The sequence below is a fragment of the Kibdelosporangium persicum genome (assembly GCF_013280595.1).
GTDB classification, from domain to species: Bacteria; Actinomycetota; Actinomycetes; order Mycobacteriales; family Pseudonocardiaceae; genus Kibdelosporangium; species Kibdelosporangium persicum.
On the sequence record NZ_JAAATY010000005.1, the window covers coordinates 170,812 to 228,482 of the forward strand.

At 68.0% G+C, this 57,671-nt stretch carries 51 protein-coding genes (2 of these 51 only partly in view); 30 read left to right on the forward strand and 21 right to left on the reverse strand.

Annotated features, from left to right (window positions below):
• A protein-coding gene (locus GC106_RS11725; protein WP_173128256.1) for an alkaline phosphatase D family protein crosses the window boundary here: on the forward strand, window positions 1–639 show its end. It extends 1,122 nt beyond the left edge of the window; the window shows 639 of its 1,761 coding nt (coding positions 1,123–1,761); its start codon lies beyond the left edge, outside the window; it ends in the stop codon at window positions 637–639.
• Here the strand turns inward: GC106_RS11725 and GC106_RS11730 are convergent.
• The gene (locus GC106_RS11730; protein WP_173128258.1) at window positions 590–1,021 is read right to left on the reverse strand and encodes a hypothetical protein; all 432 of its coding nucleotides are present in this window, start codon (window positions 1,019–1,021) and stop codon (window positions 590–592) included. The two genes, GC106_RS11725 and GC106_RS11730, sit on opposite strands and share 50 nt — an antisense overlap.
• On the reverse strand, window positions 1,018–2,145 hold the full coding sequence (locus GC106_RS11735; RefSeq protein WP_173128261.1) for a VanZ family protein: 1,128 nt from the start codon (window positions 2,143–2,145) through the stop codon (window positions 1,018–1,020). The genes GC106_RS11730 and GC106_RS11735 overlap by 4 nt, the downstream gene beginning before the upstream one ends.
• A 207-nt stretch (window positions 2,146–2,352) precedes the next feature.
• Between GC106_RS11735 and GC106_RS11740 the strand changes: the two genes are divergently transcribed.
• Complete coding sequence (locus tag GC106_RS11740; protein WP_173128264.1) at window positions 2,353–5,355, forward strand: discoidin domain-containing protein; 3,003 nt, start codon at window positions 2,353–2,355, stop codon at window positions 5,353–5,355.
• 1 nt (window position 5,356) lies between these two features.
• Here the strand turns inward: GC106_RS11740 and GC106_RS11745 are convergent, their stop codons facing one another.
• The gene (locus GC106_RS11745; protein ID WP_173128267.1) at window positions 5,357–5,881 is read right to left on the reverse strand and encodes an AMIN-like domain-containing (lipo)protein; all 525 of its coding nucleotides are present in this window, start codon (window positions 5,879–5,881) and stop codon (window positions 5,357–5,359) included.
• A 115-nt stretch (window positions 5,882–5,996) separates the two neighbouring features.
• Between GC106_RS11745 and GC106_RS11750 the strand changes: the two genes are divergently transcribed.
• Complete coding sequence (locus tag GC106_RS11750) at window positions 5,997–6,449, forward strand: GNAT family N-acetyltransferase (RefSeq protein WP_173128270.1); 453 nt, start codon at window positions 5,997–5,999, stop codon at window positions 6,447–6,449.
• Between the two features lie 395 nt (window positions 6,450–6,844).
• Window positions 6,845–7,246 carry a winged helix-turn-helix transcriptional regulator gene (locus tag GC106_RS11755; RefSeq protein WP_173128271.1) on the forward strand — a complete coding sequence of 134 codons (402 nt, stop codon included), beginning with the start codon at window positions 6,845–6,847 and terminating at the stop codon, window positions 7,244–7,246.
• Here the strand turns inward: GC106_RS11755 and GC106_RS11760 are convergent.
• Entirely contained in the window at window positions 7,185–8,483 is a 1,299-nt protein-coding gene (locus GC106_RS11760; protein ID WP_173128273.1) for a diguanylate cyclase, read from the reverse strand. The two genes, GC106_RS11755 and GC106_RS11760, sit on opposite strands and share 62 nt — an antisense overlap.
• Window positions 8,484–8,684: 201 nt before the next feature.
• Entirely contained in the window at window positions 8,685–9,872 is a 1,188-nt protein-coding gene (locus tag GC106_RS11765) for an MFS transporter (RefSeq protein WP_173128275.1), read from the reverse strand.
• Between the two features lie 232 nt (window positions 9,873–10,104).
• Between GC106_RS11765 and GC106_RS11770 the strand changes: the two genes are divergently transcribed.
• The gene (locus GC106_RS11770; RefSeq protein ID WP_173128277.1) at window positions 10,105–10,488 is read left to right on the forward strand and encodes a hypothetical protein; all 384 of its coding nucleotides are present in this window, start codon (window positions 10,105–10,107) and stop codon (window positions 10,486–10,488) included.
• Between the two features lie 83 nt (window positions 10,489–10,571).
• Entirely contained in the window at window positions 10,572–11,579 is a 1,008-nt protein-coding gene (locus tag GC106_RS11775; RefSeq protein ID WP_173128279.1) for a hydroxyacid dehydrogenase, read from the forward strand.
• Between the two features lie 113 nt (window positions 11,580–11,692).
• Here the strand turns inward: GC106_RS11775 and GC106_RS11780 are convergent, their stop codons facing one another.
• On the reverse strand, window positions 11,693–11,845 hold the full coding sequence (locus tag GC106_RS11780) for a hypothetical protein (protein ID WP_173128281.1): 153 nt from the start codon (window positions 11,843–11,845) through the stop codon (window positions 11,693–11,695).
• A gap of 96 nt (window positions 11,846–11,941) precedes the next feature.
• Between GC106_RS11780 and GC106_RS11785 the strand changes: the two genes are divergently transcribed.
• Window positions 11,942–13,102 (forward strand): GAF domain-containing sensor histidine kinase, encoded by a 1,161-nt coding sequence (locus GC106_RS11785; protein WP_173128283.1) that lies wholly within the window; start codon window positions 11,942–11,944, stop codon window positions 13,100–13,102.
• On the opposite strand, the gene GC106_RS11790 is transcribed toward GC106_RS11785, so the two are convergent.
• Window positions 13,103–13,744 carry a response regulator gene (locus GC106_RS11790; protein ID WP_173128286.1) on the reverse strand — a complete coding sequence of 214 codons (642 nt, stop codon included), beginning with the start codon at window positions 13,742–13,744 and terminating at the stop codon, window positions 13,103–13,105.
• 212 nt (window positions 13,745–13,956) lie between these two features.
• Here GC106_RS11790 and GC106_RS11795 point away from each other — a divergent pair, with 212 nt between their 5' ends.
• A complete protein-coding gene (locus GC106_RS11795; RefSeq protein ID WP_217280389.1) occupies window positions 13,957–14,361 on the forward strand; it encodes a pyridoxamine 5'-phosphate oxidase family protein in 405 nt (134 codons plus the stop codon).
• A 17-nt stretch (window positions 14,362–14,378) separates the two neighbouring features.
• Here GC106_RS11795 and GC106_RS11800 read toward each other — a convergent pair whose 3' ends face one another.
• Complete coding sequence (locus tag GC106_RS11800) at window positions 14,379–14,963, reverse strand: TetR/AcrR family transcriptional regulator (RefSeq protein WP_173128292.1); 585 nt, start codon at window positions 14,961–14,963, stop codon at window positions 14,379–14,381.
• A gap of 115 nt (window positions 14,964–15,078) precedes the next feature.
• Between GC106_RS11800 and GC106_RS11805 the strand changes: the two genes are divergently transcribed.
• From GC106_RS11805 to GC106_RS11820, 4 genes are all read left to right on the forward strand, one after another.
• Window positions 15,079–16,647, forward strand: coding sequence for an FAD-dependent monooxygenase (locus tag GC106_RS11805; protein ID WP_173128295.1), 1,569 nt, complete (start codon window positions 15,079–15,081; stop codon window positions 16,645–16,647).
• Window positions 16,648–16,766: 119 nt separating this feature from the next.
• The gene (locus GC106_RS11810; RefSeq protein ID WP_217280390.1) at window positions 16,767–18,296 is read left to right on the forward strand and encodes an alkaline phosphatase D family protein; all 1,530 of its coding nucleotides are present in this window, start codon (window positions 16,767–16,769) and stop codon (window positions 18,294–18,296) included.
• Window positions 18,293–20,098 (forward strand): LamG-like jellyroll fold domain-containing protein, encoded by a 1,806-nt coding sequence (locus tag GC106_RS11815; RefSeq protein WP_173128301.1) that lies wholly within the window; start codon window positions 18,293–18,295, stop codon window positions 20,096–20,098. The genes GC106_RS11810 and GC106_RS11815 overlap by 4 nt, the downstream gene beginning before the upstream one ends.
• 109 nt (window positions 20,099–20,207) lie before the next feature.
• Window positions 20,208–20,987: an SGNH/GDSL hydrolase family protein gene (locus GC106_RS11820; protein ID WP_173128304.1), complete on the forward strand. Its 780-nt coding sequence runs from the start codon at window positions 20,208–20,210 to the stop codon at window positions 20,985–20,987.
• A 5-nt stretch (window positions 20,988–20,992) separates the two neighbouring features.
• On the opposite strand, the gene GC106_RS11825 is transcribed toward GC106_RS11820, so the two are convergent.
• Window positions 20,993–24,058, reverse strand: coding sequence for a LamG-like jellyroll fold domain-containing protein (locus GC106_RS11825; protein ID WP_173128307.1), 3,066 nt, complete (start codon window positions 24,056–24,058; stop codon window positions 20,993–20,995).
• A gap of 204 nt (window positions 24,059–24,262) precedes the next feature.
• Here GC106_RS11825 and GC106_RS11830 point away from each other — a divergent pair, with 204 nt between their 5' ends.
• The 7 genes from GC106_RS11830 to GC106_RS11865 all read left to right on the forward strand — a co-directional run bounded on the left by GC106_RS11830 (window position 24,263) and on the right by GC106_RS11865 (window position 31,759).
• A complete protein-coding gene (locus GC106_RS11830) occupies window positions 24,263–24,790 on the forward strand; it encodes a GNAT family N-acetyltransferase (protein ID WP_312872601.1) in 528 nt (175 codons plus the stop codon).
• Between the two features lie 328 nt (window positions 24,791–25,118).
• Entirely contained in the window at window positions 25,119–26,729 is a 1,611-nt protein-coding gene (locus GC106_RS47675) for a hypothetical protein (RefSeq protein ID WP_246365498.1), read from the forward strand.
• Window positions 26,726–27,559 (forward strand): nucleotidyltransferase domain-containing protein, encoded by an 834-nt coding sequence (locus GC106_RS11845; protein WP_173128311.1) that lies wholly within the window; start codon window positions 26,726–26,728, stop codon window positions 27,557–27,559. Before GC106_RS47675 ends, GC106_RS11845 begins: the two co-directional genes overlap by 4 nt.
• Window positions 27,560–28,001: 442 nt before the next feature.
• Entirely contained in the window at window positions 28,002–30,368 is a 2,367-nt protein-coding gene (locus GC106_RS11850) for a sensor histidine kinase (protein WP_173128314.1), read from the forward strand.
• A gap of 31 nt (window positions 30,369–30,399) precedes the next feature.
• Complete coding sequence (locus GC106_RS11855) at window positions 30,400–30,810, forward strand: roadblock/LC7 domain-containing protein (RefSeq protein WP_217280391.1); 411 nt, start codon at window positions 30,400–30,402, stop codon at window positions 30,808–30,810.
• A 3-nt stretch (window positions 30,811–30,813) separates the two neighbouring features.
• Entirely contained in the window at window positions 30,814–31,182 is a 369-nt protein-coding gene (locus tag GC106_RS11860; RefSeq protein ID WP_173128318.1) for a DUF742 domain-containing protein, read from the forward strand.
• Window positions 31,163–31,759 (forward strand): GTP-binding protein, encoded by a 597-nt coding sequence (locus GC106_RS11865; protein WP_173128320.1) that lies wholly within the window; start codon window positions 31,163–31,165, stop codon window positions 31,757–31,759. Before GC106_RS11860 ends, GC106_RS11865 begins: the two co-directional genes overlap by 20 nt.
• A gap of 50 nt (window positions 31,760–31,809) precedes the next feature.
• Here GC106_RS11865 and GC106_RS11870 read toward each other — a convergent pair whose 3' ends face one another.
• Together GC106_RS11870 and GC106_RS11875 are read right to left on the reverse strand one after the other, a co-directional pair.
• Window positions 31,810–32,211 (reverse strand): hypothetical protein, encoded by a 402-nt coding sequence (locus GC106_RS11870; protein WP_173128323.1) that lies wholly within the window; start codon window positions 32,209–32,211, stop codon window positions 31,810–31,812.
• Window positions 32,212–32,331: 120 nt separating this feature from the next.
• Window positions 32,332–33,621 (reverse strand): MFS transporter, encoded by a 1,290-nt coding sequence (locus GC106_RS11875; protein WP_173128325.1) that lies wholly within the window; start codon window positions 33,619–33,621, stop codon window positions 32,332–32,334.
• 331 nt (window positions 33,622–33,952) lie between these two features.
• On the opposite strand from GC106_RS11875, the gene GC106_RS11880 reads away from it, so the two are divergent.
• Window positions 33,953–34,843 (forward strand): ketopantoate reductase family protein, encoded by an 891-nt coding sequence (locus GC106_RS11880; RefSeq protein ID WP_173128328.1) that lies wholly within the window; start codon window positions 33,953–33,955, stop codon window positions 34,841–34,843.
• Window positions 34,844–34,982: 139 nt separating this feature from the next.
• Here the strand turns inward: GC106_RS11880 and GC106_RS11885 are convergent, their stop codons facing one another.
• Window positions 34,983–35,531 carry a TetR/AcrR family transcriptional regulator gene (locus GC106_RS11885; RefSeq protein WP_173128331.1) on the reverse strand — a complete coding sequence of 183 codons (549 nt, stop codon included), beginning with the start codon at window positions 35,529–35,531 and terminating at the stop codon, window positions 34,983–34,985.
• Between the two features lie 91 nt (window positions 35,532–35,622).
• Here GC106_RS11885 and GC106_RS11890 point away from each other — a divergent pair, with 91 nt between their 5' ends.
• Window positions 35,623–37,002: an MFS transporter gene (locus tag GC106_RS11890; protein ID WP_173128334.1), complete on the forward strand. Its 1,380-nt coding sequence runs from the start codon at window positions 35,623–35,625 to the stop codon at window positions 37,000–37,002.
• Window positions 37,003–37,068: 66 nt separating this feature from the next.
• On the opposite strand, the gene GC106_RS11895 is transcribed toward GC106_RS11890, so the two are convergent.
• The gene (locus GC106_RS11895) at window positions 37,069–38,202 is read right to left on the reverse strand and encodes a S1 family peptidase (protein ID WP_173128336.1); all 1,134 of its coding nucleotides are present in this window, start codon (window positions 38,200–38,202) and stop codon (window positions 37,069–37,071) included.
• Between the two features lie 263 nt (window positions 38,203–38,465).
• On the opposite strand from GC106_RS11895, the gene GC106_RS11900 reads away from it, so the two are divergent.
• Window positions 38,466–39,836, forward strand: coding sequence for an MFS transporter (locus tag GC106_RS11900; protein WP_217280392.1), 1,371 nt, complete (start codon window positions 38,466–38,468; stop codon window positions 39,834–39,836).
• Here GC106_RS11900 and GC106_RS11905 read toward each other — a convergent pair.
• Window positions 39,799–40,935: a dihydrolipoamide acetyltransferase family protein gene (locus GC106_RS11905; RefSeq protein ID WP_173128339.1), complete on the reverse strand. Its 1,137-nt coding sequence runs from the start codon at window positions 40,933–40,935 to the stop codon at window positions 39,799–39,801. The genes GC106_RS11900 and GC106_RS11905 overlap by 38 nt on opposite strands.
• Window positions 40,936–40,954: 19 nt before the next feature.
• The gene (locus tag GC106_RS11910; RefSeq protein ID WP_173128342.1) at window positions 40,955–43,126 is read right to left on the reverse strand and encodes an alpha-ketoacid dehydrogenase subunit alpha/beta; all 2,172 of its coding nucleotides are present in this window, start codon (window positions 43,124–43,126) and stop codon (window positions 40,955–40,957) included.
• Between the two features lie 75 nt (window positions 43,127–43,201).
• Between GC106_RS11910 and GC106_RS11915 the strand changes: the two genes are divergently transcribed.
• Together GC106_RS11915 and GC106_RS49270 are read left to right on the forward strand one after the other, a co-directional pair.
• Entirely contained in the window at window positions 43,202–43,723 is a 522-nt protein-coding gene (locus GC106_RS11915) for a VOC family protein (RefSeq protein ID WP_173128345.1), read from the forward strand.
• A 9-nt stretch (window positions 43,724–43,732) separates the two neighbouring features.
• On the forward strand, window positions 43,733–44,383 hold the full coding sequence (locus tag GC106_RS49270) for a GntR family transcriptional regulator (protein ID WP_173128348.1): 651 nt from the start codon (window positions 43,733–43,735) through the stop codon (window positions 44,381–44,383).
• On the opposite strand, the gene GC106_RS11925 is transcribed toward GC106_RS49270, so the two are convergent.
• On the reverse strand, window positions 44,362–44,523 hold the full coding sequence (locus GC106_RS11925) for a hypothetical protein (protein ID WP_173128351.1): 162 nt from the start codon (window positions 44,521–44,523) through the stop codon (window positions 44,362–44,364). The genes GC106_RS49270 and GC106_RS11925 overlap by 22 nt on opposite strands.
• 114 nt (window positions 44,524–44,637) lie before the next feature.
• The gene (locus tag GC106_RS11930) at window positions 44,638–45,189 is read right to left on the reverse strand and encodes an NADPH-dependent FMN reductase (protein WP_173128353.1); all 552 of its coding nucleotides are present in this window, start codon (window positions 45,187–45,189) and stop codon (window positions 44,638–44,640) included.
• Window positions 45,190–45,399: 210 nt separating this feature from the next.
• Between GC106_RS11930 and GC106_RS11935 the strand changes: the two genes are divergently transcribed.
• Window positions 45,400–46,014 (forward strand): hypothetical protein, encoded by a 615-nt coding sequence (locus tag GC106_RS11935; RefSeq protein WP_173128357.1) that lies wholly within the window; start codon window positions 45,400–45,402, stop codon window positions 46,012–46,014.
• Window positions 46,015–46,020: 6 nt separating this feature from the next.
• The gene (locus tag GC106_RS11940) at window positions 46,021–46,317 is read left to right on the forward strand and encodes an antibiotic biosynthesis monooxygenase family protein (RefSeq protein WP_173128360.1); all 297 of its coding nucleotides are present in this window, start codon (window positions 46,021–46,023) and stop codon (window positions 46,315–46,317) included.
• Window positions 46,318–46,536: 219 nt separating this feature from the next.
• On the opposite strand, the gene GC106_RS11945 is transcribed toward GC106_RS11940, so the two are convergent.
• Both GC106_RS11945 and GC106_RS11950 read right to left on the reverse strand, forming a co-directional pair.
• Window positions 46,537–47,553 (reverse strand): glutathione S-transferase family protein, encoded by a 1,017-nt coding sequence (locus tag GC106_RS11945; protein WP_173128363.1) that lies wholly within the window; start codon window positions 47,551–47,553, stop codon window positions 46,537–46,539.
• Window positions 47,554–47,556: 3 nt separating this feature from the next.
• Window positions 47,557–48,144, reverse strand: a complete 588-nt coding sequence (locus GC106_RS11950; RefSeq protein ID WP_173128366.1) for a DinB family protein — start codon at window positions 48,142–48,144, stop codon at window positions 47,557–47,559.
• 380 nt (window positions 48,145–48,524) lie between these two features.
• Between GC106_RS11950 and GC106_RS11955 the strand changes: the two genes are divergently transcribed.
• The 4 genes from GC106_RS11955 to GC106_RS11970 all read left to right on the forward strand — a co-directional run bounded on the left by GC106_RS11955 (window position 48,525) and on the right by GC106_RS11970 (window position 52,396).
• On the forward strand, window positions 48,525–49,334 hold the full coding sequence (locus GC106_RS11955; protein ID WP_173128369.1) for a mechanosensitive ion channel family protein: 810 nt from the start codon (window positions 48,525–48,527) through the stop codon (window positions 49,332–49,334).
• Window positions 49,335–49,458: 124 nt separating this feature from the next.
• On the forward strand, window positions 49,459–49,728 hold the full coding sequence (locus GC106_RS11960; protein ID WP_173128371.1) for a helix-turn-helix domain-containing protein: 270 nt from the start codon (window positions 49,459–49,461) through the stop codon (window positions 49,726–49,728).
• 146 nt (window positions 49,729–49,874) lie between these two features.
• On the forward strand, window positions 49,875–51,257 hold the full coding sequence (locus GC106_RS11965; protein ID WP_173128374.1) for a hypothetical protein: 1,383 nt from the start codon (window positions 49,875–49,877) through the stop codon (window positions 51,255–51,257).
• The gene (locus GC106_RS11970; RefSeq protein WP_173128377.1) at window positions 51,257–52,396 is read left to right on the forward strand and encodes an ARPP-2 domain-containing protein; all 1,140 of its coding nucleotides are present in this window, start codon (window positions 51,257–51,259) and stop codon (window positions 52,394–52,396) included. Before GC106_RS11965 ends, GC106_RS11970 begins: the two co-directional genes overlap by 1 nt.
• 112 nt (window positions 52,397–52,508) lie before the next feature.
• Here GC106_RS11970 and GC106_RS11975 read toward each other — a convergent pair whose 3' ends face one another.
• The gene (locus GC106_RS11975) at window positions 52,509–55,568 is read right to left on the reverse strand and encodes an AfsR/SARP family transcriptional regulator (RefSeq protein WP_173128380.1); all 3,060 of its coding nucleotides are present in this window, start codon (window positions 55,566–55,568) and stop codon (window positions 52,509–52,511) included.
• A gap of 72 nt (window positions 55,569–55,640) precedes the next feature.
• Window positions 55,641–57,671, reverse strand: the 3' portion of a protein-coding gene (locus GC106_RS11980) for a hypothetical protein (protein WP_173128383.1). 210 nt of this gene lie beyond the right edge of the window; only the last 2,031 of its 2,241 coding nucleotides appear in the window; its start codon lies off the right edge, out of view; the stop codon is at window positions 55,641–55,643.

A 57,671-nucleotide genomic window follows, 5' to 3' on the forward strand; every position in this document is an offset into this window, starting at 1 on the left:
AACTCGTCGCGCGGCAAGCCGTGGCACCTGATCGGCAACCAGGTGGTGCTCAGCCCGTTGATGATCCCCGGGCCGCTGCTGGACCTGCCACCGGAGCTGACGTTGATCAACTCCGACCAGTGGGACGGTTACCGTGCGCAGCAAGCGGACTTAGTCAGCCACATCGCGGCCCAGCAGAACAACGTGGTCGTGCTGACCGGCGACATCCACTCGTCGTGGGCGACCGACATCCCGTCGAAGGCCGCGCCTGACTACACGTCAGTCGGCGTCGAGTTCGTGTGCCCGTCCGTCACCAGCGACGGGTTCTACGAACTGGCCCGCGCCCGTGCCGGCGCAGGCACTCCAGCCGAAGTCGTGGTCGCCGCGACCCGCGCCATCACCGGCACGCTGACCACCCGTAACCCGTGGATCAAGTACTTGGACGGCATCGGCCACGGTTACGCGTTGATCGACGTGACGCCGGACCGCGTGCAGGCGGACTTCCACCACACGCCGATCCCGACCAGCGCGCAGCCCGACCCGCGCATCGTCCCGAGCGTGACCACGTCGTACTCGGCGAGCTGGCAAACCCTTGCCGGATCACGGAAAGTCAGTCCGGCAGCCGGTCCTGTCGGTCCACGGTCCGACGAACCAGCGTAAGCCGGAACAGCAGCAGCGCTGACATCAGTGCCAGCGCTGCTGCTGCCAGGTCCAGCCACCACACCCAGTTCAACCACACCAGCAGTTCACCCGCGTCGAACGGGACCAGACCGGCGTAGTCGGTGACAGGTTCGTAATCCGTGGACAACTCGGACACCACGATCAACGCCACCGGCGCCAGCAACGCGATCGCGGCCGGGATGTGGGCCGTCTTCCGCCTGACCGCGAGCAGCCCGAGCACAGCGCCCGCGATCAGCAAGAGCGGTAACGCTCCCATCGCGAACGGCACCATCGCGCCGTACGGAACCGACATGGCCGCGATGACGCCAACACCGACAGAAGCGAGCACCAAGGCGATCTGCGTCCAGAGCAACCACTTCATCGGGTGACCTTATCGGCGGTCCTCTTCCGGACGACGGCGACGTTGACGGTGTGGGTGAGCCGCTCGTAAGGCGCGGGATCGTGGCCGAAGAAAACCGCGAGCGGCGTCCAGATCACGACGACGAAGAAGGACGCCACGGCGCCGATCGGGATGAGCAGTTGCTCCGGGTTGGCGAAGACGTCCCAGTCGTCCACTGACAGGGCGAGCCAGAGCAACCACAAGGGAGACAGCAGGATTCCGTATCGGACAGCCAGCGAGACAGGTCCGGCGCGATGCCCGTTCGTCCGTTCGATCCGCAGGAGCATCGCACGCTTGCCCGGCGTCGAGCCGGTGAGCAACGGGACGAGCAGGAACCACACCGCGGCGAGGACGACGACGATCGGGCCTGCCGGTGTCCCACCGAAAAGCGTGATCAGGCCCAGGACAAAGGCGGTCATGGTGGCGAATCCGACGGCGTCGGCCACGAAGGCGAAGAGGCGGCGGCTTGGCGTGACGCGGGCAGCGTAGCGTTTGCGGTCACGTTCCGCCGCGAGATCGGGCAGCAGACGGCCGAGCGGGCCCGCGATCACCCAGCCGATCACCGCTCCGGCCGTGTTGAGGATCAGGTCGTCCACACTGAACAGCCGGTATGCGCAAGGGTAGACGAACCAGAGCCCGGTCAACTGCGTGAGCTCGAACAGCAACGACGTGCCGAAACTGATCGCCGTCGCCGCCAGGAACCGCATGTTCGCCATGTACCGCAGGAAAAAGCCGAGCGGCAGCAAGAGGACGACGTTCAGCGCCGTGCTCCACAGGGCGGGGTTGCGCATCATCGCACCGGGCGTCCAGCGACCTCGGGCCCGTTGGTCGACGACCTCGAGGAAGTAGAACGGCCGCAACTGCGGGGAACTGGCGTAGTTCTGGGTCGCGCAGTACCACGCGGGGTCGCGTGGCAACGGCATCACCGTCTGCATGGCCGCGGCCAGCAGGTAGAAGAGAAAACAGTAGAAGACGACCGTCGCCCAGCCGCCCGCACGGCCCCGGCGCCGGTAACTCACCACCGCCACCGGCAGCATCACGAGCAGGACGACGAGGGGGAACACAAGCAACGCCGTCTTGACCGGCAGCAGGAAGGTGGCGACCACGACGGATTGTTACCCAGCGGACACGCCATCCAAGCGCGGGACTTCGTGGTGGTGCCCCATGGCCGCGCGGCTCGGATGGGCCGCGAGGCTTGACTTCAGGACCGCTGGTCGGACAGGCTAGCTCTTGGAGAGCGCTCTCCCAGACTGCACCCCACGGCACCGGCCGGTGCCGGTCCCAGTCGCGCTCTCACCCTGCATGGAGCCTGTATGCGCCGAGTTCTCGGTTTGGCGCTCGCCGCTGTGTTGATGCTGTCGTTGGTCGTGACGGCACAAGCGGCGAGTGTTCTGCTGTCCCAAGGCAAAACGACAACGGCGTCGTCGGTCGAGAACGACGCCACCCCCGCCGCCGGCGCCACCGACGGCGATCCGGCGACCCGCTGGGCCAGCCAGTTCAGCGATCCGCAGTGGATCCAGGTCGACCTCGGCGGCAGTGCCAGGATCGACCGGATCACGCTCTCCTGGGAGGCCGCGTACGCCAGCGCCTTCCGGGTCCAGACGTCCGGCACCGGCTCGGCCTGGTCGGACATCTACAGCACGGCGAACGGCACCGGTGGCACGCAAACCCTTGCCGTGCAGGGAAACGGCCGGTACGTCCGGATTCTCGGCACGACCAGGGCCACCGCGTGGGGGTACTCCCTGTGGGAGTTCCAGGTCTTCGGCGAGCTGATCGCCGCTCCCCCGGCGGGACCGCCGATCTCCGAGTTCAAGCAGGTGACGGCCTCGTCCTGGGAGGGCGGCAACGCGCCCGCGGCCGCGTTGGACGGCCGGACCACGACCCGGTGGTCCAGCCAGTTCAGCGACGAGCAGTGGCTGCGCGTCGACCTCGGCGGACCGGCCACCGTCACCCAGGTCAAACTGGTCTGGGAAAGCGCGTACGCCAAGGGGTACCGGATCGAGACGTCCCCCGACGCCACGAACTGGACCCCCATCCACACCACCACGAACGGCACCGGCGGAACCGAGACGCTGACCGTCACCGGAACCGGCCGGTACATCCGGATGCTGGGCACCGCGCGGGCCACCGGCTACGGCTACTCGCTGTGGGAGTTCCAGGTCTTCGGCACCGTCGACACCACGACGACCAAGCCGCCGCTGCTGTCCCCGCCGACGAAGGCGCCCGGCAACACCGGCCGGTTCGCCCTGACGGCACCGGGCGACGGCGCCATGATCACGACCACTCGGCGGCCAACTCTGTCGTGGTCAGCGGTTCCCGGCGCGACCCGCTACCAGGTGTGGATCAACGTCAGTCGGGAGGACTACGACTTCGCGGCGCCCGGCAACCTGATCGACCTCTACACCAAGGTCGCCGAGCCCACCGGCACGAGCTACACGCCGACCTGGGACATCAGCGACCGCTGGACGTACAAGTGGTTCGTGGTGGCCAGCGACGGCAGCGCCTCGACCATCCGCCAGTTCAGCGTCTACGTGCCGACTCTGGAGACGGTGGCCGACGGCGTGCCGATCGTCGGCGGTGCCCGGGACCTCAACCGCAACGGCACGATCGAGCCCTACGAGGACTGGCGTCAGCCGGTCGAGAACAGGGTCACCGATCTGCTCGGCCGGATGACGGCCGAGGAGAAGGCCTACCAAATGTTCTACAACGCACAGGCCTTCCCACAGGCGGGCTGGCACTTCGGCCCTGCCGAGGCGCAGGACCTGCACACCATCCTGCTGGCGTCGTCCGGGACCCGGTTGGGCATCCCGTTCGTCTCGGCGGGCGACACGATCCACGGGTACAAGACGACGTATCCGACCCAGAGCGCGTTGGCAGCGGCCAGGAACTACCCACTCGACTACAAACTCGGCGACATGCAACGCCGTGAGCAACTCGAAGTCGGTACGCGCGGCGTGCTCGGACCGCTCGCCGAAGTCGGCACGAAGGTGCTCTACCCGCGCATCCAGGAAGGCAACGGCGAGAACGCCGAAGTCGCGGCGGCACAGGTCCGTGCGCTGGTGGCGGGTCTGCAGGGTGGGCCGGAGCTCAACCCGTCGTCGGTGCTGGCCACGGTCAAGCACTGGCCCGGCGAGGGCGCGGGCGGTGAGGCGTTGATCGTCTACGACGCGGTCACCATCAAGTACCACATGGTGCCGTTCCGCGCGGCGATGGAAGCCGGGGCGGTCAACATCATGCCCGGCTACGCGGGCAGTTCGTTCCTGGACCCGGGCGGTCCCGGCGCGGGCGACAGCGCGAAGATCCTGGCGTACCTGCGGCAGAACCTCGGTTTCACCGGGCTGATCACCACGGACTGGCTGCCGTCCGGTTCCTGGATCGGCGCGGCCAACGCGGGCTCCGACGTGATGGGCGGCGCCGACCCGGGCGCGGCCGGTTTCAGCATCGGCTCGTTCGTCGCCAACGTCCCCGCGGCCCGGATCAACGACGCCGTCCGTCGCGTGCTGCGCCTGAAGTTCCAGATGGGACTGTTCGAGAACCCCTATGGTGACCCGGTGAACGGCCCGTACCGGCTGCACACACCGGCGTACACCGCTCTGGCCAACCAGGCCTCACGGGAAGCCATGACGGTGTTGAAGGGAACCATGCCCCTGCGGCTGAGCCCTGGTGACAACATCGTGGTGGCCGGTCCCCGTGCGACGGACTCGAACGCCTGCTGCGTCTGGACAAGCTACTTCCACCAGGAGTACGGCTCGCTGAACATCCTGGACGCGATCAGGGCACGAGCGTCCCAAGCGGGCGTGAACGTCTATCAGGACACCGGTCCTTCGCCGAAGCTGGCGGTGGTCGCCGTCGGCGAGGCCTCGTACACCCATGGCACCAACTGGGTGAAGGAACAGCCGTATCTGCCGCCCGATCAGCTCGCGGTGATCCAGAACTTCCACCGGCAGGGCATTCCGGTGGTGGTCGCGCTGGTGATGCCACGGCCGTACGTGATCACCGAATGGCACGACCTGGCGAGCGCCATCGTGGTCACCTACCGCGGCGGCGAGGAGATGGGCCCGGCGTTGGCCAGCCTGTTGTTCGGCGACTACACGGCTCGCGGCAAACTGCCGTGGCAGCTGCCGCGAGCGCTGAGTGACGTGTTACGGCCAGGCGGCAGCGACATCCCCGCGGACGCGACCGAACACTGGGACCTGCCCTACGACCTCGGCGCGACCGCCGCGCAGCGCACCGAGATCAGAGCCCGGATCGACGCGGGCCGGCAACCGCCGAGCACGTACGGAAACCCGCTCTACCCGTACGGCGCGGGGCTCTGAATCACCAGGAGTGCGCGACGTCGACGACGACCCGGTCGGGCAAGGTGAGGACCCGGAACGGCAACCGGGCACGGACACCGAGCCCGACCGTGGTCGATCCCTCGAACGACCCGGCCCAGGCCAGCTGGCGGAACGTGGGGAACCCGGTGAGGTCGTTGAGCTCGTCGCGGTTCGGGTACGTGTACGTCGGCTGGCCGTTCTCGTCGTACGCGGGCCCGTGCGCCGTGACCGACAGGAACGCCCCGCCGCGCAGCGGAATCGGGTCGCCGGTCGGGTCCTCGGTCATCTGGTCCACATAGGTGACGTGGAAGCCGTCCACGGGCGCACGGAAGTCCAGCACGAGGCGGTCATAGCACTCGTGACTGCCGGATCGGACGTTCACCAGTTCCCCGGTCGTGGACGGCGGCGCGGACTTGGTGGCCGAACCCCACGTGATGCCGCAGGCCGCCTGCGTGGCGTTCGCCGCCGCGGGCATGAGCAAGGCGGCCACCGTGGTGATCAGTACAAGAAGCGTTCGTCGTGTCATCGTTCCTCCCCTCGGAGTGCCGGAATCCCGGCATGGGGATGACGGCCGGCGCACCGCCGGGTTGTCCTCCGTAGCGAGATCGATGCTTCACCGGATGACGAACTACAGTCACTTCATGATCCGTACAGCTGTCGAAGCGGACCGTGCGGCGGTCGAGGAGATCGTCCGGGACGCCTACACCAAGTGGATCACCGTGATCGGCGGCGAACCGGCCCCGATGAAGGCGGACTACGCGGCCCTGATCGAGGCGGGCCGGGTCTGGGTCCTCGACTCGCTGGACGCGCTCATCGTCCTGGTGGAGGAGCCCGGCGTGCTACTCATCGAGAACGTGGCCGTCCGGCCGTCGGCGCAGGGCAAGGGCCTCGGCCGGCGGCTGCTGGCCTTCGCCGAGGAGCGCACGCACGCCCTCGGCCGCACCGCGGTCCGGCTTTACACCAACGAGAAGATGACCACCAACATCGCGCTCTACCAGTCCCTCGGCTACCGGGAGACGGGCCGCGAGGAGATCAACGGCCGCCGAATCGTCCACTTGCGCAAGGATCTGCCGCACCGCACGGCACAACGGTGAACAGCCGAGCGGAGATCCGGAACAGAATGATCCCGGCTCCTCCGCAGCCGTCGCATTCCGGGCATTCAGCGCGCTGACCGGAAACAGACCCACCGTGCGTGTGAATTTGTCCGGGTGTTTTCCTTGGCGGACATTCCCGTGTTTTGCCCGCGGCGCCCGGTGATCAACGCGAAAGGTGGCGGCCATGACTCCAGATCCGCCGGTTCGCCTGATGCGCGGATGGCGCTCCTGGGATGGATCGAGTCATGGCCGCTGTGCCCCCCTTGCCCTCGCCCTCTTAGTTCCTACCCCGGTGGGGCCGTGTTACCGCAACGTGGGAGCCCGTGACACCTCGAGGTAACCCGGTCATCTTCACTCATTCGGAGGTACGCTGAAGGGCCGGAGGGAGTGGCGCGATGACAGGCGGCGGCAGCGGCAATGTGCCTTATCGGCAAAGCCTGCTCGACGCCATGGCGGTGCTCACCGGGCAATGGGTGCCCGCGGTACTCGCTTCATTGGCGCCGGGGCCATTGAACTTCACCGATTTGCTGACCGCGATCAACGCGGCCGAGGAACGGTCCGGCTGGGTCAACCACGTCCGGCCGTTGACCAGGAAAGTGCTCACCGAAACGCTGTCGAGGCTGCAACGGGACGGCATTGTGCAACGGCAGAACACGCCGGACGCGTTGTTCCAGCCGGTGTACTACGAACTCACGCCGATGGGCAGTTCGCTGCTCAGAGCGGTCCGGCCGTTGATCAAGTGGGCTCAGGACCACCAGGCCGAGCTGACGTCCGCTCGGCAGCGTCGCGGCCCCTAGCCTGCGGCCGGGAGACGACCACCTGGTCACGGCCCGCGTCCTTGGCGCCGAACGCGGCCAGGTCGGCGGCCAGCAGCAGCTGGTCGAGCCCGCCGCGGGTGGCCGGGTAGCAGGCCGCGCCGATCGACACGGTCAGGCCGGTGACCACGTCGTTGCCGTTCACCGGCACACGCAGCGTCCTGATCCGTTCGCAGATGCGCTCGCCGATCTCGATGATCTCCTTGTCGCCGACCTCGGGCAGGCCGACGACGAACTCCTCGCCGCCGAACCGGCCGGCCACGTCGTACCGGCGGATCTCCGCCCGCAGCGCGTTGGCGACCGCCTCGAGCGCCTGGTCACCGGCGAGGTGCCCGTAGCCGTCGTTGACCTGTTTGAAGTGGTCGAGGTCGATCATCAGCACGCCGAGGGACGTGCCCTCGCGTTTGGCCCGGTCGTACTCCTTGGTGATGACGGTGTGCCAGGCCGCGGCGTTGAGCAGGCCGGTCTTGGTGTCGGTCGCGGCGGCCTGCTCGAACTGGCGGATCAGCAGGCTGCGGTGCAGCACGTGCAACGCGGGGACGAACAGGGCGACCAGCAGTGGTTTCCACGCCAGCAGGATCGCGGCCAGCGCGCCGAGGCAGATCGTCGCGAACTCCAGCGCGTTCGCGTGCCAGCTGCCCAGAATCCGCACCGGTTTGAGCGTGCGCTCGGACAGGGCGATGGCGCCCGCGATCAGTCCGGTGTTCACCGCGGAGAACGCGGCGACGGCCAGCGGAATACCCCACAGCGCGGCGGGGAACTCCGCTTTCACGAGGCTTTCGGGCCCGAGCAGCTGCTGGATTCCGGTGGCCGCGTGGCAGGCGAGGACAATGGTGGCCGCGCTGAAGGTGAGCCGATAGGCGTGCACGCCGCGGACGCGATACCAGCTGCGAATCCACAGGTGCAGATACAGCGCCGCGACAACGGCCGCGGCGAGTCCGGGCGAGAGCACCAGCGCGGCGGCGACGGTCCAGATCGAGGTGAGATTGACGTGCGGGGTGTCGGAGAATCTCCGCCGCATACGCTCGACATGCCGGGATATCTCGCCGTTCACCAGGCCTAGCCCGATGATCGCCGCGGCCATGACAAGATCCCGCCCGGCAGGCGGATTGGTGACGAGCAACAACGCCGTGATGATGAGCGCGAGCACGTCGACGACAAGGACGTAACAGACGATATGTCGCGGGAGCGACCACAACGACCAGCTCGTGGGGCGCACGAGCCCTTTGTGCCGTCGGCCTCGAAAGCGGACCATAGTCACAACTTCTTCGTCACCTCCCGCCGATCGAACAGTGTATCTGCCCGGACACGAAACGTACTAGCAGTGGAACGGAGGTGACACCGATGCGCGGAAAGGACTGGTGAGCACTCAGCGTGCGCCTCGCGCTCGCCGGACGTCTGTCGTCGCGAGGCCGAAGCATCACCCCTGGCGGGCGCGAAGCCACGACACACCGACGAGAACGGCGAACGCCGCACCGGCGAGACCGGCCAGTGCGATGGCCGTGCTCGGGCTGACGGCGTCGGCCACCACACCGCCGAGTGCGATCGCGACACCCTGGGAAGCCTGGACACCCGCGCTGCCCAGACCGACCGCGGTCCCCTGGCAATGCTCGGGTATCCCTTTGACAAAAGCAGCCTGGGTCTCGATCAGATAGGCGGTCGACGCGGCCCCGGAAATCCCGAACAGGAGAACGGACACCGGCACGCCGGGCTGCAGCACGCAGAGCACGAGCGGAACCCCGGCGAGGACGGCGAACGGCACGAGCATGCGCTGCCTGGCGTACTCGGTCATCCGCCCGGACACCCATGCGCCGACCATGCTGCCCAGCGGGTCGGCCGCCATCAGCAACCCGACCGCGACCACACCGGCCGCGAGTTCGGCGGTATAGGGAGCCGCGAGCCCCTCGGGCACGACGAACAGGCCCACCATCCACGCCAGGGCGATCAGGCCACGCAACCGCGGGTCGCGCCAGATCATCCGCCCGACCGCGCCTGTGCCATCCCGCTCGTCTCCCGCCACGACAGGACGGCTGGTCACCGTGCGCCCCACGAGCGCCGCTGCGATGAGGAACGTCGCCGCGTTGAGCCCCAGCACGACATACGGACTGACCACCGTCAGGACCGCTCCCCCGGCCGCGAACCCCACGAGTTGCGCCAGCTGCGTACTGATCGTGCGGATGGCCAGGCCACGGACGTAGTTCTCACCCAGCACCTGGTACATCAGGGAAAGCTGTGCGGCTTTGAACGGTCCCCCGGCGAACGACAGCAACGCGATGAGTACCCCAAGCACCGGTAGTGGCAACCCTGGCACAGCCATGCAGGCGGCGACGAGTCCCCGGCACAGGTCAATCGCGACGATCAACTCACGTCGCCTGAAGCGGTCGGCGAGGCTCGCGAGGAGAACACTGCCAAGCAGTGTCGGCAGGAACGTCATCGCGTAACTGAGCGTCGTCCACGTCGCCGATGCGGTCTCCCGGTAGACAAGGACCGCGACGGCGACTCGTGCCAACTGGTCTCCGCCGACCGAGAGCAGTTCGGCCAGCCACAACCCCCGGAACTCCCGCACACGCAGGACGGCCGTCAGCCGGACCCCACTGTCACCCCGCACAGTTGCGAACAATAAACGGCACACCGTGTCCCGTCGACTACCTACGGTGATACGCCTAGGTCGTGTTTCGAATGTCCCGGTCGATGAGAGTCGGGATCGGGGCGGTTCCTGGCGTCGCCGCGGGATCGCCGCGAATACTGGTTGTCTTTGGGCGGTCCCGCGGTGGCGTCAGGGGCCGCATCCGGCCCGGCTATCGCGATCGGGCATTTGAAACACGACCCAGCCTTCTGGCATGGATCTGGGGTGTGAGCAGTGCTACGGCGAGGACGCCGAGGCGGTGCTGGAGTACTGCGTCAAGAATCTGGAGACGACCCGGTCGATCGTGTCCGATTCGCACTTCATCGTCTCGCTGCGGCGGTGTCCCGAGTGCGGTCAGCAGTTCGTGACGATCTTCACCGAGTTCGTCGACTGGCGTGGCGGTGACGACGCGCAGTACTTCGACATCGTGCCGGTCACGCCCGTCGAGGCCAAGTACATCGTCGACGCCAAGGACCTCGTCGAGGACCTCGGCGCGCTCGGTCACCGGCGCAGGCACGTCTCCAAGGACTGGCCGACCGGTGGCACCAAGCGGATCACGTGGAAATACGGTCCCTTCACCGTCGAGGAAGGTCACTAGGCCGTCGCCCAGCCGGATCGTGATGTCCGGATTGTTCGAACCGTTGCCGTGACTCAGCGTGACTCATAGGCCACGATGTCCGTATGCCTACTGATCGTCCGTACGCCGCGTTGGCGATGTCGCCGCAAGCCGCTGCCGCTGTGTTCGACAGGGGTGCGATGGCGGCCTTGAGGAAGGTTTGTGAGGTGGCGCCGTCGCCCGTGCTCGACGACTTCGGCACGCCGCGGGCGAGGGAGGTGCTGGCGAGAGTCGACGTCCTCGTGACGGGATGGGGCTGCCCGCCGGTCGACGAAGCGGTCCTTCAGGCGGCGCCGAGGCTCAAGGCCATCGTGCACACCGCGGGATCGGTGCGCGGGCACGTCACGGACGCCTGCTGGGCACGCGGGATCGAGGTCACCTCCGCGGCTGCGGCGAACGCCCTGCCGGTAGCCGAGTACACCGTGGCGATGATCCTGCTCAGTGGCAAGCGCGTGCTGGAACGGGCCATGGACTATCGGGAGAAGCGCAGGCCCGAGCCGTCCTTGAGCACACCGAAGGACGTGGGCAACTTCGGCCGGACGGTCGGCATTCTCTCCGCTTCCCTGATCGGGCGGCGGGTGGCCGAGTTGCTCAGACCGTACGACCTGAGGTTGCTGCTGCACGACCCGTCCCTGAGTGAAGAAGAGGCCGCGGTCCTCGGTGTGCAGCCGGTCGGGTTGAGGGAGTTGTTCACGCGCAGCGATGTGGTCACCGTCCACACTCCGCTGTTACCCGACACGCGCGGAGTGGTCAGCCGCGAGCTGCTGGGCATGATGCGGCCCGATTCCGTGCTCATCAACACTTCCCGTGGCGCCGTGGTCGATCAGGACGCCCTCGTCCAGGAGGCGGGCAGGATCCGGGTCATCCTGGACGTCACCGATCCCGAGGTCCTGCCGCCGGACCACCCGTTGTGGGACAACAGCGATGTACTGATCACCCCGAACCTCGCCGGTTCACAGGGCAACGAGTTCGGCAGGCTCGCCAACACCGCCATCGCCGAGCTCGACCGGTGGGTGTCCGGCGCGGGCTTCGCGCATCCGGTACGCAAGGACAGGCTGGGGTTCCTGGCGTGAACAGCGCGCGGCGATCCACTTCGGACGGTCGTGGCCGTTCGCTTCGGCGGAGGTGCCACAACAGGCCAGGGGCCACGCACACCCCTGGCACACGGCCGATCCGCCCCGCGGGCTCAGCGTTGTTGTCTGGTCGGTGCCGGCTCCGGCGGCGGCTCGGGCGCGCCCGCCGTGGACCGACAGGTCAGCAACGCGAACAGGATGAACGAGAGCAGCAGCACCGTGGCCAGCAGGCGGACCAGTGTGCCGAATCTGATTGCCACCATCATGGGAGTCCCTCCTCGAATGTGACTGGCACATCCCTGAAAGGCACCACTCTCGTCCACCCGGGACGTGGCCGACAGAGTCCAACTACTCTGGGTGGCGTGGGCCAGAAGACACCGCACGAGTACACCCGGCTGCTGGAGGAGTCGAGGCGGCGGGAGGCCTGGCTGCGCGCGTCCAATGAGATCACCGCGACCTTGTTGGCGGGCAACGGATCCGAGCTGGAACTGGTCACCCACCGGGCCCGCGAGGTGGCGGGCGCGCCGCTGGCCGCTCTGGCCCTGCCGGACGAGCACGCCCCGGGAACGCTGTTCTTCCCTGTGGTCGAAGGCGCCGAGCACCTGGCGGGCACGTCGATCACCATCGAGGGCACCGCGTCCGGTCTGGTCTTCAGCTCCGGTCAGCCGCTGCTGATCGACAACTACGGTGACGCGGCCGCGGCCTGGCAGGGCGACAGCGGCTCGGTGGCTCCGTCGGAACTGAAGCCGCTCGGGTCGGCCGCGATCGTCCCGCTCACCGCGGGCACCGAGACCCTCGGTGTGCTGTTGCTGTGCCGCCTGCGTACGGAGCCGCTGTTCGGCCAGGCCGATCTGGACCTGCTGAACTCCTTCGCCGCACACGCCGCGCTGGCGTTGCAGTACGCCGCCGCGCGGGCCGACCAGCAGCGGCTCGTGGTGCTGGAGGACCGCGACCGGATCGCCAGGGACCTGCACGACCTGGTCATCCAGCGGATCTTCGCGACCGGCATGGCGCTGGAGGCTGCCGCGTCGGTCATCGCCGCCGACCCCGGGGACGCCGCGGCCCGCATCCGGTCGGCCGTCGACGATCTGGACGAAACGATCCAGGAGATCCGGACGACGGTGTTCGCGCTACAGCACCCACCGGTGGAGAGCCTGCGGTCACTGGTCCTGACCGTGGCGGGGACGGCGGAGGCCACGCTGGGGTTCAAGCCGTCGGTCCGGTTCCTGGGCCCGGTGGACACGTCAGTCCCCGGCAACGTCTGCGACCAGATGCTTCCGGTGCTGCGCGAGGCTTTGTCCAATGTGGTCAGACACGCGCACGCGACCTCGGTGACGATCGAGGTCACCGCCGGCGACGAGCTGTCCCTGCGCGTGATCGACAACGGCATCGGGGTACCGGCGGGCGGGCGCCGCAGCGGGCTGAACAACATGGCCGTGCGCGCCCGGCGGCTGGGTGGCTCGTTCACCCTCACTCCGGCGAACCCGGGAACCGAACTGCGGTGGAATGTCCCGCTGGACTGACTACGGGCGGCGGCGGTTCTGCCGCAGTTCCGTGGCCAGCACGGCGGCCTGCGTGCGGCGTCGCATGCCGAGTTTGGCGAGCAGGTTCGACACGTAGTTCTTCACGGTCTTCTCCGCCAGGAACAGCCGCTCGGCGATCTGCCGGTTGGTCAGCCCCTCGCCGATCAGCTCGAGCACCTTGCGCTCCTGCTCTGTGAGGTCGGCAAGTTTGTCGGTCGGGCCCCGGCGCAGCCGCGTCAGCACCTGCGTGGTCGCTGTGGCGTCGAGCAGCGTGCCGCCCTGCGCCACCGTCCGGATGGCCCTGACCAGATCGCCGCCACGCACTTCCTTGAGCACGTAGCCCGCGGCGCCTGCCATGACCGACTCGAACAAGGCCTCGTCGTCGGAGTACGAGGTCAGCATCAGGCACCTCAGATCGGGCATTTCGGCCCGCAGGTCACGGCACACCTGGACGCCGTCGCCATCGGGCAGGCGGACGTCCAGCACGGCCACATCCGGGTTCAGCGCGGGCACCGCCGCCAGCGCCTCCGCCACGGTCGACGCCTCGCCGACCACGCTGATATCCGGATTGGTACCGAGCAGGGCGGCCACACCCTTGCGAACGACTTCGTGGTCGTCGAGCAGGAAGACCCGGATTGTCACCCGCCCACGGTAGTAGCCGGGGCTGGGCCGGCGGAACCACGTTTGTCACGCGTCCGGGCGAAGCCCCGGACATGTCGGAGACAACACGGCAGCGCCGGGGGCGATTAGGGACTTTCGACTCGGTTGCCACGTCGATCGACCAGGCAGGATCGGGCCCAGCCGGCTTCTGGTGCCGGGTTCACCCAGGGGAAGGATGGGAGGGGTTGCGTCACGTGGACTCCGCGGGACTGGAACTGCTCTCGGGGCCGGAGTGCCTCCGTCTGCTGGCCAAGGTCCCGATCGGCCGGGTGGTCTACACCGACCGCGCGCTGCCTGCCGTGCAGCCGGTCACCTTCGCGCTGCACGAGCGCTCGGTGATCATCAGGACGGCGGCGCACACCCGGCTGGCCCTCGCGGCCGCCGGGAAGGTCGTCGCCTTCGAGGCCGACGAGTTCACCGAGGACCGTGTCCGAAGTGGATGGAGCGTCGTCGCGATCGGGCACGCTATGAAGGTCGCCGACCCCGCGGAAGTGGAGGTGGTCCGGCAGTTGGGCCTACGCCCGTGGAATCCGGACGCCGAGGATTTCTACCTGCGTATCTCCGTGGAGGTCGTCTCCGGCCGGCGGCTGCCCTGGTGAGTGCCCGCCGACGCCGGTCAGCACGCGCCGGACAGTCCGTGTTCCAGCAGGTCGAAGATGGCGTCGAGGGCGGCGCGCGGGTCGGGCTCAGCGCCGACGAACTGAGGGATCTCCAGCACATAGCGCGCAATGGCACGCACGGTGATGTCGTCGGCGGGGCGGCCGAGTTCCGCGGCGATCACCTCGGCGAGCGGCCCCTCACAGCGGATCCAGAGCTTGCGTGAATAGTCCCGCAACGCCGGGGTGTTCATGATCAGCGCGGTCTTGCTCGCGAACTCGGGAGCCGGGTCGGCGGCGAACGGGCCGCGACCGGCCATGAACTGTCGCAAGGCGGCCATCACCGACTGCCCTGCCGGACGCTCGCGCACTGCGGCGAGCAAGCTCTCCCGGCGTTCGGTGCCGTCGTCGAAGATCAACGACTCCTTGCCGTCGGGCGCGTGCTTGAACACCGTCGGCACGGAGATGTCCACGGCGTCGGCGATCTCCTTGACGCTGACCTGGTCGTATCCCCGCTCCAGGAACAGCCGCAGCGCGGCACGGGCCAACGCCTGCCTGGTCTGGACGTTCTTGCGTTCGCGGCGGCCGACGGGCAAGGAACTCACGACGTCACCCTAACACCACCGCTTACTGGATTAAAATCTTAAGTCGCTTGTAGTTTTTACTCAGTTGTGTTTTTCTGGAGGCGCGACCACCCGCCTGCCGAAAGAGCCGATCACCATGACAAGCGAAGACGAACCGATTCCCGTCCTGATCGTCGGCGGCAGCCTCGTGGGGCTGTCCGCCGCCGTGTTCCTGGCCTGGCGCGGCGTCCCCACCGTTGTGGTGGAAAAACACGCGGGCAGCTCGCTTCACCCCAGGGCCATCGGCTACACGACCAGGACGGTGGAACTGTTCCGAGCGGCGGGCATCGAGTTGCCGCCGGCACGGCACGAAGGGCCGCCACGCCGAGCACGGGTGGAAAGCCTGGCCGGCCACTGGCACGAGGAATACCCCTGGACGCCGGGCAACCGTGCGGCGACAGCCGGACATTCGCCGGTGCGGGGGACCGCCATCGCACAGGACCGGCTGGAGCCCATCCTGCGTGAGCGGGCCGTCGAACTCGGGGCCGATCTGCGGCCGGACACCGAGCTGACCGGGTTCACCCAGGACGACGACTGCGTGACCGCGACACTCAGCGTCCGCGGCGGGCAGGAGTACCGTCTTCGCGCGCGGTACCTGGTGGCTGCCGACGGCGCTCGCAGCTTCGTGCGGGAGAAGCTGGGAATCGGGCGCGACGGGCGAGGCGTGTTGTCCGTGCAGCGCAGTATCCTGTTCCGCGCCCCTCTTGAGCAGTACCTCGACCAGGGCGTTGTGCAGTTCGAGATCGAGCAACCGGACCTGAAGGCGTTTCTCACCACCTATTCCGACGGGCGGTGGGTGCTGATGGTGGCCGACGACGTCGACCTCGACGAACGGCAGCAGTACACGCTCGTGCGACAGGCGACCGGACTGCCGGATCTACCGGTCGAGCTCATCACCACCGGACGCTGGGAGCTGGCCGCGTCGATCGCGGACCGATTCTCCTCCGGCAGGGTGTTCCTCGCCGGCGACGCCGCGCACCAGCTTCCGCCCAACCGCGGTGGATACGGCGCCAACACCGGCATCGAGGACGCGCACAACGTCGCCTGGAAGCTCGCGGCCGTCCTTTCCGGACAGTCCACACCAGACCTTCTGGACAGCTACGACGCCGAACGCCGACCCGTCGCCTGGTTGCGGCACGAGCAGATCTTCGCCCGCGCCGACTACAAGGCGCACATCCGGACCCCGACGTCCGATGTCCAGATCATCGACGAGCAAGCCATGGAACTCGGCCAGATCTACCGTTCCGCCGCCGTGCTCGGTGCGTCCGGCGAACTGCCACCCGCGCGGCGCCCGGAGCTCTGGGCCGGACAGCCCGGAACCCGCGCGCCGCACGTTCGTGTGCGCGCCAACGGCGCCGAGCGATCCATGTTGGACCTGTTCGGGCACGACTGGGTGCTCCTGTCACAGGACGGCGAATGGTCGGCCGCTCTCGCGCACGCCACCGCCGAACTGGGCCTGGCCGCCACGTTCGTGCACATCGGCACCGACGCCGACCCGCTGGAACCGGACGCGTTCCGCGACGCGTACGGCGTCGCCGACGACGGCGCCACACTGGTCCGCCCGGACGGCTACATCGCCTGGCGAACTCGCACCGCTCCGGCCGATCCCGCCGCCGCGCTCACGGACGCCCTCGGCACCGTCGCCCACGCGGCCGGGAACCGGTGAACGCCGTGGTGGTCACGGGCCGGCGGGGTCACCACGCCGCAGCCTGATGACCGCCGTCCTTCTGAGAACGGACGTCGAAGGTTCATCTACCAGCAAGCAACACCGGCTAGACAGTGCCGGTGACCACATCACTCGCCCGGCGAAGATTCCTGGCCCTCGCCGGCGCCGCCGCCATCGCCCAGGTACCCGCGCATTCCGCCGCCGCTTCACCCAAGCCGGGTGGCTACCCGTTCACGCTCGGTGTCGCGAGCGGAGACCCCACGTCCACCGGGGTCGTCCTGTGGACGCGGCTCGTGCCCGAGCCGTTCCTGCCCGGCGGTGGCATGCCGCGTACCAAGGTTCCGGTGGAGTGGCAGGTCGCCACGGACGAGCGGTTCCGCCGGATCGTCGCGCACGGCACCGCGTGGGCACTGCCCGAACTGGCGCACTCGGTGCACGTCGAAGTCGACGGCCTCGCGCCGGACCGTGAGTGGTTCTACCGCTTCCGTTACCGCCAGGAGGTCTCCGCGACCGGCCGGACCCGGACCACGCCGCCGGAACACCGGCCCGGCGGGAAACTGGCGTTCGCCTTCGCGTCCTGTCAGGACTGGACCAGCGGTTACTACCCGTCGTACCAGCACATGGCTCGTGACGACCTCGATCTGGTCGTGCACCTGGGCGACTACGTCTACGAAGGCGGAATCCCGGCGGACGGTGGCTACCGGAAGACCAGCACACCGGACACGCTCCGCAAGGCGCCCCAGGACCTCGAACGCTGGCGGATGCAGTACGCCTTGTTCAAGAGCGACCTGGATCTGCAAGCCGCGCACGCCCGGTTCCCCTGGCTGGTCACCTGGGACGACCACGAGGTGAAGAACGACTACGCGGGCACGAAGCAGGAGCACGCCGGCGACATCACCGGCCTGCGTGCCGCGGCCTACCAGGCCTGGTACGAGCACCAGCCGGTCCGGCTGCGTTCGCACATCTACCGGCGGACGCACTGGGGCAGGCTCGTGCAGCTCGATCTGCTCGACGGGCGGCAGTACCGCAGTGTTCCGCCGTGCGGCTGGGGTGAGGCCGACGCGTGCACCGGTGGTTACGCCCCTGACGTCACCATGTTGGGCTTCCCTCAGGAGAAATGGCTCTACAGCGGACTGGCCGCCTCCAAGGCCCGCTGGAACATCCTGGGCAGCAACGTGATGGTGGGCAGGCTCGACCACGACGGCGCCAGTGGCGACAAGCTCTGGCACGACGCGTGGGACGGTTACCCCGCCGCGCGCAACCGCCTGACGGACGCCTGGGTCAACAGCCGGGTCAGCAATCCCGTTGTGGTGACCGGGGACTGGCACTCGACGTTCGTCAACGACATCCACAGGGACTTCGACCGGCCGGACTCCCCCGTTGTCGCGACCGAGTTCGTCGGCACGTCGATCTCGTCCAATGGGGACGGTCAGGTGTACGGCCCGTACTACGGCCCGATGATCAAGTACAACCCGCACATCAAGTTCTTCGACGGTGACCGCCGCGGCTACTTCCGTTGCGAGGTCCGCAACGACCGGATGACCGCGGATCTGCGCGTCGTCACCACCGTCAGCCGCAGGGACTCGCCTGAGTCCACCTATGCGTCCTTCGTAGTCGAGTCCGGCCGACCGGGAGCTGTTCAGAAATGACTGAGAACTTGGGTCGTCGCACCCTCTTGCAGGCCGCGTTCGCCGCGCCGGTGGTGGCTGGTCTGTCCACTTCGGAAGCCGCCGCCGACCAGAACCGGACCGGCACCCGGTTCACCATCGCGGTCATGCCGGACACCCAGTACCTGCTCGACGAGGGCGGCTCGGACCCGGAGCCGGTCCGCGAGAGCCTGCGCGCGCTGGTCCAGCGCCGCCGGGAGGCGAACATCGTCTTCCTCGCCCATCTCGGCGACGTGACCGAACACGGCACCGAACGGGAGATGCGCACCGCGGACGACGTCTTCCGGACCATCGACGGCGCCTTGCCCTACAGCGTGCTGGCGGGCAACCACGACGTGCCGGGCAGAACGGACGATCAGCGCGGGCCCACGCCCTACCTGTCCACCTTCGGCCCGCAGCGGTTCAGGCGGATGCGGACCTACGGCGGCTCCTCCCCCGACGGGTACAACAGCTTCCACACCATCTCGGCGGGCGGGCGGCAATGGCTGTTGCTCGCGTTGGACTGGCGGCTGTCAGCGGCCGGATTCCAGTGGGCGCAACAGGTTCTCGACCGGCACAAGAACCTGCCGACGATCCTGACCACTCATGAGCTGGTGACCGCCGACGGCGGATCGCAGGCCGTGCTGTCCCAGTACGGGCAAGGGCTGTGGGACAAGTTGATCCGCCGCAACGACCAGATCTTCCTGACGTTGAACGGGCACTACTGGCCGTCCGGCCGCACGACGCTGACCAACGACCACGGCAATCCCGTGCACCTGCACCTCACCAACTACCAGGACCGGTACTACGGTGGCGCGGGCATGATCCGGTTCTACACCTTCGACATGGTCCGCAACGTCATCGACGTCGAGACGTTCTCGCCATGGCTGCTCGGGCGCCGGGACCGCACGCCGTTGGAGACCGAGAACTCGGCGTTGACCGGCGACGCCGACCGGTTCAGCGTCGAGATCGACTTCCGGCGGCGATTCGCCGGCTTCGCCCCGCCGGTCCTGCCCCGGCCGCGCCCGGCGAGCGCGGTGCTGGTGCGCGGAACCGTGGCGTACTGGCGGTTCGACGCCGAAGGCCTGTCCGACGGCAAAGCCGTCAAGCCGGGCAGCGTCGCCCGTGACCTGACGGGCAACGGCAACGACCTGACCGTCCAATATCTACACTCAAGCACGCCGGATGTGCTGACGTGGTCGCAAGACCACCACGACAACCAGCCCGCACACGCCAGCCTGACGTTCGCAGGCGGCAAGCAACCCGACCGCGGCGCGATCCTGCGGGCCGGGAACACCGCCCCGATCAACAGCATGCGGTTCGAGTCCGGCTACACCATCGAGACGTTCATCAGGCTGCCCGCGCCCTTCGAGGGCGACCACGCGTTCATGGGCATCCTGAGCTGGGAAGGACGCAGCGGCGACGCGGGCAAGTCCAGCGGCTGGTCGCCGGAGGAGCCGACCTGCAGCCTGAACGTCTCCGGTGAACGGTTCCTGCAGTTCGTGGTCTATCCGGTGCCGGTCGACGACGACCCGACGTCGTGGAGTCACGCCATCCCGATCGGACGGTGGACGCACGTCGCGGTCGTCAACGACGGCAGGCGCACGGTGATGTACGTGGACGGCGCGAAGATCGCCCGTAACGCCGCCGCTGAATCGACCGGGATCAGCACGCTCGGCAAACCGTTCGTGATCGGGGCGACCCAGTTCGCGTTGCGGTACGGCCACGGGTTCTACGGTTCGGTCGGCGACACGCGGATCGTCGCCCGGGCGCTGCGGCCGGGCGAGTTCCTCACTCGGCAATAAGTCACGAACAACACGGACAGCAGTCGAGACGTTCACCTGTTCGGTCCATTGAGGAATCGGCCGGGGACGGCGACGCTGGGAGTCCCTGCATCGACGCCTGGAGGGTCCCATGCGCCGGTTATCCCTGCTGTCCGTGCTGACCGCGCTTTTGGGCCTGGTCGGCGTTCATACCGCGGAAGCCGCCGAGGGCGCGTACAGCGCCCTCGGCGACTCGTATTCGTCCGGGGTCGGCTCACGTAGCTACTACTCCGACAGCGGTTCCTGCCTGCGTTCTCCCTATGCCTACCCTGCGCTCGTCGCACAGCGGACCAGTTCGACGTTGACGTTCGCGGCGTGCTCGGGCGCGCGGATCGCCGACGTCCAGAACAACCAACTCGGCAGCCTCAACTCCGGCACCACGTATGTAACGGTGTCAGCGGGCGGGAACGACGCCGGGTTCAGCTCCGTCATCACGCAGTGCGCCAAACCGTGGCCATACACCTGCACCACGGAAATCACCAACGCGAACAACACCATCCGCACCACGATCCCGGGCCGGCTCGACAGCCTCTACAGCGCGATTCGCGCCAAGGCACCGAACGCGCGGGTGATCGTGGTCGGCTATCCGCGGATCTTCAACGGCGAGGAGTGCAACGCGCTGGCCAGGATCAGCCCCGGCGAGCAGGCCGAGCTGAACAAGAGCGCGGACCTGCTCGCCGGCGTGATCTCCGCACGGGCCGCCGCACACGGCTTCACCTTCGTCGACCCGCGTTCCTCGTTCACGGGTCATGCCGTGTGCGACGACACCGAGTGGCTCAACGGACTGTCCAACCCGATCGAGGAGTCCTACCACCCCAACCGGACCGGCCAGTCCGCCGGCTACACCCCGCTGGTGTCAGCGAGGATGTGACTTGACTACGACGCGGCGTTGAACGGCAGGTGAGCCGCCAGCGCCGCGCCGCGGTGGATCTGGAACTCGTCCAGTGTCCCGGTGAGACGGTTGGTCCCGTCGGGTTTGGACCCCAACCGGAATCCGTCGACCGCGAACGTGTCACCGTACGTCGCCGAACCGCTGACCGTCGTGCTTCCCAAGCGGACGCCGTCCACGGTCAGTGACAGAACCCCGGCCTCCCGCGAAGCCTCGACAAAATGCCAGGCGCCGTCGTTGAATCCGGCGGCGGCGGAGGCGTCCACGGCCGCGGTTTCGAAAGCACCGGTGTCCGTCTGCAGGTACACCAGTAGCCGGTCCTTGCTTGGCTGACCGCGCATCCACAGACCTCGTTCGGTCGCGCCCGAACCGTACGCCCAGAACACCACCTGGTCCGCGGTTCCGGTGTACCGCAGCCAGGTCGACACCTTGAAGTCCTTGTCGCCCAAAGCGACAGTCGGCTTGTACGGCATGTAGACGACGTCGTCCACACCGTCGAACTGGACCGCGTTTCCGGCCTTTCCGGCGACCACGGCCGGAGTTCCGGACACGGCCGCGTGCGCGCAGTGCACGGAGGCGTCAGAGGTCTGCGGCCCGGTGATCGGCTGGACGACGTCATGTGCCTGCGTGTACTGGCCTTCGAACGTCCACCACAACGCGGGCAGTTCGGCGGGGAATCTTCCGGTGGCGGCCTGCGTGAGTTCGGCACCGGTCAACGCCCGCCGGTACAACCGGAAGTCGTCGAGCGCACCCTGCATCACGTCGGTTCCGTCCATCTTGGACCCGACCCGCAGGCCCTTGATGGCGTCGGCCTGATCGGCACTGACCGAGCCGGTCAGGCCCGTCGCCGTGGCGGGGGCACCGCCGTCGACACTCAGCTGTACCTGGTCCCCGGTCCGCGTCAACGCCATCAGGTGCCATTGGTTGTCACCGAATGCCACGCGGCTTGTGTTGTCCACCAACGGAACCGAGACTCGGCCGGTGTCCGTCTCCACCCAGGCGTACAGGCGGTCCTGGCTCGGCTGTGCCCGCACCCACACCGCCCGCTTACCGGAAGTGGTCCCGTAGGCCCACACCAACGCTTGGTTGGACGTGCCGGAATACCGGAACCACAACGCCATCGTGAAGTCACCGGAACCGAGGTCCAGCGTTGGGGAGAACGGTGTCTCGACGCCAGGATGCGAAGCGTTCACGGGCAGCGCGACGCTGTTGGACGCACGCCCCGCGACCGGCGACTGCTTGCCACCGAGCAGGCGACCGGCCGCGCAGTGCCCGGAGACGTCGTCGCTGATCGGCGCGGTGGCCCGGGCCGGGACCACGGCACCGTCCACGGTTTTGAAGGCCAGGTTCAGGCTCGGCACGCCCTGCCGGGTCAGCTGGAACTGCCCGATCCGGCCGGTGTACGCGTCGGAGCCGTCCAGCTTCGCGCCGAGCCGCAGACCGGTCACGCCCGTCGACACCGCGCCTGCCACACCAGTCCCCTGTGCGGTCAGGTCGTCGACCTTGAGGTCGACCCGGGAGCCGGTCCTGCTGAGCGTCAACTCGTGCCACGCCCCGTCGCCGAACGCGGCGCTCGCGCCGGGATCAGCCAACGTCACGTACGCGTGGCCGTCCTTGCCCTCGACCCACGCGGCGACCTGATCCTCGCCCGGCCGGACGCGGAGCCACACCTGCGGGACGTCGGCGCCGACCCCATATCCCCAGAACAACACCTGCTGCGGGCTCGTGGACGTCGCCGAGTACCGGAACCGTGTGCTGATGGTGAAATCGCCCGCACCCGGGTTGATCGTGCGTGTGTACGGAACCTCCGCGTAGTCGCCGTTGCCGTCCAGCAACAGCCCGTCGTTCAAGGTCGCGTTGCCCCGCAGGTACGCGTCGTTCGCCTCGAGTGTGCTGTCCGGCGTGGTGGGCCCGGCCGGTGTCGAAGGCTGCGGCGACGGCGTGCCGGGGGCGACGCCGGGCAGTCCGAGCTGGCCGGGTGTGAACCTGGTGAACCGGATCTCGTCCGCGGAGAAGGACACGCCACCCTCGTAGACGACACCGATCTCGCCCCCGGTGAGCTCCGCGAGGTCCGAGTAGCCCGAGCGCTCGGTGGTGACCAGCCCGTTCGACGCGCCCGACCACGTGGTGCCGCGGTCACGGGAATAGCGGATCTTCAGCTGTTCCCGGTCGTTCGGGTCGGACGGCCCGGAGAAGATCAGGACATCGCCCAACGCCAGGATCGACCCCTGCACGGTCGGCGACACCAGCGACGGAACCGGCGTGAACGCCGGGAAAGTGGTCCCGCCGTCCGTGCTCACGGCCTTGGCCCGGTGATGCCCGTCGTCGATCTCGTTGCGGGCGGCCGCGTACAGCGAACCATCGGGCAGTTCCGCGACCGCGATCTCACCGGGACTGACCTGACCGGCCACATAGGAATTGGGGACCTGGCTGGCGTGCCACGTCTCACCGTGGTCATCGCTGTACAGCACTCCCGCGAGGACGGTCGTCGGCGTCGGCTTCTGGTGCGCACCAACGATAAGGCGGCCGCTCCTCAGCTGGATGCCATGCGCGGGACCGGTGGCGAACCAGCCGTTGTTCGTGCCGTCGAAGGTCACCCCCAGCGGCCTCGGCGTGGTCCACGTGAGGCCGTCGTCCGAGCTCTGCTGGATCCACGGCAGGCGTTTGCCGGTCGGGGTGGCCTCGTTGGACGTGGTGACCAGGTTGATCTTCCCGGTTTGCCTGTCCACCACCGGAACCGCGTTGCCACGGGTGAACGGCGCGTCCGGATCGGCCGGCGAGCCCGACGTCACCACCCGGATCGGGCCCCACGTCCGGCCGTCGTTCGTGGACCGGCGGACCACGAGGTCGATGTCGCCGCGGTCGGCGCACGACGGCGACTTGCGGGCTTCGGCGAAGGCCAGCAGTGTTCCGGCGGTGGTCCTGGCCAGGACCGGGATCCGGAAGCACCCGTAGCCGGCCGTTCCACCGCGGTAGAGCACCTGCTGCACACCGACGAGCGCGGTGGACTGGCTGACTCCGCTCGCCGCGGCCGGCAGTGGGGCCGCCGACATCGGTGCTGCGAGAAGAAGAGCGCATGCGAGTGCCGCGAGTCTTCGAGACAAGATGATGTTCCCCTTGCTCCCCCCAGAACAACGCCATCCTAGCGTGGAACGCAACCACCCCCTCGTGAGTGTTTATCAGGGTTAGAACACGGATAAACGCTCACGAGGACCCGGACGACGTGGGCACGCCCGGATCTGGCATCTTCTCCACCTGTGCGTCTGGCAGTCATCGACGATGTCCCGGGGATCGGCGCGCTGATGCGTGCCTCGGCCACCGAGTTGTTCCCGCTCTTCTACACCGAACACCAGGCCGCCAGCGCCGTGACCTACCTCACTGAACCGGACATCACGCTGATCGAGGACGGCACGTACTACGTGCACGAAGCCGACGGCGAGATCGTCGCGTGTGGAGGTTGGAGCAAGCGCAACAAGCTTTACACCGGGTCGGGCGCCAGGGACGACGACGGCCGCCTGCTCGACCCCGGCACCGAGCCCGCACGAGTGCGCGCGATGTTCGTGCGCAAGGACTGGACTCGGCGAGGGCTCGCCAGAACAATCCTTGACAAGTGCGCGCAAGCCGCCTATGCCCAGGGATTCCGCTCGTTGTCACTGATGGCCACGCTGCCGGGCGTACCGCTCTATCGCGCCTACGGCTTCGCCGAAACACGCCGGACATGGGTTCCGCTACCTGACGGAGTGGAGCTGGAAGGCGTGGAGATGACGTACGAGCTTCACCCGTAGCGGCGTCACCCGGCTTTCGCCCGGGAGGGTTCTGGTGTATATGGACAGATCGGCCGAGCGGGGCGCCGTGCCGCTGCGTGTCCGTTGCGGACAACGGGAAACCCGGATGGCGCAATTGGTTGGACCACCCGGGTACAGCTAGATCGTCGAACGCCGAATCGGCTGATAACCTCCGCTGGTGGCCAGTCGATCACTGTGGTTACCTGGTTATACCGGGGAAAACTATCCCGCACAGGGTCGACCGTTCGGTGACTTTCTGTGCGGACTATGGGCAACGGCGTGTGCGGCACTCCAAGTCCCGGTTGACCAGTCGATCCGGACGACCCGGATGCTGCGAGCCGTGCTTCCCGCGTGGACGGCCGAGCCGATCGGGACCGCGCCCACTTCGCCGTCCTATGTGGCGGACGACGGGTTCCCCGCCGAGATGTCGGTGAACTGGTCCGGGCGGCATCCGGAGCTGCGACTGCTGTTCGACTGCTTCGGCGACGACCACACGGTGGTCTCGCCCGTGAGTCCCGGCGACACCGGCCGGTTGCGCCGGATTCATGAAATCTTTACGCTGCAAGCCGGTCGGCCGTCCGCCGCGCCGCTGTGGCACTCGGTCGCCTGGCGTGCGCCCGCACGAGTGGTCCACAAGACATACTTCGGGCTGTACGAATGGCCGCTGCCGCAGCGCTATGCCGCGGTGGCCGAGGCGATGGCCCAGCTGGGCATGGCCGCGGCCTGGGACGACGCCCGCAGCCGGATCGAGAATGCCGACGGCACAAGGGAAATCGAGTTCTTCGCGGTGGACCGGGCCGACCAGGCTGAGGCCCGTGTCAAGATCTACTATCGCAACCACGGCGCCGGCATCGACGAGATGAACCGCATCGCCTCGGTGGCGTCACGCCACGACGCCGAAGCGGCGTTGGCTGCCTACCGGACACTGGCAGGCGTTCGTACCGACGCCGGCGAAGCCGCGCTGAGCTGCCTGGCGTTCCGTTCCGGTCTGGACCAAGTCGCGGAGAGCACCAGCTACCTCCGGCTGGCCGACCTGGCGTCCAGCGATCGGGAGGCCGTGGACCGCACCGCGGCGCTGTTGCGCGGCGAGGGGGTGGACCCCGGCCGGCTGCACGCGCTGGCCGCCGCGTTGTCGCCGGTACCGCTGGAACACAGCCGGGGCTTGCTGAACCTGGTCAGCTACCGCGCCGCGGGCAGGCGGGCGGACATCACCACCTACTTCCGGTTTCCGGTCTACGAGCAGCCTGCCCCGCACCCTGTCCGCACTGTTGATGTTGTATCGCGTGACCGAGAGGAGCCCATCGTGAGCGACCAGGATGTGGAACGCATCGCCCGCCACAACGAGCAGCGGCAACGGGAGTACGAGTCGTCGGACCTGATCCGGCTGCTGGCCGGCGAGAACACCGCCACCGAGACGAAGCGGGCCGTCCTGACGTACCTTCAGCCCTGGTCGAACGCCTTCCAGCGGATGATCAGCGCGCGGGTCACCTTCGAGACCGACCCGGACCTGCGCCTGCTGGCGCTGGAGCACCAGCAGGAGGAAGTCGGTCACGACGCGATCCTGGCGCGCAGCCGTGCGGGGGACCAGCGGCTGGTCTGGGACCCCATCATCGAGGCGGGCGCTTCGTGGTTCGTCGACCAGTTCGCTGTCCTGCCAGGGGTTCAGCGCGCCGTTCTGGCTCACCTGGCGCTCGAAGCGGGCAGCCTCGTCCTCAGCCAGGCAGGCACCCGCGCCTTCCCCGACGACCCGTACTTCACGCTGCACGACGAAGCCGACGCCGAGCACCTGGAGATGGGCTACCGGCTGCTGCGGCAACGCTCCGACTGGGCCGCGGACGACCTCATCACCTTGCTGGACCGGGCATGGCAGGTGATCGGCGTGGTCTCCGACCGGATCGCCGAGTGCGCCCGGCGGGACACCCTCGTCGCCACCGCATGACCACGACCAATCCAGCCACCGACCCCGTCACCGCAGCACGCGCCGTCGCCACTGAATGCGCCCGCGCCTACCAGGACGTCTTCGCCGAACGCTTGGCCGCCGCCTATCTTCTGGGCAGCCTCGCGTACGGCGGCTACGCCCCGGCTGTCAGCGACATCGACCTTGCCGTCGTCCTGACCGACGCCCGTGACGGCGACAGCGGCACCTTCGCAAGCGTCGGCGAAAGCCTGCGTGGGCGAAGCGACCTGCACCGCAAGCTGTCCACATTCTGGGCGTCGCTGCCCGCGCTGCGCGACGGCCGCGACGACGGGCGTTTCCCCGCACTCGACCGCTTGGAACTCGCCGACCACGGCGTGCTCCTGCTCGGCGACGACGTCGCGCGGCAGGTGGCCCGCCCGGCGGCCGAGGAGTTGTCGCTGGAGAGCGCCCGGTTCGCCGTCACGGTCCTGGCCACCGACGAGGTGGTCGCCGAGTTCCGCGAACCACGTCGTCTCCTGGCGGACCCGGTGTGGTTCACCAAGGCCGTGCTGTTCCCGGTCCGTTTTCTTTACACCAGCGTAAGAACCGCCGGGCGCGCCGCCACCAACGACGAGGCGGTCGCCTGGTATCTGGACCGGCCCGATCCCGTCGCGGGATCGCTCGTCCGCTTGGCGGCGCGGGTCAGAGCGGGCCATCCGGTGCATCCCGAGCAGATGAAACCGCAGCTGGCAGGGGGCTTGGTCCCGCTTTACCGGCACTACATCGACGAACAGACACCTCGGCTGCTGCGCGCCGGCGCACCAGCCGACCTCGTCACCGCCTTCGCGCGGTGGCGCCGGCGTCTGACGTGACAGTCGTCCGCCGTTTCGCCGCGGTTCACCCCGTCCTCCGCCGTCCATGAGCCAGGGACCTGGGACAACGCTTGCACGGCACCGGAATTCGCGTGACCACACTGGACTGGCCGCTGTCAACAAGGCAAGCGGGTGACAACGCCGGACGGTGTGGACGGTCCGCCGCGTTTTCCCGACCGTCCAAGGGGGACGCCGGAATTTCGTGTCAGTGAAGGAAAAGCAGTGGTCAGTGACTCGGTGACGGGCTGACCGGTGGGCAACGGCGACGGCAGTCATCGCGTTTCGTATGGCTCATGATAAAACCTCCATGATCGGTTCCACGGTGACCCGGAGAGTGGGGCAAGGACTGGTGCGTACAGCTGCTGCTGTGTCCCATCGTCGTGTCCGCCTCCTCGGCCGGGTCGCCACTTTCAACCGACTGCCACTCAGGAGTTCGTGAACCGTGCAGCGCACAGACGCCCAAGACGAGTCCGGAAAGCCGTACGACAAGTCGATTCGCAAAAGGCTGACCAGGACCGTTCTCATTCCCAGCGTGACACTGCTGGTCTTGTGGATCGCCGTGTCGTCGTACTTCGTGATCAACGGCGTTTATGTCCGGCTGGTCGCCGCGTCGGTGCGTGAGGTGTCGATCCCCGCCGCCACCGCGCTGGCCGCGTTCCAGCAGGAACGTCAGCTCGCCCTGCAGTACCTCGACAATCCCTCGCTGGGCCAGACCGAGTTGCAGGCACAGCAAAGAGCGACGGACGAGAAGCTCGTGGCGCTGCGGACCGCTTTCGACGCGACCATCTCCACGGCACCCGACGAGATCGCCACCAAGGTCAACACGCTGAAGGGCCAGTTCGACCAGCTGCCGGTGCTGCGTTCGCAGATCGCCTTCCGGAGCATCAACCGCGCGCAGGTCAACGGTTACTTCAACGAGGTGCTGGACACCGCGACGAGCCTGTTCGACACCCAGGCCCACATCGTGCCGGACGCCGACGCCGCGCTGGGCGGCATCACCGCGACCTCGGTCTTCCGCGCCGGTGACCTGATGTCGCGCGAGACATCGCTTGTCACGACGGCGTTCGCGGCCAGGGCGTTCGCGCCCGACGACTTCGTCCAGTTCACCCAGCTGCGCGGCTTCTACCGCACCGAACTGACCAAGATCGCGCCCTTCCTCGATCCCGAGATCCGTGCCGCGTACGAGGCCCTGACCGCCAGCGACGCCTGGAAGCGGCTCACGACCGCGGAAGACGCGCTGGTCAAGCGTGGCCCCTGGACCAGCCGTGAGCTGGGCACCGTGCCGGTGACCGAGGCCGACTGGCAGAAGGCGACGAACGAGGTCGCCCAGAGCCTCAACGCCATCGCCATCAACCAGGCCGACAAGGTCTCGGCGGCCGCGCTCGAGTCCGGTGACGCACAGCTGCGCAACGCCATCATCGGCAGTGTCTTCGCGCTGCTCGCTTCGCTCGCCGCGATCATCGTCGCCGTGCGGGTGTCCCGCTCGCTCGTCGACCGCGCGCTGATGACACGGCTGGCACGGCTGCGTGACGACTCGCTCGACCTCGCCCGCAACCGGCTGCCGGACATCGTGGAACGCATCAAGGGCGGCGACCACGTCGACGTGAACGAAGCGATGCCACGCCTCGACCACGGCCGTGACGAGATCGGACAGGTGGCCGAGGCGCTGAACATCGCCCAGCTGACCGCCGTGAACGCTGCTGTCAGTGAGGCGAAGGCCCGCAGCGGCGTGCACAACGTGTTCCTCGGTATCGCGCACCGCAACCAGGTCCTGGTGCACCGTCAGCTGCAGATCCTCGACGAGATGGAGAAGCGCGAGGAGGACTCCGCGCAGCTCGCGTCGCTGTTCCAGCTCGACCACCTGGCCACCCGGGCCCGGCGGACCACCGAGAACCTGATCATCCTGGGCGGCAAGCAGCCGGGCCGCCGGTGGCGCAATCCCGTGCCGCTGCTGGAAGTCCTGCGTGCCGCGGTGTCCGAGACCGAGCAGTACTCCCGGGTCAGGGTCGAGGGCATCCCGGACGTCTCGATCGCCGGTTCGGCCGTCGCGGACACCATTCACCTGGTCGCCGAGCTGGTCGACAACGGCACCTCGTTCTCGCCGCCCGGCTCCCAGGTCGAGGTCAGTGCCACGGCGGTGGCCCGCGGCGTGGTCGTCGAGATCTCCGACCAGGGGCTCGGCATGAAGGACGCGGTCCGCGAATGGGCCAACAAGATGATGAACGAGGCACCGGAGTTCGACGCCATGGCGTTGCGTGCGGACACCAGCCTCGGTCTGTTCGTGGTCGCCCGGATCGCGTCCAGGCTCGACATCACGGTCACCTTCGACCCGTCCCGCTACGGCGGCACGCGGGCGACCGTGCTGATTCCCCAGCAGATCCTTGTCACCGACGGACAAGCCGAGGACCCCATGGTGGTGAGCGAACCGGCGCCGGCGGCGCCAGCCCCCGCAGCGCCCGCACTCCCCCCGGCCCCGGGCCCGTGGCCGGAACCCCGTGACGAGGCCCGGTCCAACGGGTCCGCGCCTCGCCGCGCGGACGCCCCACGGCCCCGGCCCGCACCCGCCCCGGCCGAGGCGCAACCCGTTGCCGAGCAGGAGAAAGCGGCCAAGGACACCGGTCGCGCGCCGTTACCCCAGCGACGGCCGCAGCAGAACCTCGTGTCCCAGCTGCGTGACGATCCGGTGGAGACCGGCGAGAACCTCGGGCAGGCAGCTGACGAGGCTCCGGAATACGGCCAGCCGAGGACGTTGTCGGCGTTCCACAAGGGCACCCAGCGCGGTCGCGAATCCGATGTCACACAAGACTGATCCACCGCACTCCAGCAGGGGAAACTTTCCAATGAACCAGAAAACCGACCTGAACTGGCTGCTCGACGACATCGTCAGTCGTGTCGTCGGCACCCAGCACGCCATCGTCCTGTCCGCGGACGGTCTGCTGCTGGGCAAATCGGCCGGGATGAGCAAGGACGACTCCGACCAGCTGTCGGCGATCGCGTCCAGCCTGCAGAGCCTTGCCAAGGGCGTGAGCAGGCACTTCAACCGCGGCGGTGTCCTGCAGAACCTCATCGAGATGGAACGCGGCTACCTGTTCGTGTCCGCCGCGGGCCGTGGCGCGTGCCTCGCCGTCCTCGCCGAGGAGACCGTCGACGTCGAGATGATCGCCTACGAGATGAACCGTCTGGTCAAGCGGGTCGGCGACTACCTCGCGTCGGCGCCACGGGACACCGTGAAAACCGCGGAAAGGTCGTAGGGAGTGGACGACGGTTGGTATGACGAGGCCGCGGGCCCGCTGGTCCGCCCGTACGCGATCACCGCTGGCCGGACGTCGGCGTCGGCGGGCGCGAACCTGGACGTGGCCACCCAGGTGATGACGTTGCGGTCGGCCGAGACGACGGACGGCGGGCTCACCCCGGAACACCTGCAGATCAAGCGACTGTGCCAGAAGCCGTTGTCCGTCGCCGAACTGGCAGCGCACATGAATCTCCCGCTCGGGGTGATCCGTGTGCTGTGCGGTGACCTCATCGAACGCGGCGTTGTCATCGTCCGATCCCCGGCGCAACGGGTCGAAGCGCCCAACCGAGAACTACTACAGGCGGTACTTGATGGTCTCTCCAAGCTCTGACGACGGTTTTGACGAGGGCGCGGACACGATCCCCACGCCGGTCAAGATCATCGTGGCAGGCGGCTTCGGTGTCGGGAAAACCACGATGGTCGGCTCGGTCAGCGAAATCCCCCCGTTGACCACGGAGGAACTGCTGACCGAGGCCAGCGACGGGATAGACGACCTCGCGGGCGTCGAACGCAAGACCACCACGACAGTGGCGCTGGACTTCGGCCGGATCACCATCTCGCCCAAGCACGTGCTGTACCTGTTCGGCACGCCCGGACAGGACCGGTTCTGGTTCATGTGGGACGAACTGGCCCGCGGCGCGATCGGCTGCGTCGTGCTGGTCGACACGCGGCGGCTGGACACCAGCTTCGCGGCGATCGACTTCTTCGAGCGCCGCAAGATCCCGTTCATCGTCGCGGTGAACTGCTTCGACGACGCCCAGCGGTACGAAGAGGACGAGATCCGGGCGGCCCTGGCGGTGCCGTCCCACGTGCCGATCGTCATGTGTGACGCGCGGAAGCGCGACTCGGCGAAGCTGGCGTTGATCAGGCTGGTCAAGCACGCGATGAGCGAACTCCCCGTCGGCTGACCTCCCCTCCCCTCGTGAGTGGTTGTCGGGGTTCTAACCCTGATAACCACTCACGAGAAGAAATCGCGGACGTCCTCGCGGTTGACCATGGCGAGCACGCCGATCGCCAGCCCGATGCCCGCGAACGCGGTCACCTGACCGCTGAACAGGTTGATCACCCCGCTGATCAGGCCGAGCACTTCGATCCCGATGATCGTCGGCCGGATCCAGGACTGCCGCGTCGCGGCCAGCAGCACGCAGGCCAGCAGTGTCAACGCGATCGCGATGGACAGGAACCCGACGAAGTACAACAGGCCCGCGTTCGGCGTGCGCGCGCCGTGACTCGACCGTCGGCTGATCTCGTCGATGATCAGGAATCCGATGAACCCGTTGGCGAGCACCTGGAAGACCAGGACGCCGAGGGTCAGCTTGAGCATCCCTGGCATCCGTCGCTGGGAGATTTCTGGTGTCATGGCCAGAACACTGGCGAGCCGCGCGGGTACGGACAACCGGAAAATTCCGCTTGCACCACAGACCTCGTGAGTGTTTGTCGGTGTTAGAACACGGATAAACACTCACGAGGGCATGGGGAGCTACGCGGTCAAGTCCTTGTGGTACGTCTCCTTCAGGGCCAACTGGCAGACAACCGTGATCAACGAGATCAGCACCACATAGGCCGTGACCGACCAGGAAGTACCCGTGGCGCCGTAAAGCGCAGTGGCGACCAGCGGCGTCACCGCGCCTCCCAGGATCGTGCCGAGGGTCAGGCTCAGCGATGTGCCGCTGTAGCGCAGTTCGGTGGGGAACAACTCCGCGAACATCGCGGGCTGCGGGCCGATGTACGCCGACTGCAGGGCCAGGATCATGATCAGGTCGATCGCGATCAGCGGCACCGACTTGGTGTCGGCCAACGGGAAGAGCACCAGCGACCACGCCGCGTGCCCGACGCAGCCCCAGATCATCACGCGCCGTCTGCCCCACCGGTCGGACAGTCTCGCGAACACCACCACGCCGATGGCGAACACGACGGACGCCATGATGAGCATCGTCAGCACGGTCGGGGTCGAAATACCGAGTTGACGGTTGGCGTACGACACGAAGTAAACGATGACGATGTACCCCATCCCGCTCATGCCGACATAACTTCCCGCCGCCAGCAACACCTTCCGCCACTCCGCCCGCAGCACGTCGACCGCCGGCACCCGGCGGGGTTGCTCCATCTGCTGGAACACCGGGCTTTCGGCGATCCGCAATCGGATGAACAACCCGACGACCACCAATACCGCGCCGAACAGGAACGGGATCCGCCACGCCCATTCGGCGAACTGCGACCCGGTCGTCACGCCGGTGACGATCAGGAACACCACATTCGACAGAATGATGCCGGTCGGCAGCCCGAAGGCCACAAAACCACCGAAGAACCCGCGGCGTTCGCGCGGCGCGTGCTCGACGGACATCAGCACCGCGCCGCCCCATTCACCACCGAGCCCGAAGCCCTGCACACAGCGCATGAGCACGAGCAGGATCGGCGCCCAGACACCGATTTGCGCGTGCGTCGGCAACAGCCCGATCACCACGGTGCCGATTCCCATCAGCATCAAGGACCAGACCAACATCGATTTCCGGCCGATCCGGTCACCGAAATGCCCCATCACGATTCCGCCGAGCGGACGGGCGATGAACCCGATCGCGAACGTCGCGAACGACGCCAGCGTCCCCTCCAGCTCCGAGACCTGCGGGAAGAACTGCGGCGCGAACACCAGCGCCGCGGCCGTCCCGTAGATGAAGAAGTCGTACCACTCGATCGTCGTGCCGATCGCACTCGCGACCGCGACACGTCTGGCTTCCCGGTTTTCCGACAGAGGTCGGGTCTGGATCTTCATGACACCTCCCTGCCCGGCAGCACAATGCCCGTGCTCTCGCAGTGTCGGCCATTGCCCGGCAGATCGCCATGGGCCGAAAGTGGCCTGTTTTCACCAGTCGGCACTGGTTATTGAAATCCATTGTGGACCGGAGCGAAATGTTTCGACGACACGATGGGCTGATTCCCTGAACGTCTTTCGTTCTTCCGGCCGAGGTGACCGTCGCCCGCGAAGAGCATCACCGGCCGCACCGGCGGCGAGTGATGTCCATTTTGTCCCCGCCCGGAGTGTGAGCGCCGGACCGGCCGGTTGCATGATGGCGTCGGCAAACCAAGTCTTCTGGAGGTCGGAGATGATCGGCGTACTGGGGCCGGGCGGGGTCGGCGGGCTGGTCGCGGCAAGGCTCGGCGCGGCGGGCTACGACGTGACGATCGTGGCGAGCGAGTCCACCGCGGCGCACATCACGGCGCGTGGATTGGGTTTCACGGCGCCGGACTCGCCCGAGGCCGTCACCTTTCCGACGGCGCGGGCGTATTTGACCGAATCCGTCGACATCCTCTTCGTCGCGGTGAAGGCGACAGACCTGCTCCCGGCCCTGCAACGGGTGCCGGCCAAGACGTTGGGCAACGCCACGGTCGTCCCGTTCTTGAACGGTGTCGACCACATGTCCGTCCTGCGCGCGGTGTATCCCGAGGCCAACGTGGTGGGCGCGAGCATCGCGGTCGAGGCGACGAGACACCGGCCGGGCGTGATCGAGCAGGTCACGCCGATGGCCACCGTGACCACCACCGATGAGGACGTCGCGGAACTGCTGCGGGAAGCCGGGATCGACGTGGCCACCCACCCGGACGAGAACACAGTCCTGTGGCGCAAGCTGGTGTTCCTGGCACCGTTCGCCTTGCTGACCACCGGCGCGAACGCGCCTCTCGGTGAGGCGCTGGAGAAGCGCGGGTCCTGGTTGAGCCCGTTGGTGCAGGAGGCGGCGGCAGCGGCGCAGAAGCAGAACGCGGACGTGGACGCCGACGCGATCGAGGCGCGGCTGCGGGGCATGCCCGTCACCTTCCGCTCGTCGATGCTCAAGGACTTCGCGGCAGGCGCCGAACTGGAGCTCGACGCGATCGCCGGGCCGATCATCCGCACCCTGGACGCGCGGAACGCCCCCGTCACGACGGAAGCCGTCCGGACGATCCTCGACGCCCGCACGCCCAGGCCGTCCGCCGTGTCCACCACTGCGACACCCTGAAATACACATTCCGGCACCGAGAAACGCACGTTCCGGCACCCCGAAGTCGCCCCGGCGGAGATTTCGGGGTGCCGGAAGGGGGATTTCAGGGTGCCGGAACGGCGAAAACGGCGTGCCGGAGTGGTGGACACGACCGGTGTCAGGGGTGTTTGCCGACGCCTCGTAGCAGCGTTTCGACCACCAGGTCGGCGGCGCGGGGTGGTTCCATGTCCAGGAAGGCGTGTGCCACGAGCCGCACCAGCTCGTGCAGGGATTCCCGGATCCAGCCTGGGGGCAGGTCGTCGCGGAACAGACCTTCCCTGCTCCCTCGCTCGACGAACTCGTCGAGCCGGGCGCGCAGGAGTCCGCGCCGGTGCTCGATCTCCTCGTCGTCGCTTTCCAGATGGTGGAACTCGACGGGCCACTGACGGGAGACCGGCACGAGGCCCTCGATGTAGCGGTGCAGGGCCACGGCGACCGGCGCCTCGGCCATCCGGGCCTCTTCCAGTACGCGCTCCACCCCGTCGAGTTTGGCCGCGAACAACGCGACCAGCATCGCCTCCCGGGTCGCGAACCGCCGGTACACCGTGCGCCGGTCCATGCCCGCCTCGGCAGCGATCTGGGCGATCGACGCCGACGGATCCCTGGCCAGGACTCGAGCCCCGACCTGCATCAGCGTGTCGAGGTTGCGCACGGCGTCAGCTCTCACGACTCCGAGTCTAAAGGTGTGACATCTGACGCACCATCAGTCACACGCAAGCTGCTTTACTCGCATTAAGTGTCGCAGTAGTGTGACAGATATGAGCAGAACTTTGGCCGTCCTGGCCATCGGTGCCGGTGTGTTCTCGTTGTTGCAGTCGCTGACCGCGCCGGTACTCCCGACGATCCAGCAGGAGCTGAACACCTCGCAGAACACCGTGACCTGGGTGTTGACCGCGTATCTGCTGTCCGCGTCGGTGTTCACCCCGGTGCTCGGCCGGGTCGGGGACATGGTCGGCAAGCGCCGCACCCTCGTGGCGGTGATGACGGCCCTCGCCGCCGGCCTGTTCCTGGCCGCGATCGCGCCGAACATCGAAGTCCTGATCCTGGCTCGCGTGGTGCAAGGCGCGGGCGGCGCGCTGATCCCCCTGGCGTTCGGCATCATCCGTGACGAGTTCCCGCGCGAACGGTCGGCCGCCGCGATCGGCACCCTGTCGGCGATCTTCGCGGTCGGCAGCGGGCTCGGCGTCGTGCTCGCCGGTCCGGTGGTGAGCTCGCTCGGAATGCGGTGGCTGTTCTGGCTTCCGTTGGGCATCGTGCTGATCGCCGCGTTCGCGGCGCACCGGTTCGTGCCGGAATCCCCTGTGCGTACGCCAGGTCGTATCAACTGGGTCGCGACCGGACTGTTGTCGGCCTGGCTCGTGACGTTGCTTCTGGGCGTCAGCCAAAGCACGTCACTGGGTTGGGACTCGCCCACTGTGCTCGGCCTGCTGGGCGCTGCCGTCGTCCTGATCGTCGCGTGGATCCGCGTCGAGGTGCGTTCGGACAATCCACTCATCGACATGCGGATGATGCGGCTGCCCGCGGTGTGGTCGACCAACACCGTGGCGTTGCTCTTCGGCGCGGCGATGTTCGCGGCGTGGGCGTTCATCCCGCAGTTCGTGCAGACGCCCGCCAGTCAGGGTTACGGCTTCGGCGCCAGTGTCAGCCAGGCGGGCCTGCTGATGCTGCCGATGCTGGTGACGATGTTCATCGCGGGCATTCTCAGTGGACGGATCGTGGCGGTGTTCAGCTTCCGCGCGCAGCTGGCCGTCGGTTCCGTGCTCAGCGCGGTCGCGTGCACCGTGCTGGCCTTCGCCCACGACCGGGAGTGGGAAGTGGCCGCGGGTTCGGGCCTGCTGGGCCTGGGCATCGGTTTGGCGTTCGCCACCATGACGAACCTGGTCGTCCAGGCGGTACCCGTCACCCAGACCGGCGCCGCCAGCGGGATGAACGCCAACATCCGCACGGTCGGCGGGTCGATCGGCGCAGGCGTGATGAGCAGCCTGGTCACCGCTCAGCTCGGAGCCGGCGGCCTGCCCCTGGAATCCGGGTACACCACCGGTTTCGCGACGTTCGCGGTGATCTCGGTGATCGCCGCCGGGGCCGCGCTGCTGGTTCCCCGGGAGCGCAGGGCCGAACTGCGGCCCGCGGCGGCGTAATCCGGCGTCGCCCAGCAAAGAGAAAGGGAGCGTCCCAGTGCGGGACGCCCCCTTTTTCGCTTGGTGTCACGAGGTCAGCAGCGTGACCCCGTAGTAGTTCGCCGCGTCGACGACCGGCTGGTAGAAGGAGTAGGAACCGGCGTTGGCGCCCTGGTTCCAGCCGCAGTCCACACCGATCGGACCGCCGGAGGTCATTCCCTGCGCGGTGTTGCCGGAGATGTACGCGCCACCGCTGTCACCGCCCTCGGTGCAGACCGTGGCACGAGCCAGGCCGGTGGTCGTCGCCGACTCGCCGGAGTAGCGCACGGACTGGTTGTAGTGCGTGATCCTGCCGCAGGTCCAGCCGGTGGTGTTGCCCGCCTTGCAGATCGTGGTGCCGATCGGCGCCTTCGACATGCCGGTGACCGCGACCGTCGTGCCCATCCGGGTGTCCACATAGGCCCGCTGGGTGTCCTCGGCGTCGATGTTCACGATGCCCATGTCCACCGACGGGAACCGGGTGCCCGCGCCCTTGCCGATGTGCGTACCGTTGGCGTCCAGGATGTCCGGGTTGCCCTCGACGCAGTGGCCCGCGGTGAGCAGCACCTTGGCGCCGTTGGACCGGCGGCCGTTGAAGCCGAGCGAGCAGTTGGTGCCGGGCTGCAGGTCCATGATCCGGCCGGGCACGACGTCGGCGTTCTTGGCCAGGTCGGCGCCGGTCTCGACGATCACACCGTCCATAGAGGACAGTCGCTGCACCAGCGCCGCGCCGGCGGCGGGCTCGACGGTGACCACGACACGGTCGATCGCCACGTCCGGCCCCCACGACTGGACCTGGTCCATGTCGGCCCCGATGGCCCGCTCGACCTGTGCCGACAGGTCGTTGAGGGCGCGCTCGCCCTTGACGCCCGACCGTGGCGTCAGGCCGGCCGCCCTGACCCGTGCGGTGTCCGAAGTGGTCACGATCAGCGCGCCGGTGCTGTCGAAGAACGCACCGTCCGTCGGCACGCCGCCGGCCTGCAGGTCGGCCAGCTTGCGAGAGAGACGCTGCTCCTGGTCGAGACGCTGCGCGGCCTGCGCGGGCGTGGCGCCCATCTGGACGGCGGCGGCCTGGACCATGGCCGCGTCGAACGACGGCGCGGCGGAGGCGACCGGCGCCAGGAAGGCAGCGCCGACCGCGGCGCCCACCGTGAGGCAGGCACCGAGAATACGCGTTTTCATTTGTTCCAGCCTTCTTCGCAGGGAAAAGAATGCGGGAATCGCCCTCGGTGAATCATTCCCGTTGCCGATCACGCTAGCCGCGCGATCCGGCCGCCAGTACCGTCGAAAGTAGGCCGTTCGGCGGGCGCCCCCGGCGGCCGAACGCCAGCCGCCCCTCCCCCTCGTGAGTGTTTGTCAGGGTTAGAACCCTGATAAACACTCACGAGGGGGTTCTACGGGTAATCCGGTGGCACGCGTGGACAAGGGCCACATAATGTGGCCGCGTGAGCGAGCCACAAGCACCCAAACAGCGGCTGGACATGAGTGCGCCCGGGACCCGGACGTTCCTGCGGTTGCTGTGCAACACCCTGCTGGTGTCGGTCACCAACTACACCGTCTGGTTCGCGATCACGTTCTACGTGTACCTGGAGACCCGGTCGGTGTTCGCGACCGGTGTGCTCGCCGGGCTGTTCCTGGTGATGACCGCCGCGACCGGGATCTGGTTCGGCAGCCTGGTCGACCATCACGACAAGAAGACCATGATGCTGCTGTCGGGCATCGGCTCGCTCGTCTTCTACGCGATCTCGTTCGTCGTCTACCTGAGCGCGCCGGAAGGCACGTTCAAGGACCCGGCGAGCCCTTACCTGTGGACACTCGTGGCCCTGCTGATGGTCGGCGTGATCGTCGGCAACATCCGCACGATCACGTTGCCGACCATGGTGACCGCGCTGATCGACGAACAGAACCGGGACAAGGCCAACGGCCTGGTCGGCACGACGTCAGGGGTGTCCTTCCTGGTCACGTCGGTGATCAGCGGTGTGCTCGTCGCGCAGGGCGGCATGACGTACGTGCTCATCGCCGGTATCGCGGTGCTCGCGATCGCCAGCGTCGACGTCGTGTTGACCCGCGTGCCCAGGATCGTCGCGTCGGACGGGTCCGACGAGCCGAAGCGGGTCGACGTCCGGGGCACCGTGAAGATCATCAACACCATTCCCGGGCTGATGGCGTTGATCCTCTTCGCCACCTTCAACAACTTCCTCGGCGGCGTGTTCATGGCGCTGATGGACCCGTACGGCCTGTCGCTGATGTCCGTCGAAGTCTGGGGCTTCCTGTGGGGCGTGCTGAGCGCCGGAATGATCATCGGTGGCCTGGTGGTGGCCCGTACCGGCCTGGGCCGCAACCCGGTGCGGACGTTGCTGCTGGTCAACCTGCTGCTGTGGTCGGTGTCGATCGTGTTCCCGATCCAGGCCTCGATCGCGCTGCTGGCCGGGGGGCTGTTCGTCTACCTGTTCATGGTCCCGTTCGCGGAGGCGTCCGAGCAGACGATCCTGCAGAAGGTCGTGCCGTACGAGCGGCAAGGCCGGGTGTTCGGGTTCGCGCAGAGCGTCGAGCAGGCCGCCTCCCCGCTGACCGCCTTCCTGATCAGCCCGATCACCCAGTTCGTGTTCATCCCGTTCATGACCACGGGCTCGGGCGTCGACCTGCTCGGTGACTGGTTCGGCACGGGGCCGGACCGCGGGATGGCACTGGTCTTCATCGTGACCGGCGTACTGGGCGTCATCATGACCTGCCTGGCGTTGGGTTCGAGGCAGTACCGCGGACTGTCCCGGCGTTACCTCACGCCAGCAGTCGAAGCGGCTCCTCCAAAGCAGTGACCACAGCGGCCAGCCACTGGGCGGCGAGCGCGCCGTCGATGGCACGGTGATCGACGGACACGGTCAGTGTCATCTGGGTCTGCACCCGGATCTCGCCGTCGACGACGACCGGAGCCGGTTTGCCCGCGCCGACCGCGAGGATCATCGACTGGGGCGGATTGATGATCGCGGAGAACTCGTCGACGCCGTACATGCCGAGGTTGCTGACGGTGATCGTGCCGCCTTCCAGATCGGGCTGACGCAGTCTGCCCGCGTCGGCCTCCTGGGCGAGCTCCTTGATCCGGCGCGAGATCACGCTCGGTGAGCTGCGCTCGACGCCCCGCACGACCGGCGTGACGAGGCCACGGCTGGACGCGACCGCGACACCGACGTCCACTGTGGAGTACCGGGTCATCCCGTCGCCGGTCCAGATCACGTTCGCGTCGGGCACCTGCGTGTGGGCGACCCCGACGGCCCGCACGACCAGGTCGTTGACCGAGATCTTCGCCGGCGAGACCTCGTTGAGCTGCTCGCGCAACGCCAGCAACGCGTCGATCCGGGCGGTCCGGCGGACGTGGAAATGCGGGATCTCCCGCGTGCTTTCGGTGAGTTTGCGGGCGATCGCCTGCCGCATCCGGGTGAGCGGAACGTCCTCGCTGGTAGAGACCAGCGCCGCGGCGGGGGCGGGTTCGGCGATGGCCTTGTCCACGTCCCTGCGCACGATTCGGCCGCCCGGCCCGCTCCCGGTGACCTGGTCGGGCGTCATCCCCGCTTCCTTGAGCAGTTTGCGGGCCAACGGGCTGGCGAACACCCGCTCGGGCTTGGGTCCGGGCGGGCCGACCCCGAGGTCCGCGAGCACGTTCTCGATGTCACCGGCCTCGGCCTCGGAGCCGAGCACCGCGATCGGAGTGCCCGCCTGGACGTTCGCGCCACCCGGCACCAGCGCCCGCAGCAGCACGGCGTCCACCTCGGCCTCGACTTCCACCGCGGCCTTGTCGGTCTCCAGCACGGCAAGCGGGTCGCCCACGGCGAACCGGGCGTTCTCGGCGACCAGCCACTCGGTCAGCACAGCCGACGTCGAACCTGTCGCCACTTCGGGCACACGCAACAGCGTCGCCATGGTCGTGTCTCCCTCAGGCTCAGTACGCGGCGATCCGGCGCAACGCGGCGACTACTTCCTCGGTCCGCGCGATCGCCGCGCGCTCGAGGACCTTGCTGACGCTCGGTGACGCCTCGCCGCCGGTGACCCGTTCGACCGGCGCGTCCAGCCAGTCGAACAACCTGCGCTGGATCTCGTCGGCCAGCCGTCCGCCGTAGGAGGTGCCGATCGCGCCCTCCTCCACGATCAGGACCTTGTTGGTCTTCTTGACGCTGCGGTCGATGGTGTCCCAGTCGAGGCTGGCGCGGTCGAGCCACCGCAGGTCGACCAGGTCCGCGCCGATCTGGGGGACCTGCCCGATGGCTTCCAGGCAGTGGCCGACCATCGACAGGTACGAGATGACCGTGACGTCGTCCCCCTCCGAGCGCAGAGCCGCCCTGCCCACCGGTATCCGGTAGTCCAGATCGTCGATCGGCCCGATGCCGGTGGACGTGTACAGGTCGACGTGTTCCAGCACCACCACGGGGTCGTCGCAGGCCAGCGCCGTGTTCATCAGGCCCACGTAGTCGAACGGGGTGGACGGGGCCACGACACGCAGGCCCGCGGCGGTGGTGAGCACCCCGGCCGGGTCCATCGAGTGTTGCGAGCCGTAGCCCGTGCCCGCCGCGAGCTTGCTGCGCAGGACGAACGGAACACTGCCCTGCGCGCCGAACATGTGCCGTGCCTTGGCGATCTGGTTGAACAGCTGGTCCGCGGCGACCCACATGAAGTCGGCGTACATGAACTCCACGACCGGGCGGCAGCGCCCGTCGAAGGCCATCCCGCCGCCGAGTCCGGCGAAGGCGTTCTCGCTGATCGGCGTGCCGAGGACCCGGTCGGGGAACAGCTCCAGCGGCCGTTTCGTGGCCCCGTTCGTGCCGCCGTTGAGCCGGTTGACGTCCTCGCCGAGCACCACGATCCGCTCGTCGGTCGCCATCCGGCGGGCCATCACGTCGCTGACGACGTCGATGAACCTGCACTCCGCCAACCGCCCGGAGAACGTGTCCTGCTCCTCGTACCGGCTGTCCGCCAGCTCCGAGAGGTCACCACGGACGCCCACGTCGACGAAGCCTGGGTCCGGCCACGCGGACTGCTTGATCCGGCGCTTGCCCGCCGGATCGGTCTCGACGAACGAGTCGCCGATCTCGTGCAGCGTCTTGACCACCTCGGTCCGCGCGGCGGCGATCTCGTCGGCCGAGGCCAGTTCGCGCCGGACGACGTGGGACCGCAGCAGGTCCAGCGGATCGCGCTCGCGCCAGGCCTGCTCCTCGTCCTTCGTGCGGTAGCCGAAGGCGCTGCCCGGACAGGGGCCGTTCTGGTGGAAGTACCGGTAGACCTCGGCCTCGATGATCGTCGGGCCGCTCCCGGCGCGCATGTGCTCCAGGGCTTCGTTCATCGCGGCGTGCACGGCCAGTGGATCCATTCCGTCCACCCGCCAGCCGGGGATGGTGAAGCCCAGGCCACGGGCGGCCAGCCGCGGTTCGGCCGTCGACTCGGCCACCGGCGTCGACACCGCGTACAGGTTGTTCTCGATGAAGAAGCACAGCGGCAGCTTCCAGGCGGCGGCGAGGTTGAACGTCTCCAGGACCGAGCCGATGTTCACGGCGCCGTCGCCGAAGTAGGTCACCGTGACCGCGTCGGCGCCGGCCCTGCGCTGGTTGAACGCGAACCCCGCGGCCTGCGGGACGCCACCGCCGACGATCGCGTTGGTGCCCATCGCGCCCGCTTCCCGCCATCGCAGGTGCATCGACCCGCCCCGGCCACGGCAGTACCCCTCGGCCAGGCCGCAGATCTCGGCCAGCGTCCGGCGCAGCACGGTCCGCACGTCGTCGGTCAGCTCCGGCAGGCCGTCGGGCCTGTCCGGCAGGACGTACCCGAACGCCTTGGCCAGGAACTGGTGGTGGCCGCGGTGAGATCCGTTGACGAAGTCGGTACCGCGCAACGGCAGGATCGAGCCGACCGCCCCGCCCTCCTGCCCGATGCTGGCGTGTGCGGGGCCGTGCACCAGACCTTCCCCGGCTAGTTCGAGCACGTACTCCTCGAACGATCGAATCCACGTCGCCTGGGTGAGCAGGCGCAGCAACAAGCCGGGATCGGCGGCGTCCCAGTCGTCCGTCGTCGTGCTGAGCGCGGTCAACGGCGACGCCGGGGCCAGGGCTGCTCGGGTGACCATGGGCCGCTCCAAATGGATCCATTTCGAGGCCGTCCACCAGTACTATGCGAGGTAACGGGCGCGAAAGCAAGCCAAATGGATACATTGGAGGATGCGGTGGCCATCCCGGGACTGAGCCGTGTCGACCACATCGGGCTGACCGTGCCCGACCTGGAGCAGGCCAGGGAGTTCTTCGTCGACGTCCTCGGCTGCGAGTACATGTACTCACTCGGGCCGTACGAGCACGACGGTCACTGGATGAGCGAGCACCTCAACGTGCACGACCGCGCGGTGATGCGGAAGCTCCACTTCTTCCGGCTCGGTGGCCAGGCGATCTTCGAGGTCTTCGAGTACGAGGCGCCGGACCAGAGCACCGAGCCGCCACGCAACAGTGACATCGGTGGCCACCACATCGCGCTCTACGTCGAGGACATGGATGCCGCCGTCGCCGATCTGCACCGCCGCGGCCTGCGCGTTCTCGGCGAGCCGACGGCCAGCAGAGGCCCGAGCGAGGGGCAGCGCTGGGTCTACTTCCTCGCCCCGTGGGGCATGCAGTGTGAGTTAGTGTCCTATCCGAACGGCAAGGCGTTCGACCACAACCCACAGGCCTTCGCGTAAGGGGGAACCGTGTCCGAGGGCGCCGGCGTCGCGAGTCAGCGGATCGCCGACCAGCTGCGGGAACGCATCCTGACCGGCCAGCTGGCGCCCGGCACCCGGATCATCCAGGACGAGCTCGCCGAGGAGCTGCGCACCAGCAGGCTGCCGGTACGGGAGGCGTTGCGGATCGTCGCCTCCCAGGGCCTGATCACGTTGCGCGCCAACCAGGGCGCCTGGGTGACCAGAATGGACATGCGCGAGTGCGACCTGACCTACCGGATGCGTGAACGGCTCGAACCCATGCTGCTCACCGAGTCCGCGCCGCACCTGACCGACGACGACATCGACGAGCTGAGCGAGCTGCAGGACCGGATCGAACGCGGCACGGAGGTCGAGGAGTTCCTGGTGCTGGACCGGCGTCTGCATTGGACGGTCTACAGGCACCACAACGCCGAGGAGCTGGCGTCGATCTGCGCGCGGCTCTGGGACACCACGCAGCACTACCGCCGCGCCTTCACCCGGCTGACCGGGTCACAGCGCGGCTGGATCATCGGTGCCGAGCACCGGCTGCTGATCCAGGCGCTGCGCGACCGTGACCACGTCTCGGCCGAGCAGGTCCTCGAACTGCACATCCGGCGGACCCGGGTCGAACTCTCCCGTCACCCTGAAGTGTTCGGCTGAGAGTCCGGCGGCCTCTTGTGCTCGGTCTCGGCCAGGTATTCGTCCACCTGCTGCGGGGTCGGGTCCACCCCGACCGCGTCGGCGAAGTCCTCGGGGTCCTCGAAGTCGTCGACGTGCGGTTCCTGTTCGGGCTCAGTCATACCGGTGAGATACCCAGCGGTCGCGCCTGTCACGCACTCAGCGGTTGAGGCGCTGGATCACCCTCGGCCGCACGTGGCAAGGGACGCCGGGCCGCGGCGCCCCTTGCCGCGGTGTCACCCGAGATTGCGCTTGATGTGCTCGGTGAAAGCGTTGAGGAACAAGGCGAGGAACTCGGCGGTGGTCTCGTTGGTGACCTCACCGTTCTCGGTGATCAGCCCCTCGGTGTACTGGACGTACGCCTCGGGCTGGCCGAGCACCGGCGAGTTGGTGAACGCCAGGATGCTCTTCAGGTGCTGCTGCGCGACCGCCGTGGAGATCGCGCCGATCGACGCGCCGATCACCGCGGCGGGCTTGCCGTTCAACGAGTTCGAGCCCCACGGCCGGGTCACCCAGTCGATCGCGTTCTTCACCGCGCCCGGAATGGAGCGGTTGTACTCCGGCGTGACGAACAGGATCGCGTCCGCCTCCTCGACCTGCGCCTTGAGCCGCCTGCCGGTCTCGGGATAGTCGTCGTCGAGGTCGTGGTTGTACAGCGGCAGGTCCGCGATCGGGATCTCCACCAGTTCGAGGTCGTGCGGCGCGATCTTCGTCAACGCCTTGGCCAGCCTGCGGTTGATCGAACGCTGCGACAAGCTGCCGACGATGTAACCGACGCGGTACGTCATGAAGGGTCTCCCGAGAACTGACATTGATCGTGATAGTCACCAAACTTGACAATCACAACCCTTCCCCGTGATCACCTAATCCCGGCAGGCATGTCGGCTGCGTCACACCACCAGAGGAGCGCGAAACTTTGCGCACAGCCTCGGCCCCCGGTTGATTTAGTCAAAATTAGTGACTATCTTGAGGGACACCACCGACGAGGGGAACGTGCCATGACCGCGACCACCGACTTGGCCGAACAGTTCGAGCGAGCATGGACCAATCCACGCAACACCGCGATAGATCTCCCACCGGTCGACGTGAACCAGATCCTGCGCGATCATTACGAGGTCGACGGCGACCTGCGCTACACCCGGACCATGCTGTGGGACATGGAGGTCCGCAAGGCCTCACGGCCCGACTTGTTCCTGCCCAACGTCGTCCAACCGGGCAGTGCCGAGAAGTGGGCGACCGCGGACCCCGACGTGTTCACCCGCGTGTCGGCACAGCGCTTGTGGCTCAAGCCGGAGGAGTTCGGTGTCGTCATCGAGCACGTCCAGCTCGACCAGGCGAAGCAGTCCGCCTATTTCATCGGCGTCGCGGAGTACGACACACCGGACGGCCGTCACCTGGTCGCGGACACCCGTCAGCCGCTGTTCCACGTCGAGCACTGGGTCGAGGGTGCCGAGGACCAGCCGGTCAACCGCTGGCGGATCGTGCACGAGACCGACGGGCCGGACCAGGTTCTGACCGACTTCTTCACCGACATGGGCCGCACCGTCCGCTTGCGCGACTTCATCGAGGTACACATCCGCGACGTACTCGGCCACAAGATCACTCCGAGGTAGCGTGACATGACGACGACAGTGGAACTGACCCGCTTCCGGGTGACCCCGGACAACGCCGACCGGCTCCTGGCCAGCCGGCCCGCGATGATCGCGGACTTCAAGGCCGACCGTACGGGCTTCCTCACCGCGCGGCTGGTCCGGCTGCCGAACGACGAATGGCTCGACATCGTCGAGTGGCGCAGCCCCGAGGACTTCGCCGCGTCCCGCGCGAAGGGTGCGAACCTGCCCGGCATCAAGGCGTTCTTCGAAAGCATCGACTCTCTCGTGTCCGCCGAGGAAGGGACGACGGACGAAGGCGCGTGACGTTGCCGCACATGACCTTCCATGCAGGCCTCGCAGGGCCTTCACCGCGCTCCCAGAGTCAGGGCCGGGCGGCGACTCACCGCGGCGCCCGGCGCGGGCAGCCGGTCACCGCCGGACGCCCTGTTCGTCGCCGCGGCACGAGTAATGCCGTCACCGGCGGCCTGCTGTGCGAGTGCGGCGGCCTGCGTAAGCAGTGACCAGCCGTGGTCGAGTTCTTACTCAATGTGCCGGCTTCGCCGTGGACGCTCCTTCGCCAGGGCCAGGCACCCGCTCGGCCTCGATCGGCGGCCGCGGAGGGGTGCCGTCGCCGAAGGGCCTGCCGCCCAGCTCCTCCCTGCCGTGCGGGGTCAGCCAGCCCGACTCGTCCGGCCCCGCCGGGACGATCCCGGTCGGGTTGACCGTCTTGTGCACCACGTAGTAGTGCTCCTTGATCTGCGGGAAGTGGATCGTGTCGCCGAACCCCGGCGTCTGGAACAGGTCCCGCGTGTACGCCCAGAGCACCGGCATCTCGGACAGCTTGTGCCGGTTGCACTTGAAGTGGCCGTGGTAGACCGCGTCGAACCGGACCAACGTGGTGAACAGCCGCACGTCCGCCTCGGTGATCGTGTCGCCGACCAGGTAGCGCCGGCCGGCCAGCCGGTCGGACAGCCAGTCCAGCCGGTCCCACAGCCGGCGGTACGCCTCGTCGTACGCCTCCTGCGAAGTGGCGAAGCCACACTGGTAGACGCCGTTGTTGACGTCCTTGAACACCTTCGACGCCACGTCGTCGATCTCGTCGCGCAGCCGTTCCGGGTACAGCTCAGGCGCGCCGTCACGGTGGTGCGCGGTCCATTCGAGGGACATGTCGATGGTGATCTGAGCGAAGTCGTTGGTCACCACCTGCCCCGTCGGGATGTCCACGATCGCGGGCACGGTGATCCCGCGCGGGTACTCGGGATCACGCTTGAAGAACGCCTCCTGCAGCCGTTCGATGCCCAGCACCGGGTCCTTGCCGCCGGGGTCGAGATCGAAGGTCCAGCTGCGCTCGTCGTGCACCGGCCCGCAGATGCCCATCGACAGCACATCCTCGAGACCAAGCAGCCTGCGTACGATCGCGGCACGGTTGGCCCACGGACACGCACGTGCGATGACCAGGCGATACCGGCCCGGTTCGACGGGATAGCCGTCGCGTCCGTCCGCCGTGATCCGGGTGGTGATGTAGTTCTGGTCGCGCTTGAACTCGCCGTCGTTCGCCATGGCTCAAGTCTCCCAGCGATCAGCCGCGGCGCGCGCGGTGTGATCCAGGCGCTCGCGGTACTCGGCCCACCATGCCCGGTCGTCCGTGGGCAGGTTGGACGTGCGTGCGGTGAGCCCGATCGCGCCGTCGATCGTCTCGCGGACGATGTCGGCGTGCCCGGCGTGCCGGTGTGTCTCGGCGATCATGTGGACGAGCGCCCGGTGCAGGGTGATCTCGGCCTGCTCCGCCGGCCAGTGCGGGACCCGGCCGACCGAGTCGAGTTCGAGCGACTCGATGGTCACGTCCGAGTGTGCCCAGACCTCCCGGTAACGGTCCACGATGTCGGCACGCGATTCGTCCTCGGTCGCCCACATGTCCGCGTTGAGCTCGCCTTCGTACGGCTCGATCGGCAACGGACGGCCGAAGGTCAGCCCGAAGTACCCGATCTCACACCCCGTCACGTGCTTGACCAGGCCGAGCAGGTTCGTGCCGGTCGCGGTCACCGGGCGGCGGATGTCGTACTCGCCGAGCCCGTCCAGTTTCCACAGCAGCGCGTCCCTGGCGGCCTGCAGGTAGCGCCGCAGATGTGCTTTCTCGTCGGTTGTCCTCACTCCAGCAGCATGCCAGTGGGGTACGACAGTTCCAGTCGCGCGGCTCTGCCACGGAACCCTCTTCGCATCACAGCCACGAAGGCGGCGGTGTAGTAGCCGTACCTGGTGGTCGCCGCGTCCCGGGACCCATGGCGGTGCCCCTGATGTGGTGCCGCAACGGGATCCGCTGCGTCTCGGAATCGTTGAAGTAATCCTCCTTCAGTGCCGCGGAATACCGTGCCGCCGGTCCCGTCGCCAGGTCAGAGCACGAATCCGACATGCGTTCACGAAATCGTGGCGATGCCGGGGCGTCGCTCGATCCGGTGAACCGACCGTCCACCTTGGATAGTTCGGCCTGGTCACGGGTATGTGACGTGGGCACAAGCCGAAGGGAGCTGGCCATGCAGTCATGGAATCTGGCGGCGATCGACATTGGCGCGGGTCTCACCGACGCGTGGCGAGCCGTCATCACGTTCGTGCCGAAACTCGTCGCCTTCCTGGTGATCCTGCTGATCGGTGTGATCGTCGCGAAGGTCCTGGCCAAGGCGGCGGACAAGCTGCTCGCCCGAGTCGGGTTCAACAAGATCGCCCAGCGGGGAGCGCTCAAGCAGACGATGGAGCGGTCGAAATACAACGCGTCCGGCATCGTGGCCAAGCTCGTCTACTACGCGATCGTCCTGATCACGCTGCAGATCGCGTTCGGCGTATGGGGCCCCAACCCGGTGTCCGTCCTGCTCACCGACATCGTCAACTGGCTGCCGCGGGCCGTCGTGGCGATCATCATCGTGGTGGTCGCGGCCGCGATCGCCGGTGCGGTCAAGGATCTGATCACCAGCACCATGAGCGGCCTGTCCTACGGGCGGGTGCTGGCCAACATCGCGTCGATCTTCATTCTGGCGCTGGGCGTCATCGCGGCGCTCAACCAGATCGGCGTGGCCACCAGCGTCACCACCCCGGTGCTGATCACCGTCCTCGCCACGATCGGCGGTATCGCGATCGTCGGCGTCGGCGGCGGCCTGATCCGGCCGATGCAACAGCGCTGGGCGAACTGGCTGGACAAGGCCGAGCACGAGATCCCGAAGATGCGGGAGACCGCCGAAAGCCATGGCACCGCGGTCGCCGAGGCGACCCCGGAACGCCCGGTTCAGCAATCCGGCACGGGCAAGTCCGCCAGCCCGCAGTCCTCGTTCCGGCGCCCCGGCAGCGTCTGATTCCCCAGCCCACCCCTCGTGAGTGTTTGTCCGTGTTAGAACACGGACAAACACTCACGAGGGGTTTTGGTCCACATCACCCACTTGAGGTGACTCGCACCCTGATCTGGGTTACCGTTGATCCATGGTGCGGGCTCCCCTGACACCCCAGGAACGGGAACGCGGCAAGCAACTGGCCGCGGTACTGCGTGCGGCACGCGGCTCGATGAGCCTGGTGCAGCTGGCATCGGAGACAGGCTTGTCGCATGAGACGTTGCGCAAGATCGAGGCGGGCCGCATCCCGAGCCCCTCGTTCTTCACGGTCGCCGCGATCGCGGACGCCTTGGACATCTCGCTGGACTACATCGCCTCGCTCTGCTCGGACAGCGACGAGCATTCGCAGCTCCCCGCGTAAACCGATTCGGCGGTGACCACGGCCGCTGGTACTGTTCGCGCGCCGGCCGTGGGACTTCGGTGCGACTTCCGTCAAGGCGCCTTTCCAGCGACACTTCGCTGCTCGTGCCCCCATTCCCCGGCCGGCGCCGGGTACGAGGGGGAACGATGGATCGTGTCACCGCCGAGGACATGCTGATGTTCGTCAACGCGGCGATCACGTCGAGCGGTCAGCGGGAGTTCCACAGCGCCGCGCAGCACCAGCGGCTGTCGCTGGACTTCCTGCACGAGTACATGATCGGGAACTACCGTGACCTGTACGCCGCGGCCTTGGCGCTGGACATCAACGACCACAACGCCACGTTGATCGCGTACCGGCTGCTCGCGACGTCCGGTGACACGGACCTGGAGCAGCGCCGCCTGGAAGGCCGGTTGATCGGCAAGCGGTTGCGTCTCGTGGCGCCGCAACGGGTGTACGGGCTTTTCCGCAGGCTGCGACGGTCGCGTGTGAACAATCGCAGGACCAGGGCCATCATCCGGGACTGGTTGGCGTCCCGGCCTGATCCGGCGTTCGACGCCGTGAAGTACCGCACCACGCTCAAGCAGGCCGTGCGGCACGCCCACCTCACCCCGGCGGGGGAGGAACTCGGGCCGTTCCTGTTCGCTGGCAGAACCCGTTATGACACGCCGATCCTGGAGTCCTGGCGCCGGGCGCACTACGAGCACGCGGCCATCTACGACCTGCCGTACACGGTCGCGGAAGGGTTCGCGGCCAAGCACAAGATCGACCGTGCCACGTTCCTGGAGCGCATCGCGCCCCGGATGACCAGGGTGGAACGGCTGCGGCTGCAGGAATCGGCGAGCCGCAACGACGTCGAAGTCGCCGCCGACCTGTCGGCCATGCCGTTGACACGGCTGGCGTCCTACGTTCTGTCGCTGCCGCTGTCCGTGCGTGCGCAGCGGCGCGACGAGCTGACCGGAGCACTGCGCGCCGCGGCCTCCCGTACGTCAGGGCGTTGGGGACGGGTCGTCGCCGTGCTCGACGACAGCTTTTCCGCGTCCGGGTCGGGGCAGAAGCGCAGGCGCCCGCTGGCCGTCGCACTCGCGTGCCACTACCTGTTCGAGGCGCTGGCGGACCGCTACGTTCCACTGTGGACATCCGGGCGGACCGACGCGCTGATGACGTATCCGTTCGGCGTGACGCCGCTGGGCGAGCGGATTCTCGACGCCTTGGAGCACAGGCCGGACCGGCTGGTGATCGTGTCCGACGGCTGGGACAACGCGCCGGACGGGCTCGCCGCGGAGGTGCTGCGCGTGTGGCGGGCCAGGCTCGACCCGCGGCACGAGGTCGGCATCGTCCACCTCAACCCGGAATACGACGCTGACACCTTCGACGTGAAGCGCCTGGGACACGTCCCCACCGTGGGCGTGCGGGACGCCGAGGACGTGCCCGCCCTGGTGGAGTTCGCCCGGTTCACCGAGGGCCGGACCGGCCTCGCGGAGCTGCGTGCGCACTTCGACGACCGGATCGCCCGGTTCCTGGAGGGATGATGGGTGGCTTCGACCTGACCGGCCTGTCGGTCCGGCCTTCCCAGGTGTGGGGCGGTGTCCGGCTCGTTCCCCTGGTCCGCGCCGAACCGATCCGCACGCTGCGGCTGCACGCCGAGGTCTACCGCTCCTTCGGCGTGGTGGACGTCGATCACCGGACCACGTACCTGTCCTACATCCCGCATGGGTTTGTGGCGACGTGGACTCGTGACGGCACGCCTGCGGCGGCGTACGGCACCGAAATCGCCGAGACCCCGTCGTCGTGCATGCCGCTGCGTTTCCATCGGCGGATGGCCCGGCGTACCGACAAGAACCGGCTGCGTTTCCTCCCGATGCACCTGGCGATGGAGGGATACCTGGCCCTGCACTTCGGCGGCCCGCGGATCGTCTGGGAGGAATGGTCGCAACGCGCCGTGCGGCACGGGCTTTCACCCCGCGTCGAACAGGCTTACACCGGTGCGGCGGTGGACGGTCTGGCGGACGCGTTGCGGATCTTCGAGATCCACCCTGGCCAGTGCGGCGTGCTGGTCTACGTGGCCGATGCCCTCGCCGCCGCGTTCGTCGTACCGCACCCGGACGACTACCGCGCCCTGCATCCCACGCTCATCCAGGACCTGTACGGCGAACTGGTCTACCACTACGCGACGTTCTCCTCGCCAGTGCCGCAGTTCCGGGTACAGCTGGACGACACCTCCATCACCACCCTGGCGGACCTCAGGGCGGAGGCGACCAAGCAACAGTTGGCGTGGCCGGACTTTCACGACTCGGCCATGGCGTCAGGTCTGCTGGACGCCACCTACGACGTGCGCCGTGTGTACCGCATGGGTGACTACACCCTGGCCCGTTTCCTGCCCGGTTTCCGGCTCAAGCAGGAGAACCACATCGGCGAACTGATCACCGACCGGCGCGGGCGCACCGCGTACCTGAAGACGTTCCGGCTGTCGGAGAACCAGATCCGCCGCGGTCATCTGCTGACCCAGCTGGCCGGGCACGACTGGCACCTGCGGGACACCGCGGCCGCCCTCGGGGTGACAGAGGCACAACTGGGCCTGCGGATCGAGTCCGCGGGGTTCGGAGCGCTCCTGCGGGAGGACGTGCTGGCGCGCTACCGGGCCAGTCAGCGAACGCCTCAGTCACGATGACGTCCACCACGCCCGGCGAGAGTCAGCGGTGTGGATGCGCGACACGGCCGGGGCTTGGTGCAGGCCATGCCTCCGCCTGGGCACGTCTGGACTGGCACCACACGTCCCGCGTTCACCTTTCCGCGAGCCGGGCGACCTCCGCGGCCTGGTCCAGGTTTCCCACCTGCACGAAGAGATCGTGGGCGGAACGGAACGCCCGCCGTGCGGCTTCCGGGTCGCTGTCCGCGTACGCCTTGCCGAGGCTGGTCAACGCGATCGCGTGGAACGAGTGCCAGCCGCGCGTGCGCCACAGCGCGACGGACTCCTCCAGGTGCGGGACGGCCTTGGCCGGATTCCCGGCGGCCACCTCGATCGAGCCGAGAATCTCCAGCGCCTCGGCCAGATGATGGCTCATGTTGTACTCACGGCTCAGCGCGACGGCGGTCTCGGCGGTCGGCCGCGCGGCCTCGTCACCGACCCTGAAGTACAGCCGTGCCAACGCCAGCAGTGTCAGCACCTCGGTGTAGTTGTCGCGATAGGACCGTGAGATCGCCAGTGACTCGTCGAGCATCTGTTTGCTGGTGTCGAAATGGCCGAGTGCGTGGTGGCCGATTCCGGCGAACTGCAACGCGGTGGCGTAGCACCGGGCGTTGCCGAGTTCACGGGCACGGTCGAGCGCGTTGTTGGCGTGCCCGATCGCGACCATCACATCGCGGTTCTCGAAGTGGGCCAACGCGAGTGACAGCTCGGCCCTGGCCTGGCCGCCGAGGTGACCGGCCCGGGTCGCGAGCTCCAGCGCCTCGTCGGCCATGGTGATCGCGTCCGGGTAGGCGCCGTTCGCGGTGAGCGACCACGAACACATCAGGGCCGCGTCCGCACTGCCCTGGGGCAGACCGAGTTCGGTGAACATCTCCTTCAACCGGGTGGCTTCGGCGTACTGGCGTGCCATCGCGTCGCCTTCGGTCCGTTCGGCCGCCCATGTGGTGACGTCGATGAGGCCGCGCAGCATGACCGCCTCGCCCAGCGCGTTGCCGCACTCCCGGCAGAGCACCAGCACCTCGGTGTTGAGCGTGATCCAGTCCGTGTACATCCCGCGGACGTCGAAGTACTTCTCCATGCACGCGGCCAGGTCGAACGCCAGGTCAGCCAGCCGGAGCCGGCACGCCTGGCGTACCGCGGCGAGCAACGCGCCGCGTTCGGCGTCGAACCAGTCGGCGGCCCATTCCGGCCGGAAGTCCCGCAGGACGTGGTCCATCCGCGGCCGTGGCGCCGGGCTGCTGATCGGCGCGAAGCACGGGCCGGGGACCGAGGCCGACATCCGGTGCGCGAGGCTGAGCCAGCCGCCCAGCCCCTGCTCCAGCGCACGGGCACGGCTTTCGCCGGTCTCCTCCTCCGCCGCTCGTTCGGCGGCGAACAGCCGGACGAGGTCATGGAACCGATACCGGTACTGGCCGGCGGCATCCGTTCCGGACGTGGTCAGCAACTGCGCGTCCACCAACGCCTCGGCGCACTCGGTGGCCTCGTCGATCGGGCGTTCGAGCACCACGGAAGCGAGCCACGGCGGGAAGTCGGGCGCACTGAACAACCCGAGCAGGCGGAACAACCGGCGCGGCTGGTCGTCCAGCCCGCGGTAGCTCAACGCGAGCGACGCCCGGACTGCCAGATCGCCCGCGGACAACTGGTCCAGCCGACGCCGCTCGTCACCCAGCATCGAAGCCAGGTGCGCCAGGCTCCACGCGGGCCTGGCCGCCAGCCGCGCACCCGCGATCCGCACGGCGAGCGGCAGCCCACCGCACAGGGTGACGATCTCGCTCGCCGCGAACAGTTCACGCGTGACGCGGTCCTCGCCGACGATCTGCGTGAGCAGGTCGACGGCCTCGTCCGCGGCGAACACGTCGAGATCGACGCGGTGTGCGCCTTCCAGCCCGATCAGCCTGGCCCGGCTCGTGACCACCACGGCACACGTCGGAGTTCCCGGCAGCAGCGGCCGTACCTGCTCCTCCGACGCGGCATCGTCGAGCAGGACCAGGATCTTGCGGCCGTTGACCAGAGTCCGGTACGTCTCCACGCGCTCGTCCGGGTCCGCCGGGATCGCACGTTCCGGAACGCCCAGCGCGCGCAGGAACCGGGCCAGGACGTCCGCGGGTTTCGCCGGGTTCGCGTTCGCGCCCTGAAGGTTCGCCCACAGCTGGCCGTCCGGGTACGAGGCGGCCGCGTGGTGCGCGACGTGGACGCTCAACGCGGTCTTGCCGATGCCGCCCATGCCCACGATCGTGGTGACCGGCGACATCGAACCCCAGTCGCCGGTCAGATGCTTGATCAGCGTGGCGATCTCGGTGAGCCTGCCGGTGAAGTCGGGCACCTTCGCCGGCAGCGACGCCGGTGCCGACCAAGCCCTTGCTTGCGTGCTCGTCTGCTGCTCCGGTACCGCGGGCCGGCTGGTCACGAGCAGATCCGGGTCGGCCTCCAGGATGCGCAGGTGGAGCCGCTGGAGCTGCGGGCTGGGCGGCACACCCAGCTCTTCGGCCAACCGGGCGCGCACCCGGTCGTAGCACGTCAACGCCTCGGCCGGCCGGCCTTGCCGGTACAACGCGAGCATCAGCTGCCCGGCGACGCGTTCGTTCATCGGATCGGCTTCGAACGCTCCGGTCACCTCGGTCAGCACCTCGGCATGCAGGCCGCAGCGCAGTTTCAGGTCACGCAGATCGATCTCGGCGGATTCCCGTTCCCGCAACAGTGCCGCGCGCTGCGTGTTGAACCACGGGTTGTCGACGCCGGAGAACGGTTCGCCCCGCCACAACTCCAGAGCCTCGTTGAACAAACCGATCGCGCCGGTGGGTTCGTCGGTGGTCCTGGCGCGGGCCATCAACTGGCGGAAACTGTGCAGGTCCACCGTCGCCGGGTTGACCGCGGCCATGTACCCACCGGGCTGACGCACGATCCGCACGCTCTGTTCGGCGGGCGCCAACGCCTGCCTCAACCGGGAAAGGTAACCGTAGAGCGGAGTCAGGCCGCTGTGCGGCGTGCGGTCACCCCAGATGCGAGCGGCGAGGTCGGTAATGGGTACCAGCCGGTCCGCGTCGACGAGCAACGCGGCCAGGACGTGACGCTGCCGAGCGTGCCCCAAGTCCACCTGATGGCCGTCGACGCGCGCCTCGATCGCGCCGAGCAACCCGAACTCCACTGCCGTCACCGCTCCCCCAGCGCTGGCCCGATACCACCATCCCCGCCGAGAATGTCCCCAGCCTATCCGTAAACGTGCTGATCACGTCAGGTCGTCGAACTGGAGGCCGTGCTCCTTGCGGAACCGGACGAGAAGTCCCCTGGCGACTTGCGGATCGACGGCCATCTGCTGCCGGACGGTCGCCAGCGGTGCCAGTGTGATGGCGCGCAGCGCCTTCCCGTCGAGCGTGTCGGTGAAGACCTCCAGGATCGTGGCGCAGAACAACAGAAAACCGCTGCTCTGTGCCCGCAGCTGGGCGTAGTGCTCGTCGGGTTCGGCGAGGCTCTTGGCCAGTTCCAGCATCTCGCCGGGCGTGGTCGCCGACCGGGCGGCGAGCAGATCGCCCATCAGCCGGGAAATCCCCGGACCGGCCTCCTGGGACCGGGCCATCCCGGCGAAGGCGTGGGATTTCTTCAGAACCTCCTGGCGGACCATCCGCGCGACCACCGCCGAGAGCGGCGGGTTGTACAGGTCGAACGCGGCGTCCAGCATGTCCACGACACAACGCCGCAGATCGCGGGGCAACCCGCCGGAAAGGCAATGGCACAGCAGGATGAACTGTTCGGGCGCGCCGGGCAGGCGCCTGCTGATCCATCGCCTGCTCTCGTCGACGGTGAAGTGGTCCATCCGGATCATCTCGGCGAACGCGCTGTCGAAGGCGTCCCGCACGGCGATGCCGCGCTGTTCGAACGTGGTGAAGGCGTCGTCGGACACCGAGACGAGGAAAAGGCAGCCGGGAACGCCGAAAACGCCCTTGATGTCGTTGACGAACTCGTGTGCCTTCTCCGGCTGGCCGATCTTGTCCAGTTCGTCGATGGCGATCACGATCCGGTCGATCACCTCGGCCGCGACGAGGGTGGCCGCGGCGGTCCGGGCGAACCGGCGGAACTCCTCGACCACTTCGGGATGGGTCAGCTGTTGTTCCGCGCGCTGGGACTGCCAGGTCCGGCTGGCCTCGCCCTTCAGCGGCGTGCTGATCTTGCCCGACCACCCGGACGTGAACGTCTGCAGGAACCGGATCCGGTCCAGTTGCTGCCGGGCCTGTGTCTTGAGGGTGGTGAGCGGGTCGCGCCTTCGCCTCGTGCTCCTGCGCCACAACCACCTGGCACTGCCCGGCAAGGCGAACACGAGCCGGACGCCGTACAACGCGGCCACCACGCAAGCCACGAGGACGGTGCCGCGCAGGAAGGACCCGCCGAGGAAGACGTCCGGGATCTTTTCCGGAAAGCCGTGCCAGATGGTGGCCGCGGCGCGTTGTAAGTCCGTCAGGAAAGCCGGGATCGTCATGCCCAACAGCTGGCTTCCGCCATAGACGACCGCGGTGATCACCACGGCTGGGCCCAGGATGCCCCGCAGGCGATCCCGGTTGCGGTCCGGCCCGTCCCATTTCGCGAAGGCGCGGACCTCGTCGACCTTGGCGATGACCGCCTTGCACAGCAAGGCATGCAGGTGCAACACGAAGTCGCGCGCCTCGTACCTCGCGGGTGCGGCGGCGACGACCGTCAACGGCGGCGGGGAGTCCGGCGACTGGAACCGGCCGTGCATGATCGACTGGATGGCGGTGGTCTTGCCGGTGCCGCGCTGTCCCGCCAACGCGATGGCGCCGGAAGCCGAGCGCTTGAGCACCCGGCCAAGCCGTTCGGTGGCTTCGGTGACGACGACGTCCGTGTCGTCCTCGATGTACAGGTTGGTCACTTGCCTGGACCGCAACTTGGTGCTGTAGATCCGTTGGCGGCGGCTTTCGATGTGCCGCAGGAGTTCCGGCTGGACCAACGTGACGAGCACGGTGTTCCACCGGTCGCCGAGGCCGTACGTTTCGTCGGAATCGCCTTCCCGCTCGTACACGCCGAGCAGGGCCAGCACGCCGGGTGTCCGCTCGATGGCCACCCTGCAGGAGATCGCCACGGTGGCGATGAAGCCGATCACGACGATGACGTGGTCGATCAGGGCCATGCCGGCCCATGCCGCCCGCATCAGGGAGATGTAGCCGACGCCGAGCGCGAACGCGAACAGCAGCCGCCCGACCTCGGCCAACGTCACCCTGGGCCGCTCGTGGCGGTCGTCGTCGAACGT

Bases quoted from the DNA above. Each gene is read 5' to 3' on its own strand.
- GC106_RS11730 (WP_173128258.1), bottom strand. From the start codon at position 1,021: ATGAAGTGGTTGCTCTGGACGCAGATCGCCTTGGTGCTCGCTTCTGTC.
- GC106_RS11740 (WP_173128264.1), top strand. From the start codon at position 2,353: ATGCGCCGAGTTCTCGGTTTGGCGCTCGCCGCTGTGTTGATGCTGTCG.
- GC106_RS11745 (WP_173128267.1), bottom strand. From the start codon at position 5,881: ATGACACGACGAACGCTTCTTGTACTGATCACCACGGTGGCCGCCTTG.
- GC106_RS11750 (WP_173128270.1), top strand. From the start codon at position 5,997: ATGATCCGTACAGCTGTCGAAGCGGACCGTGCGGCGGTCGAGGAGATC.
- GC106_RS11755 (WP_173128271.1), top strand. From the start codon at position 6,845: ATGACAGGCGGCGGCAGCGGCAATGTGCCTTATCGGCAAAGCCTGCTC.
- GC106_RS11770 (WP_173128277.1), top strand. From the start codon at position 10,105: ATGGATCTGGGGTGTGAGCAGTGCTACGGCGAGGACGCCGAGGCGGTG.
- GC106_RS11775 (WP_173128279.1), top strand. From the start codon at position 10,572: ATGCCTACTGATCGTCCGTACGCCGCGTTGGCGATGTCGCCGCAAGCC.
- GC106_RS11780 (WP_173128281.1), bottom strand. From the start codon at position 11,845: ATGATGGTGGCAATCAGATTCGGCACACTGGTCCGCCTGCTGGCCACG.
- GC106_RS11805 (WP_173128295.1), top strand. From the start codon at position 15,079: ATGACAAGCGAAGACGAACCGATTCCCGTCCTGATCGTCGGCGGCAGC.
- GC106_RS11815 (WP_173128301.1), top strand. From the start codon at position 18,293: ATGACTGAGAACTTGGGTCGTCGCACCCTCTTGCAGGCCGCGTTCGCC.
- GC106_RS11820 (WP_173128304.1), top strand. From the start codon at position 20,208: ATGCGCCGGTTATCCCTGCTGTCCGTGCTGACCGCGCTTTTGGGCCTG.
- GC106_RS11825 (WP_173128307.1), bottom strand. From the start codon at position 24,058: ATGTCGGCGGCCCCACTGCCGGCCGCGGCGAGCGGAGTCAGCCAGTCC.
- GC106_RS47675 (WP_246365498.1), top strand. From the start codon at position 25,119: ATGCTGCGAGCCGTGCTTCCCGCGTGGACGGCCGAGCCGATCGGGACC.
- GC106_RS11845 (WP_173128311.1), top strand. From the start codon at position 26,726: ATGACCACGACCAATCCAGCCACCGACCCCGTCACCGCAGCACGCGCC.
- GC106_RS11855 (WP_217280391.1), top strand. From the start codon at position 30,400: ATGAACCAGAAAACCGACCTGAACTGGCTGCTCGACGACATCGTCAGT.
- GC106_RS11865 (WP_173128320.1), top strand. From the start codon at position 31,163: ATGGTCTCTCCAAGCTCTGACGACGGTTTTGACGAGGGCGCGGACACG.
- GC106_RS11870 (WP_173128323.1), bottom strand. From the start codon at position 32,211: ATGACACCAGAAATCTCCCAGCGACGGATGCCAGGGATGCTCAAGCTG.
- GC106_RS11875 (WP_173128325.1), bottom strand. From the start codon at position 33,621: ATGAAGATCCAGACCCGACCTCTGTCGGAAAACCGGGAAGCCAGACGT.
- GC106_RS11880 (WP_173128328.1), top strand. From the start codon at position 33,953: ATGATCGGCGTACTGGGGCCGGGCGGGGTCGGCGGGCTGGTCGCGGCA.
- GC106_RS11890 (WP_173128334.1), top strand. From the start codon at position 35,623: ATGAGCAGAACTTTGGCCGTCCTGGCCATCGGTGCCGGTGTGTTCTCG.
- GC106_RS11895 (WP_173128336.1), bottom strand. From the start codon at position 38,202: ATGAAAACGCGTATTCTCGGTGCCTGCCTCACGGTGGGCGCCGCGGTC.
- GC106_RS11905 (WP_173128339.1), bottom strand. From the start codon at position 40,935: ATGGCGACGCTGTTGCGTGTGCCCGAAGTGGCGACAGGTTCGACGTCG.
- GC106_RS11910 (WP_173128342.1), bottom strand. From the start codon at position 43,126: ATGGTCACCCGAGCAGCCCTGGCCCCGGCGTCGCCGTTGACCGCGCTC.
- GC106_RS11915 (WP_173128345.1), top strand. From the start codon at position 43,202: ATGGATACATTGGAGGATGCGGTGGCCATCCCGGGACTGAGCCGTGTC.
- GC106_RS11925 (WP_173128351.1), bottom strand. From the start codon at position 44,523: ATGACTGAGCCCGAACAGGAACCGCACGTCGACGACTTCGAGGACCCC.
- GC106_RS11930 (WP_173128353.1), bottom strand. From the start codon at position 45,189: ATGACGTACCGCGTCGGTTACATCGTCGGCAGCTTGTCGCAGCGTTCG.
- GC106_RS11935 (WP_173128357.1), top strand. From the start codon at position 45,400: ATGACCGCGACCACCGACTTGGCCGAACAGTTCGAGCGAGCATGGACC.
- GC106_RS11940 (WP_173128360.1), top strand. From the start codon at position 46,021: ATGACGACGACAGTGGAACTGACCCGCTTCCGGGTGACCCCGGACAAC.
- GC106_RS11945 (WP_173128363.1), bottom strand. From the start codon at position 47,553: ATGGCGAACGACGGCGAGTTCAAGCGCGACCAGAACTACATCACCACC.
- GC106_RS11955 (WP_173128369.1), top strand. From the start codon at position 48,525: ATGCAGTCATGGAATCTGGCGGCGATCGACATTGGCGCGGGTCTCACC.
- GC106_RS11960 (WP_173128371.1), top strand. From the start codon at position 49,459: ATGGTGCGGGCTCCCCTGACACCCCAGGAACGGGAACGCGGCAAGCAA.
- GC106_RS11965 (WP_173128374.1), top strand. From the start codon at position 49,875: ATGGATCGTGTCACCGCCGAGGACATGCTGATGTTCGTCAACGCGGCG.
- GC106_RS11970 (WP_173128377.1), top strand. From the start codon at position 51,257: ATGGGTGGCTTCGACCTGACCGGCCTGTCGGTCCGGCCTTCCCAGGTG.